This window comes from Streptomyces sp. NPDC045021 (assembly GCF_056432645.1).
The window spans coordinates 170,494-226,454 of record NZ_JBWKIQ010000002.1 but is presented as its reverse complement, the minus strand read 5'-3'; the positions used below and the strand labels follow the sequence as shown (position 1 = coordinate 226,454).

General features: G+C 70.7%; 54 protein-coding genes and 1 pseudogene (2 of these 55 only partly in view). 33 read left to right on the top strand and 22 right to left on the bottom strand.

Features of this window, described 5'->3' with window-relative positions; genetic code table 11:
- From AC07DC_RS08080 to AC07DC_RS08060, 5 genes are all read right to left on the bottom strand, one after another.
- Positions 1-384 carry the beginning of an acyl-CoA dehydrogenase family protein gene (locus AC07DC_RS08080; RefSeq protein WP_478913038.1) on the bottom strand. The gene continues 1,251 nt to the left of window position 1, outside the view, so only the first 384 of its 1,635 coding nucleotides appear in the window; it begins with the start codon at positions 382-384; its stop codon lies beyond the left edge, outside the window.
- A complete protein-coding gene (locus AC07DC_RS08075) occupies positions 368-979 on the bottom strand; it encodes a TetR/AcrR family transcriptional regulator (protein ID WP_478913036.1) in 612 nt (203 codons plus the stop codon). The genes AC07DC_RS08080 and AC07DC_RS08075 overlap by 17 nt, the downstream gene beginning before the upstream one ends.
- 81 nt (positions 980-1,060) lie before the next feature.
- A complete protein-coding gene (locus AC07DC_RS08070; protein ID WP_478913034.1) occupies positions 1,061-1,768 on the bottom strand; it encodes an aquaporin in 708 nt (235 codons plus the stop codon).
- Positions 1,769-1,861: 93 nt separating this feature from the next.
- On the bottom strand, positions 1,862-3,211 hold the full coding sequence (locus AC07DC_RS08065) for a carotenoid oxygenase family protein (RefSeq protein WP_478913032.1): 1,350 nt from the start codon (positions 3,209-3,211) through the stop codon (positions 1,862-1,864).
- 6 nt (positions 3,212-3,217) lie between these two features.
- Entirely contained in the window at positions 3,218-3,784 is a 567-nt protein-coding gene (locus AC07DC_RS08060; RefSeq protein WP_478913030.1) for a hypothetical protein, read from the bottom strand.
- Between the two features lie 120 nt (positions 3,785-3,904).
- Here AC07DC_RS08060 and AC07DC_RS08055 point away from each other — a divergent pair, with 120 nt between their 5' ends.
- Entirely contained in the window at positions 3,905-4,429 is a 525-nt protein-coding gene (locus AC07DC_RS08055) for a PadR family transcriptional regulator (protein ID WP_478913028.1), read from the top strand.
- A 184-nt stretch (positions 4,430-4,613) separates the two neighbouring features.
- Entirely contained in the window at positions 4,614-5,189 is a 576-nt protein-coding gene (locus tag AC07DC_RS08050) for a TerD family protein (RefSeq protein WP_138351212.1), read from the top strand.
- A gap of 94 nt (positions 5,190-5,283) precedes the next feature.
- Here the strand turns inward: AC07DC_RS08050 and AC07DC_RS08045 are convergent, their stop codons facing one another.
- The gene (locus tag AC07DC_RS08045) at positions 5,284-6,744 is read right to left on the bottom strand and encodes an MFS transporter (RefSeq protein WP_478913026.1); all 1,461 of its coding nucleotides are present in this window, start codon (positions 6,742-6,744) and stop codon (positions 5,284-5,286) included.
- A gap of 167 nt (positions 6,745-6,911) precedes the next feature.
- On the opposite strand from AC07DC_RS08045, the gene AC07DC_RS08040 reads away from it, so the two are divergent.
- Complete coding sequence (locus AC07DC_RS08040) at positions 6,912-7,325, top strand: MarR family winged helix-turn-helix transcriptional regulator (protein WP_478914065.1); 414 nt, start codon at positions 6,912-6,914, stop codon at positions 7,323-7,325.
- A 137-nt stretch (positions 7,326-7,462) separates the two neighbouring features.
- Here AC07DC_RS08040 and AC07DC_RS08035 read toward each other — a convergent pair whose 3' ends face one another.
- Positions 7,463-8,110 carry an FMN-dependent NADH-azoreductase gene (locus AC07DC_RS08035; RefSeq protein ID WP_478913024.1) on the bottom strand — a complete coding sequence of 216 codons (648 nt, stop codon included), beginning with the start codon at positions 8,108-8,110 and terminating at the stop codon, positions 7,463-7,465.
- 135 nt (positions 8,111-8,245) lie between these two features.
- Here AC07DC_RS08035 and AC07DC_RS08030 point away from each other — a divergent pair, with 135 nt between their 5' ends.
- The gene (locus tag AC07DC_RS08030; protein WP_478913022.1) at positions 8,246-8,683 is read left to right on the top strand and encodes a winged helix-turn-helix transcriptional regulator; all 438 of its coding nucleotides are present in this window, start codon (positions 8,246-8,248) and stop codon (positions 8,681-8,683) included.
- Positions 8,684-8,750: 67 nt separating this feature from the next.
- Here the strand turns inward: AC07DC_RS08030 and AC07DC_RS08025 are convergent, their stop codons facing one another.
- Positions 8,751-11,444 carry a SpoIIE family protein phosphatase gene (locus AC07DC_RS08025; protein WP_478913020.1) on the bottom strand — a complete coding sequence of 898 codons (2,694 nt, stop codon included), beginning with the start codon at positions 11,442-11,444 and terminating at the stop codon, positions 8,751-8,753.
- A gap of 155 nt (positions 11,445-11,599) precedes the next feature.
- On the opposite strand from AC07DC_RS08025, the gene AC07DC_RS08020 reads away from it, so the two are divergent.
- From AC07DC_RS08020 to AC07DC_RS08010, 3 genes are all read left to right on the top strand, one after another.
- Positions 11,600-13,057, top strand: coding sequence for a DUF2252 domain-containing protein (locus AC07DC_RS08020; RefSeq protein WP_478913018.1), 1,458 nt, complete (start codon positions 11,600-11,602; stop codon positions 13,055-13,057).
- Between the two features lie 125 nt (positions 13,058-13,182).
- Positions 13,183-13,983, top strand: a complete 801-nt coding sequence (locus AC07DC_RS08015; RefSeq protein ID WP_478913016.1) for a hypothetical protein — start codon at positions 13,183-13,185, stop codon at positions 13,981-13,983.
- Between the two features lie 92 nt (positions 13,984-14,075).
- Complete coding sequence (locus AC07DC_RS08010) at positions 14,076-14,408, top strand: rhodanese-like domain-containing protein (RefSeq protein WP_478913014.1); 333 nt, start codon at positions 14,076-14,078, stop codon at positions 14,406-14,408.
- Positions 14,409-14,414: 6 nt separating this feature from the next.
- On the opposite strand, the gene AC07DC_RS08005 is transcribed toward AC07DC_RS08010, so the two are convergent.
- The 6 genes from AC07DC_RS08005 to paaA all read right to left on the bottom strand — a co-directional run bounded on the left by AC07DC_RS08005 (position 14,415) and on the right by paaA (position 19,272).
- On the bottom strand, positions 14,415-15,569 hold the full coding sequence (locus AC07DC_RS08005) for an acyl-CoA dehydrogenase family protein (protein WP_478913012.1): 1,155 nt from the start codon (positions 15,567-15,569) through the stop codon (positions 14,415-14,417).
- A gap of 118 nt (positions 15,570-15,687) precedes the next feature.
- Positions 15,688-16,743: a 2Fe-2S iron-sulfur cluster-binding protein gene (locus AC07DC_RS08000; RefSeq protein ID WP_478913010.1), complete on the bottom strand. Its 1,056-nt coding sequence runs from the start codon at positions 16,741-16,743 to the stop codon at positions 15,688-15,690.
- Positions 16,744-17,304 (bottom strand): 1,2-phenylacetyl-CoA epoxidase subunit PaaD, encoded by a 561-nt coding sequence (gene paaD, locus AC07DC_RS07995; protein ID WP_478913008.1) that lies wholly within the window; start codon positions 17,302-17,304, stop codon positions 16,744-16,746.
- The gene (gene paaC / locus AC07DC_RS07990) at positions 17,298-18,014 is read right to left on the bottom strand and encodes a 1,2-phenylacetyl-CoA epoxidase subunit PaaC (RefSeq protein ID WP_478913006.1); all 717 of its coding nucleotides are present in this window, start codon (positions 18,012-18,014) and stop codon (positions 17,298-17,300) included. The genes paaD and paaC overlap by 7 nt, the downstream gene beginning before the upstream one ends.
- On the bottom strand, positions 18,011-18,298 hold the full coding sequence (paaB, locus tag AC07DC_RS07985) for a 1,2-phenylacetyl-CoA epoxidase subunit PaaB (RefSeq protein ID WP_277439169.1): 288 nt from the start codon (positions 18,296-18,298) through the stop codon (positions 18,011-18,013). The genes paaC and paaB overlap by 4 nt, the downstream gene beginning before the upstream one ends.
- Positions 18,298-19,272: a 1,2-phenylacetyl-CoA epoxidase subunit PaaA gene (paaA, locus tag AC07DC_RS07980; protein WP_478913004.1), complete on the bottom strand. Its 975-nt coding sequence runs from the start codon at positions 19,270-19,272 to the stop codon at positions 18,298-18,300. Before paaA ends, paaB begins: the two co-directional genes overlap by 1 nt.
- A 182-nt stretch (positions 19,273-19,454) precedes the next feature.
- Between paaA and AC07DC_RS07975 the strand changes: the two genes are divergently transcribed.
- Together AC07DC_RS07975 and AC07DC_RS07970 are read left to right on the top strand one after the other, a co-directional pair.
- Complete coding sequence (locus tag AC07DC_RS07975; RefSeq protein ID WP_478913002.1) at positions 19,455-20,264, top strand: DUF5819 family protein; 810 nt, start codon at positions 19,455-19,457, stop codon at positions 20,262-20,264.
- Complete coding sequence (locus AC07DC_RS07970) at positions 20,261-21,622, top strand: HTTM domain-containing protein (RefSeq protein ID WP_478913001.1); 1,362 nt, start codon at positions 20,261-20,263, stop codon at positions 21,620-21,622. The genes AC07DC_RS07975 and AC07DC_RS07970 overlap by 4 nt, the downstream gene beginning before the upstream one ends.
- Before the next feature lie 28 nt (positions 21,623-21,650).
- Here the strand turns inward: AC07DC_RS07970 and AC07DC_RS07965 are convergent, their stop codons facing one another.
- Together AC07DC_RS07965 and paaN are read right to left on the bottom strand one after the other, a co-directional pair.
- Positions 21,651-22,424, bottom strand: coding sequence for a TrmH family RNA methyltransferase (locus AC07DC_RS07965; RefSeq protein WP_478913000.1), 774 nt, complete (start codon positions 22,422-22,424; stop codon positions 21,651-21,653).
- A gap of 134 nt (positions 22,425-22,558) precedes the next feature.
- Positions 22,559-24,235: a phenylacetic acid degradation protein PaaN gene (gene paaN, locus AC07DC_RS07960; protein WP_478914063.1), complete on the bottom strand. Its 1,677-nt coding sequence runs from the start codon at positions 24,233-24,235 to the stop codon at positions 22,559-22,561.
- A gap of 121 nt (positions 24,236-24,356) precedes the next feature.
- On the opposite strand from paaN, the gene AC07DC_RS07955 reads away from it, so the two are divergent.
- From AC07DC_RS07955 to AC07DC_RS07945, 3 genes are read left to right on the top strand one after another with little or no spacing between them, the layout of a single operon-like run.
- Positions 24,357-25,859, top strand: coding sequence for a 3-hydroxyacyl-CoA dehydrogenase (locus AC07DC_RS07955; protein WP_478912998.1), 1,503 nt, complete (start codon positions 24,357-24,359; stop codon positions 25,857-25,859).
- An 8-nt stretch (positions 25,860-25,867) separates the two neighbouring features.
- Complete coding sequence (locus AC07DC_RS07950; RefSeq protein WP_478912996.1) at positions 25,868-26,470, top strand: TetR/AcrR family transcriptional regulator; 603 nt, start codon at positions 25,868-25,870, stop codon at positions 26,468-26,470.
- Positions 26,471-26,528: 58 nt separating this feature from the next.
- Positions 26,529-26,798, top strand: coding sequence for a hypothetical protein (locus AC07DC_RS07945; protein ID WP_478912994.1), 270 nt, complete (start codon positions 26,529-26,531; stop codon positions 26,796-26,798).
- A 64-nt stretch (positions 26,799-26,862) separates the two neighbouring features.
- On the opposite strand, the gene AC07DC_RS07940 is transcribed toward AC07DC_RS07945, so the two are convergent.
- Complete coding sequence (locus AC07DC_RS07940; RefSeq protein ID WP_478912992.1) at positions 26,863-27,345, bottom strand: Lrp/AsnC family transcriptional regulator; 483 nt, start codon at positions 27,343-27,345, stop codon at positions 26,863-26,865.
- Between the two features lie 161 nt (positions 27,346-27,506).
- Between AC07DC_RS07940 and pdhA (AC07DC_RS07935) the strand changes: the two genes are divergently transcribed.
- From pdhA (AC07DC_RS07935) to AC07DC_RS07875, 13 genes and pseudogenes are all read left to right on the top strand, one after another.
- A complete protein-coding gene (gene pdhA / locus AC07DC_RS07935) occupies positions 27,507-28,673 on the top strand; it encodes a pyruvate dehydrogenase (acetyl-transferring) E1 component subunit alpha (RefSeq protein ID WP_478912990.1) in 1,167 nt (388 codons plus the stop codon).
- The gene (locus tag AC07DC_RS07930) at positions 28,670-29,689 is read left to right on the top strand and encodes an alpha-ketoacid dehydrogenase subunit beta (protein WP_478912988.1); all 1,020 of its coding nucleotides are present in this window, start codon (positions 28,670-28,672) and stop codon (positions 29,687-29,689) included. The genes pdhA (AC07DC_RS07935) and AC07DC_RS07930 overlap by 4 nt, the downstream gene beginning before the upstream one ends.
- Positions 29,689-31,125 (top strand): dihydrolipoamide acetyltransferase family protein, encoded by a 1,437-nt coding sequence (locus AC07DC_RS07925; protein WP_478912986.1) that lies wholly within the window; start codon positions 29,689-29,691, stop codon positions 31,123-31,125. The genes AC07DC_RS07930 and AC07DC_RS07925 overlap by 1 nt, the downstream gene beginning before the upstream one ends.
- A gap of 81 nt (positions 31,126-31,206) precedes the next feature.
- Positions 31,207-32,165: pseudogene (locus AC07DC_RS07920) on the top strand (NTP transferase domain-containing protein).
- On the top strand, positions 32,162-33,733 hold the full coding sequence (locus AC07DC_RS07915) for a molybdopterin molybdotransferase MoeA (RefSeq protein ID WP_478912984.1): 1,572 nt from the start codon (positions 32,162-32,164) through the stop codon (positions 33,731-33,733). The pseudogene AC07DC_RS07920 and the gene AC07DC_RS07915 overlap by 4 nt, the downstream one beginning before the upstream one ends.
- 344 nt (positions 33,734-34,077) lie before the next feature.
- Positions 34,078-35,082 carry a potassium channel family protein gene (locus AC07DC_RS07910; RefSeq protein ID WP_478914061.1) on the top strand — a complete coding sequence of 335 codons (1,005 nt, stop codon included), beginning with the start codon at positions 34,078-34,080 and terminating at the stop codon, positions 35,080-35,082.
- 10 nt (positions 35,083-35,092) lie between these two features.
- Complete coding sequence (locus tag AC07DC_RS07905; protein WP_478912982.1) at positions 35,093-36,049, top strand: NAD(P)H-quinone oxidoreductase; 957 nt, start codon at positions 35,093-35,095, stop codon at positions 36,047-36,049.
- Positions 36,050-36,499: 450 nt separating this feature from the next.
- Complete coding sequence (locus AC07DC_RS07900; RefSeq protein WP_478912980.1) at positions 36,500-37,000, top strand: hypothetical protein; 501 nt, start codon at positions 36,500-36,502, stop codon at positions 36,998-37,000.
- A gap of 69 nt (positions 37,001-37,069) precedes the next feature.
- The gene (locus tag AC07DC_RS07895; protein ID WP_478912979.1) at positions 37,070-37,729 is read left to right on the top strand and encodes a PadR family transcriptional regulator; all 660 of its coding nucleotides are present in this window, start codon (positions 37,070-37,072) and stop codon (positions 37,727-37,729) included.
- A 162-nt stretch (positions 37,730-37,891) separates the two neighbouring features.
- Complete coding sequence (locus tag AC07DC_RS07890) at positions 37,892-38,629, top strand: ABC transporter ATP-binding protein (protein ID WP_478912977.1); 738 nt, start codon at positions 37,892-37,894, stop codon at positions 38,627-38,629.
- Positions 38,626-41,478: an FtsX-like permease family protein gene (locus tag AC07DC_RS07885; RefSeq protein WP_478912975.1), complete on the top strand. Its 2,853-nt coding sequence runs from the start codon at positions 38,626-38,628 to the stop codon at positions 41,476-41,478. The genes AC07DC_RS07890 and AC07DC_RS07885 overlap by 4 nt, the downstream gene beginning before the upstream one ends.
- Positions 41,479-41,626: 148 nt before the next feature.
- Positions 41,627-42,175 (top strand): bacterial proteasome activator family protein, encoded by a 549-nt coding sequence (locus AC07DC_RS07880; protein WP_478912973.1) that lies wholly within the window; start codon positions 41,627-41,629, stop codon positions 42,173-42,175.
- A gap of 60 nt (positions 42,176-42,235) precedes the next feature.
- On the top strand, positions 42,236-42,676 hold the full coding sequence (locus AC07DC_RS07875; RefSeq protein WP_478912971.1) for a hypothetical protein: 441 nt from the start codon (positions 42,236-42,238) through the stop codon (positions 42,674-42,676).
- A 121-nt stretch (positions 42,677-42,797) separates the two neighbouring features.
- Here AC07DC_RS07875 and AC07DC_RS07870 read toward each other — a convergent pair whose 3' ends face one another.
- Positions 42,798-44,525: a protein kinase domain-containing protein gene (locus AC07DC_RS07870; RefSeq protein ID WP_478912969.1), complete on the bottom strand. Its 1,728-nt coding sequence runs from the start codon at positions 44,523-44,525 to the stop codon at positions 42,798-42,800.
- A 208-nt stretch (positions 44,526-44,733) separates the two neighbouring features.
- Here AC07DC_RS07870 and AC07DC_RS07865 point away from each other — a divergent pair, with 208 nt between their 5' ends.
- The gene (locus AC07DC_RS07865; RefSeq protein WP_478912967.1) at positions 44,734-46,272 is read left to right on the top strand and encodes a protein kinase domain-containing protein; all 1,539 of its coding nucleotides are present in this window, start codon (positions 44,734-44,736) and stop codon (positions 46,270-46,272) included.
- 48 nt (positions 46,273-46,320) lie between these two features.
- Here the strand turns inward: AC07DC_RS07865 and AC07DC_RS07860 are convergent, their stop codons facing one another.
- The 3 genes from AC07DC_RS07860 to AC07DC_RS07850 form a co-directional block, all read right to left on the bottom strand.
- Positions 46,321-47,355: a phosphotransferase enzyme family protein gene (locus AC07DC_RS07860; protein ID WP_478912965.1), complete on the bottom strand. Its 1,035-nt coding sequence runs from the start codon at positions 47,353-47,355 to the stop codon at positions 46,321-46,323.
- Between the two features lie 15 nt (positions 47,356-47,370).
- Positions 47,371-47,787 carry a pyridoxamine 5'-phosphate oxidase family protein gene (locus tag AC07DC_RS07855; protein ID WP_478912963.1) on the bottom strand — a complete coding sequence of 139 codons (417 nt, stop codon included), beginning with the start codon at positions 47,785-47,787 and terminating at the stop codon, positions 47,371-47,373.
- Positions 47,788-47,919: 132 nt separating this feature from the next.
- Complete coding sequence (locus AC07DC_RS07850) at positions 47,920-48,585, bottom strand: response regulator (RefSeq protein WP_478912961.1); 666 nt, start codon at positions 48,583-48,585, stop codon at positions 47,920-47,922.
- A gap of 308 nt (positions 48,586-48,893) precedes the next feature.
- On the opposite strand from AC07DC_RS07850, the gene pdhA (AC07DC_RS07845) reads away from it, so the two are divergent.
- The 6 genes from pdhA (AC07DC_RS07845) (at position 48,894) to AC07DC_RS07820 (ending at position 54,825) form a co-directional block, all read left to right on the top strand.
- Positions 48,894-50,030 (top strand): pyruvate dehydrogenase (acetyl-transferring) E1 component subunit alpha, encoded by a 1,137-nt coding sequence (gene pdhA, locus AC07DC_RS07845; RefSeq protein WP_478912959.1) that lies wholly within the window; start codon positions 48,894-48,896, stop codon positions 50,028-50,030.
- An 8-nt stretch (positions 50,031-50,038) separates the two neighbouring features.
- Positions 50,039-51,013 (top strand): alpha-ketoacid dehydrogenase subunit beta, encoded by a 975-nt coding sequence (locus tag AC07DC_RS07840; protein ID WP_478914060.1) that lies wholly within the window; start codon positions 50,039-50,041, stop codon positions 51,011-51,013.
- A 56-nt stretch (positions 51,014-51,069) separates the two neighbouring features.
- Entirely contained in the window at positions 51,070-52,461 is a 1,392-nt protein-coding gene (locus AC07DC_RS07835; protein WP_478914059.1) for a dihydrolipoamide acetyltransferase family protein, read from the top strand.
- Positions 52,462-52,603: 142 nt separating this feature from the next.
- Positions 52,604-52,798: a hypothetical protein gene (locus tag AC07DC_RS07830; RefSeq protein ID WP_478912957.1), complete on the top strand. Its 195-nt coding sequence runs from the start codon at positions 52,604-52,606 to the stop codon at positions 52,796-52,798.
- An 81-nt stretch (positions 52,799-52,879) separates the two neighbouring features.
- A complete protein-coding gene (locus AC07DC_RS07825) occupies positions 52,880-53,548 on the top strand; it encodes a GntR family transcriptional regulator (protein WP_478912955.1) in 669 nt (222 codons plus the stop codon).
- Positions 53,545-54,825 (top strand): MFS transporter, encoded by a 1,281-nt coding sequence (locus AC07DC_RS07820; RefSeq protein ID WP_478912953.1) that lies wholly within the window; start codon positions 53,545-53,547, stop codon positions 54,823-54,825. Before AC07DC_RS07825 ends, AC07DC_RS07820 begins: the two co-directional genes overlap by 4 nt.
- Positions 54,826-54,900: 75 nt before the next feature.
- On the opposite strand, the gene AC07DC_RS07815 is transcribed toward AC07DC_RS07820, so the two are convergent.
- Positions 54,901-55,725, bottom strand: a complete 825-nt coding sequence (locus AC07DC_RS07815; protein WP_478912951.1) for a maleylpyruvate isomerase family mycothiol-dependent enzyme — start codon at positions 55,723-55,725, stop codon at positions 54,901-54,903.
- 134 nt (positions 55,726-55,859) lie between these two features.
- Between AC07DC_RS07815 and AC07DC_RS07810 the strand changes: the two genes are divergently transcribed.
- Positions 55,860-55,961, top strand: the 5' end (the start) of a protein-coding gene (locus tag AC07DC_RS07810) for a carbon-nitrogen family hydrolase (protein WP_478912949.1). The gene runs 675 nt beyond the window's last position; the window shows 102 of its 777 coding nt (coding positions 1-102); it begins with the start codon at positions 55,860-55,862; the stop codon falls past the right edge of the window.

Genomic DNA, 55,961 nt, shown 5'->3' with positions numbered 1-55,961 from the left:
GTGGCCGGGCTCGACCTGGCCCCATACGTAGAGCTTGGCGGCGCGGGCGACATGGGCGCCGGGCCGGTCGTCGCGCCAGGGGGCCGCGTGCAGGCCGTTGCTGACGGCGGTGTCCATCAGTTCGTGCCAGGCCGGATGGAACTCGACCTCGTCGATGCGGTTGCCGTACCGGTCGTGGGTGCGCAGCACCGGCTCGTTCTCGTTCGCCAACCGGCCCAGTTCCTGGGCGTGTTCGGTGCCGGCGAGCGTTCCCAGGGTGTGCAGCGAGTCCTCGGACCAGCCGGCGCCCTGGCGGTGCAGGCCCTCGATGAGGGCGGGGTCGGCGGCGACGTCGTGGCCAATCAGGGGCGGTGCTTGGTTGGTGACCTCATGAGTCTGCGGCATTGCGTCCTCCCAGAGCGCGTAGGGCGAAGGAGACGAGGGCGGGGATCAGGTCGTCTGGTGCGCCGCCGTCGGCGAGGGGGCCGACGAGGGCCTCCCCGACGGCCCCCACCAGGGCGGCGGCGGTGAGATTGGGGTCCTGCGCGGGCAGCTGTCCGGAGGCGACGCCGGCGGTGATCTGTTCCGCGATCACATCGCGGAACGCGCGTCGGAAGACGAGCCGTTCGGCGTCGACGGCGGCGTCCACCGGCTCGGCGAGCAGTGCGTAGGCCAGGCGCGGTGATTTCAGCGCCCGGCCGGCGAAGGTCTCCACGATCGCGGCGACCCGGTCGTGCAGGTCGGCGGGGCGATTGGCGGCGGCCCGGACGGCCTCGACCTCCCGGCCGCAGACCACCCGGAACAGCTCCGCGACGAGCTCGGCCTTGCTGGGGAAGGAGCGGTACACGCTGCCGGCCGCGATACCGGCCCGTTCGGCGACCGCGGCCACCGAGCAGGCGGCGTATCCGCGTTCGGCGAGCAGCTCCACCGCTCCGTGGAGCACGGCGTCACGCTGGGCGTCGAGGCGTGCCTGGATGGTGGGGGTCCTGCGGTAGGGCATATATAGAAGTGAAGCAGTGATTCAGTTCTTCATCAAGACCCGCTCAGGGCTTCTTCACCCGTTCAGCGCTTCCTCACCCGCTCAGGGGTTCTTCGTGGTGAAGAGTGCGGTGGCCAGGACCAGGCCGAGGACAGCGCCGGTCAGCTGGGCGGCGATGAAGCCGGGCAGCGAGCCTGGGGCGATTCCGGTGAAGGTGTCGCTGAACGAGCGGCCGACGGTGGCGGCGGGATTGGCGAACGAGCTGGAGGAGGTGAACCAGCAGGCGGCGCCGATGTAGGTCGCGACGGCGACGGGCGCCAGCTGCGTGCGGCCGCTGCGGACCAGGCCGGTGACGAGGAGTACGAGCCCGGTGGTGGCGACAACTTCGCCCAGCAGCAGATGTGCCGCCGACAGGTCGTGGGTGGACCAGCTGATCAGCGGGCGGTCGAACATGGCGTCCGCGAGCACCGAGCCGGCGATGGCGCCGGCGGTCTGCGCGAGGACGTACAGGAGCACCGTCCGAGCGCCGTACGCGGTGGGGCCGCCGCGGGCGGTCCACCAGTCGGCGAGGGTGACCACCGGGTTGAGGTGCGCGCCGGAGACCGGGGCGAGGAGGGTGATCAGCACCCAGAGCCCCAGGGCGGTGGCCAGCACATTGGCCAGCAGCTGCACCCCGACGTCCTGGCTGAGGCGGGTGGCCTGGATTCCGGAGCCGACCACGACGGCCACCAGGGCGGCGGTGCCGACCAGTTCGGCGGCGGCTTGCCGCAGCGGGGTGGCGTCCCGCGCCTGCACGGCCTCTGTCTGCATATCCAGATTCTGGGGTCAGTTTCGGAATCTTGTTTCCGTATCTTGGAAAATGAGATCCGTTCGGTATCGCTGAAGGCTCGGATCACCGATCTCTCACTGGTCGGGGAGCCAGTTGCCGTGGAATCCGTAGGGCACGCGCTGGGGCAGATGGATCGTCGCGACCGGCGGGGCGGCGAGCCGCTCGGCGTCCAGGATGACCAGGTCACTGGTGCCGGTGCCGGCGTCGTACACATACGTGAGCAGCCAGCCGGGGCCACCGGCGATGTCGTCGGCCGGGGCGAAGGCGGCTTCGCCGGGGGTGCGGCCGAGCGCGAACTCATGGCTGCTGACGCCGCCGGTCCGCAGGTCGTAGCGGAGCAGCGCGCCGGGCACCGGCCCCCGCCCCAGGCCCTCGGCGGTGGTGACATGGCCGAACCGGGCCGGCCGGCCGGCGAGACGGTCGTCGATCCGGGGGAACTCGCACGGCCGGTCGTCGATCTGCTCCTCGGCGACGGTGCCCGTCACGAGATCCAGCGTCCAGCGCCACAACGTGGCGGGCCGGTGGGCCAGGTCCGGTGCGTAGTGGTGCGGATAACGCGTGACGTGCAGCACGATCCGGTCGCCGTCGGCTTCGTCGTACGCGTTGAGCCCGTGGAAGACGTAGCAGGGGTCGATCGGCAGCCAGCGGACGGCGCCGTACGGATCGTCCCGGCGCAGCACGCCGAGCCGGGCGCCGTACGCCGGGTCCCACTGGTACGGCATACCGCCGCCGGGGCGCATGGCCTCTTCGAGGTTGAAGACGACGGGCAGATCCATGAACACCACATGGGAGGCGGTGAGATGGAAGTCGTGCATCATCGTGTGCGCCGGGACATCGACGGGGCGGCTGACGACCAACTCGCCCGAGGCGTCGGCCCGGTGGTAGGTGAGGTAGGGCGCGGTGAGCCCGCCGTATCCGAAGAAGTGCAGCTCACCGGTGGTCGGGCAGGTCTTGGGGTGGGCGGTCATCGGGGTGTCGAGCCGGCCACCGAAGTCGTGCGGACCGACGGTCTCCAGCTCGTGCCCGGGGCGGCAGTCGATCTCGTACGGGAACGAGGCCTCGACCAGGGCGAGGGTGCGGCCGGCGTGCCGGACGATGTGGGTGTTGGCGGGGCCGGCGGTGAGGTCCAGATTGCCCTGGTCGTCGTAGATCCGGGCGCCGTGGGTGAAGGTCGAGGTGCGGACCCAGCGGTTGCGGTACGAGGTGGCCCGGCCGCCTTCCAGGCGGACGCCGTGCACCATTCCGGCGCCGAAGAACCAGTGCGGGGACGCGGCGTCCTGCGGGTTGGGGCCGTTGCGCAGGTACCAGCCGGTCAGCTCGGGCGGGATGGATCCGGTGACCGGCAGGTCGTAGGCGGTCAGCTCCTCCGCGACGGGGGCGAAGTTGCCTGACAGGTGCGGGGCGGAGGTGGGCTGCTGGGTCATGCCGGGTCAGCCTTCCTGGGTGCCGGTCTCGGCGATGCGGGCCCGGACGCGGTCCGGGTAGCGGGCGGTGAAGAGGGCGGGGACCACGAAGCCAGCGACCTGGATCGGGATCGAGACACCGCTGCCCAGGTCCGCCGCGTAGACGGGGATCAGCACGGCGGCGGTGACGGTGAAGGCGGCGGCCCAGGCTGCCGTGATCACCACGTTGATACGGCGGAAGACCGGGCTGTCCCACACCTCGCGGGGGGCCTGACGTTTGGCGATGCCGGTGGTGAAGGGGCGGCGGACGGCGAGAGTGGCCCAGGCGGTGACCGCCAGCCAGCCGAGCGAGAGCGCCCCGCTGTACTCCTCCAGGCCGGAGTCCGGACGGGAGAAGGCGACCACGCTGAGGACCGCGAAGAAGGCGATGGTGCTGAACTCCAGGATCTGGGACTCGGCGGCGATGCCCGCCTTGCGGTCCTGGATCAGCAGCCAGATGCCGAGGGCGAGCCCGGTGAGGGCTCCCCACTGCCAGCCGGCCGCGGAGACGGCGGCGAAGGCGATCCAGGGGATGAAGCCGCGCAGGTAGTTCATGACAGGCCTTCCAGTGGTCCGGTGGTCCGGTGGTCCGGGTTTCCGGTATTCCATTTCCGACGTGTCAAAAGTAGAACGTCCGGCATTGACGTGTCAAGAGTGGAAGGTAGGATGGAACACATGAGCCTCCGCCACGCACTGCTGGGCCTCTTGGTCGAACGTCCGGCCAGCGGCTACGACCTGATGAAGCTGTTCGAGACCTCCCTCGCCAATGTCTGGCCCGCGACCCAGAGCCAGGTCTACGGCGAGCTGGGGCGCCTCGCCGACACCGGCCTGCTCGAAGTGGCCGCGGAAGGACCGCGCGGCCGCAAGGAGTACGCCCTCACCGATGAGGGCCTCGCCGAGCTGCGCCGCTGGCTCACCGAGACGGAGCCCGACCGGGTGCGCCGCAGTGAAACGTTGCTGCGGGTCTTCTTCCTGGGCGTTCTCACTCCGGTGGAGGCCTGCGCGTATCTCGCGAACGAGGCCGGCCGCGCGGCCGATCACCGGGCCTCCCTGAAGGAACTGGAGGCGGCGGTGGACTGGGGCGACGACCAGCCCTCCGTCTACGGCCGGCTGGCCCTGGAGTACGGGCTGCGCTTCACCGCGATGCAGGAGGAGTGGGCCCGCTGGGCCGCGGACCAGGTCGCGGGCCGCGCCCGCTGATTCGCCGGGGCCCGCGCGGCCGGGGCCGGCACCGATCGGCCGAGTGGCGGAGCGGCCGGTCGTTCCCGGACGCGCAAGGGTGGCAGGCCTGCGGGAACCGGGGCAGGGTGGTGTCCGTTGGAGCTATTGGGCAAAGGAATCGTCAAGCGGCGCTGCCCGCGCCGGATTGAGCAGGGAGTCCATCATGGGTGTCAGCCTCTCCAAAGGCGGCAATGTCTCGCTGACGAAGGAGGCCCCCGGACTGACGGCGGTCACCGTCGGCCTGGGCTGGGACGTGCGCACGACGACCGGCACCGACTTCGACCTGGACGCGAGTGCGCTGCTGGTCGACACGACCGGCAAGGTTGTCTCGGACAAGCACTTCATCTTCTTCAACAACCTCAAGAGCCCGGACGGTTCTGTCGAGCACACCGGCGACAACCTCACGGGTGAGGGCGAGGGCGACGACGAGGCCGTCAAGGTGAGCCTCGCGACCGTCCCTCCCGAGGTCGACAAGATCGTGTTCCCGGTCTCGATCTACGAGGGCGAGAGCCGTCAGCAGAGCTTCGGCCAGGTCCGCAACGCGTTCATCCGCGTGGTGAACCAGGCGGACAACAACGAACTGGCGCGTTACGACCTCACCGAGGACGCCTCCACCGAGACCGCGATGGTCTTCGGCGAGCTGTACCGCAACGGCGCGGAGTGGAAGTTCCGGGCCGTCGGCCAGGGCTACGCCTCCGGACTGCGCGGCATCGCGCAGGACTTCGGCGTCAACCTCTGACCTCGGCGTCAAACCTGCGGAAGGGCCGCGCGACGACTGTCGCGCGGCCCTTCCGTGTCTGCCTGCCGTGTCTGTCGTGTCCGCCGGCGGATTCCTACGCGGGCTGATCGGCGGGCGCGCTGACCGGCGCCGGACCGGAAGCCGCGAGCTGCGGCCGGGTGTGGCGGGCCGGGATGAAGGCCGCGATCAGCAGGGAGGTGAGGCCGGCCCCGCAGGCGATCGCGAAGGCGACCCGGAAACCGTTCAGCGAGGGCAGCGGCATGCTCCCGAACGGCTGCGTCATGTGGGCGAGCACGACTCCGATGACCGCGCTGGAGACCGAGGTGCCGATCGACCGCATCAGCGTGTTGAGTCCGTTGGCGGCCGCGGTCTCCGACAGCGGTACGGCGCCCATGATCAGCGCGGGCATGGCCGCGTAGGCGAGCGCGATGCCGCTGCCGATGACCGCCGAGACCAGGACGACCTCCCAGACCGTGTCCATCAGGAACAGGCCCATGGCGTAACCGGCGGCGACGACGGCCACACCCAGCATCAGCGAGGTCTTCGGGCCGCGGGCGGCCGAGATCCGGGCCGACAGCGGTGAGATCACGATCATCACCAGCCCGGCGGGGGCCAGGCACAGCCCGGCGGCGACCATCGACTGGCCGAGTCCGTAACCGGTCGCCTTGGGCAACTGCAGGAGCTGCGGAAGCACGATCGACATCGCGAAGAGGGCGAAGCCGACGAGGACCGACGCGAGGTTTGTGAGCAGCACCTGGGGGCGGGCGGTGGTCCGCAGATCCACCAGGGGCGCGGTGGTCCGCAGCTCGAAGGTGCCCCAGCCGAGCAGGATCAGTACGGCGGCGCCGAGCAGTCCGAGGGTGGTGCCGCTGCCCCAGCCCCAGTCGCCGCCCTTGGAAACGGCCAGCAGCAGGCAGACCAGCCCGGCGGAGAGCCCGATCGCACCGGTGAAGTCGAAGCGCGCGGGGGTGCGCACCTGCGACTCGGGGACCAGGAAGAAGATGAGCGCGGCGGCGGTGGCTCCGAGCCCGGCCGAGCAGAGGAACAGGGAGTGCCAGTCGAAGTGCTGGGCGATCGCCGCTGCACCGGGCATGCCGAGCGCTCCGCCGATGCCGAGCGAGGAGCTCATCAGCGCCATCGCGGAGCCCATCCGCTCCTTGGGCAGCTCGTCGCGCATGATGCTGATGCCGAGCGGGATGACGCCCATCGCGCCGCCCTGCAGGGCCCGGCCGATCACCATCGGGAGCAGCGAGGTGGCGAAGGCGCAGATCAGCGAGCCGACGATGAGCAGGCCGAGGCTGAACAGCAGGATCCGGCGCTTGCCGTACATGTCGCCGAGCCGGCCCATGACGGGGGTGGCGACCGCGCCGGCCAGCAGGGTCGCGGTGATCACCCACGAGGCGTCGGAGGCGGAGGAGTGCAGCAGTTCGGGGAGTTCCGGGATCAGCGGGACTACGAGGGTCTGCATCACCGCTACGACGATGCCCGCGAACGCGAGCACCACGACGATGGAGCCGCCCCGGTCGCGGGCCACTGGATCGGATATCTGGGGCACGTGTACCGCCTCCGGGTGAAGTTGTTGATGTGCACGATACACAGGATGTGTATCGTGCACATTGCGTACCTCATGGGTACGCTCGGCGCGCAGGACGCGGTGACATAGGAGGCAGTGTGCTGGAGCGACTCGAACGGGAGTTGACGCTTGTCGCCCGGCACCAGGTGATGGCTCGCCGGGACCAGGTGGGCGGGCGGCTGGAGAAGTCCGCCTATCTGCTGCTGACCAGGATCGACGTGGACGGCGCGATGTCCATCGGGCAGCTCGCGGAGGCGTTCGGCCTCGACACCTCGACGGTCAATCGGCAGACGGCCGCGCTGCTGCGGGCCGGGCTGGCGGAGCGCGTCGCGGATCCGGACGGCGGTCTGGCGCGGAAGTTGCGGATCACCGGTACGGGCAAGGACCGGCTGGCGGCCGACCGGGCATTCCATCTCGAAGGCCTGGGCCGGGTACTCGCGAAGTGGACGCCGCAGGAGATCGAGCAGTTCGAGGACGTACTCACCCGGTTCAACCGCAGCATCGAGGCGCTGGAGGGACGGGAATGGCCCCGCCCGGAATCGGGCGGGGCCGACGGCGCGTAACACCGGGATGGTGCTGTCGGCGCCCATCGCGTGAGGCGGGACCGGCGGCGCGTAAGGCTCCGCTGGGGCTGTCGCGTGAGGCGGGGCCGGCGCGCGTAACCCGTGAGGCCGGCCGGTCGGCGCGTTGCGCGGCTGTCTCAGGCGGCGAGCCGGACGGCGAGCGCCTTGGCCTTCGCGACCGCTTCCTCGTGGGCACGGGCGCGGGACGCGTCGGCCAGATCCCGGAGATCGGCCATCTCCGGCTTCACATGAGCGAGCGTCAGCTCGGGCACGATGAAGTCGACTTCGAGGCCGAGCATTCCGGTGAGGACCTTCTCCAGGTAGTTCGAGGCGAATTCGAAGCTCTCCCGCGGCGTGCCGGCGGCATACGAACCGCCACGGGCGGTCACGACGGTGACCGGGGTGCCGGCCACGGAGGATGCCTCGCCGGCGGTGCGGCCGATGATGATGACCTGGTCCAGCCACGCCTTGAGGCTGGAGGGGATCGTGAAGTTGTACATCGGGGTGCCGATCAGCACCGCGTCGGCCCGCTCCAGCTCCTCGGCGAGGGTCTCCCGCAGTGCGTGGGCGGCCCGCTGCTCAGGGGTGTGATCGGCCGCCGGAACGAAGGACGCGGTGATGGCGTCGGCGGTCAGATGGGGGAGCGGGTCGGCCGCGAGGTCGCGGTAGATCACGGTGCCGTCCGGGTGCTGGGCCTCCCATTCCTTGCGGAAGGTCGCGGCGACCTCGCGGGAGACGGAGCCCTCGTGGAAGGCGGAGGAGTCGATGTGCAGCAAGGTGGGCATGGGGATGCCTCCACTCTCGGAAAGACGGTGCGAACGCCGCGTTGCATGGCGCGTTCGCCCTTTCGTATGTAGCTATTGATAACACCGTAGCTTACTTTTCTGCAGTAGCAAGTGAGGCGGCAGTACGCTGTACCCATGCAACGGGGACAGCAGGCGCAGGCGGAGCACGGGACAGAGGCGTGTGCGGGCGTCGACATCGCGCTCACACGCGTCTTCGAGCTGCTGGGAAAACGGTGGACCGGGCTGATCGTGGCCGTTCTCACCCAGCGCGCGGCGTACTACGCCGACCTGCGGCGCTCCCTCCCCAAGATCAGCGAGCGCATGCTGTCGGACCGGCTGAGCGAGCTGGTCGACGCCGGGCTGGTCGTCCGTGAGGTCGCCGAAGGTCCGCCGCTGCGCGTGACCTACCGGCTCACCGAGGCCGGCCTCGGCCTCGGCCCGGCCCTCCACGAGCTGGGACAGTGGGCCGAGATGTATCTGCTGGGCGGCATCGACGCCGCGGACAGGACCGACGGGCCCTGCGCGGTCGTGCACTCCAGCCCCTCGCGGCCCCAGCAGCCCGAAATCTGCTGAACCGCTGAACCGCCGGTCCGAGCGTCAGACCCGACGTTCCAGCCGAGCGCCGATCAAACCCGACGTTCTAGCCGGGTAGCGGGAGTTCGAACCAGACGACCTTGCCGACCGCCTTGCGGCTCGTACCCCAGCGCCGCGACAGATGCGAGACGAGCGCGAGGCCGCGCCCCTCCTCGTCGTCCGCCTCGGCACGCCCCAACTGCGGCAGGTTGTGGTCGTCGTCGCTGACCTCGACCAGCAGCTTGCCGACGTGCATCAGCCGCAGCTGGACGTCGTGCGACGCCGCCCGCAGCGCATTGGTGACCAGCTCGCTGACCAGCAACTCGGTGACGTCCGTCAGCCGGTCGAGACCCCAGACGCCGAGCTGCCGCCGGGTGAGCTCACGGGCGGTGCGGACCTCCGATTTGTCGATGCGCAGCGTCCACTGGGCGACGTCCTTCGAGGCGATGCCCTCGAACCGGGCGACGAGCAGGGCGACATCGTCCCGCCGGTCATCGGAGTGCAGCCGGCTGAGGATCTGCGCGCACACGTCCTCCGGGGTCTGCTGCGGCTCGATGACATTGGCACACAGGGCGGCCAGCCCCGCGTCTATCCCCTGGCCGCGGACCTCGACCAGGCCGTCCGTGCACAGCACCAGCCAACTGCCGTCCGGCACCGGGATCTCGACGGTCTCGAACGGGACGCCGCCGACGCCGATCGGCGCGCCCTTGGGGATCTGTAGCAGCTCGCTGACCCCGTCGTGGCGGGCCAGCACGGGCGGGATGTGACCGGCGTTGGCGAGGGTCAGATTGCGGTGGATCGGGTCGTAGACCGCGTAGACGCAGGTGGCGAGGTGCTCGGGGCCCAGCCGGTGCGCGAGGTTGTCGAGATGCCGCAGCAGCTGCGCCGGCGGCAGATCGAGGGCGGCCATGGTGATGACGGAGGTGCGGAACTGGCCCATGACGGCGGCGCTGATCAGGCCGTGGCCCATCACATCGCCGACGATGAGCGCGACGCGGCCGCCCGGCAGCTGGATCGCGTCGAACCAGTCGCCGCCGACCTGCGCCTGGCGGTCGCCCGGCATGTAGTGGTGCGCGATGCGGACGCCGGGGATCTTGGGCGGGCGGGTCGGCATCATGCTGCGCTGGAGTGTCGCGGCGGCCCGGGACTCGAAGCGGTGCAGCCGGGCGTTGTCGAGGTGGACGGCGCCGCGGGTGACGATCTCGCCGGCGGTCGCGGCGTCCTTGGCGTCGAACGGGCGCCGGTTCGGCTGCCGCAGGAAGCACATCCGGCCGAGGACCGTACCGCGCGCGGTGAGCGGGACCACGACCATGGAACGGCCGGGCAGCAGCGGGCCGAGGGCCGGAACGCCCAGGTCGAGCGCGAGGTCCTGGGCGAGCGCCGGCTCGATGACGGGGACGAGCATCGGCTCGTTCAGGCGCGGGGTGATGTCGTCGGCGGAGAGGGTGATCAACTCGCCCTCCGGGACGGCGCTGTCCCAGACGCCGGGCGGCCCGTTCAGTGCGACGGCGACCCGGCGGAGCAGCACCGTGTCGGACGGCCGGTCGTCCTTCGGCGGCTCGGTGTCGGAGAACAGCTGGTCGACGATGAGGATCGCCGCGAAGTCCGCGAAGCGCGGGACGGTCACAGCGCACAACTCGCGTGCGGTGGTGTCGAGATCGAGGGTGCTGCCGACCTTGGTGCCGGTCTCGCGGAGTAACGCGAGCTGCTCGTCCAGCACATGGCCGGGAGCGGGCGCCGCGAAGACCGGTACGGGCGGGACGGCGATGAGGCCCTCGGCGCCGGTGCGTACTCCGGCGCTCCTGCCCGAAGCGGAGTTGCCGGCGGCCGTCGTGAGCGTCGCGTCGACGGACGCTCCGGTGCCCGAACGGGGCGCGGGGAGCAGTTCCCGGCGCTGGGTGCGGACCGTGCGCCGTGTCCCGCTGTCGGCCTCGTACTCCCTGGGCAGCACCGGGAGTTCTGTGCTGCCGTCCACCCGCAGGACGGGGTACCCCAGCGGTACGACCTGCCGCATGATCCGATCGAGGCGGCCGGCGCTCACCCGTGGCAGGACGATGCCGAGGCGGGCGGTCAGCTGCCGGGCGTGCGCCAGATCGGGGACGGGCGCGAGCTGGGCGGAGACCGAGATGCCCTCGCGGGCCTCGCGCGCCGGCTCCTCCGCGGAGTACGGCAGCAGGCGGTCGCCGAGGGCGATCCGCAGCGAACCGGTGCGCAGCGGTTTGGCGTTGGCGGCGATGGCCAGCAGGCTGCGGCCGCCGGGCTCCATGATCCGGTACGTCCACCACAGCACGTCCCGTACGGTGCCGTCCCGGTCGGTGGTGGCGAGCGAACCGGCCCAGGCGGGGTGGGTGAGGTCGTCCAGCAGATCGAGGGTGTCCTGGTGCGGAGCGCGGGAGGCGGTCAGCAGCCCGGAGGCACGATGGCCGAAAACGCCTTCCCAGCGGTGGCCGAAGAGCTCTTCGGAGCCGCGGTTCCAGTACGAGACGCGGCCGTCGGGGTCCACGCAGATGACGGCGAGCCGCAGGAGCGCGGCCACGCCGGTGGCGGCCAGCGGTGCTGCCGCGGAGCCGTTGTCGGCCGCGGTACCGGCCGTGGCATCGGTCGCACCAACCGTCGTACCACCGGTCGCGGTGCCGTTGCCATTGCCGTTTCCGGAGGCAGAGTCGACGGACACGTCCTTCTCCGTCTTCGCTTCCGCGCCGGTGACCGGACCCTTGGACGGGCCTTTGGCCAGATCGGCGGACTGGGAAAGCCGGGTCATCTCGTTCAACGTCGTGCACCTGCGGTTCGGCGCTGAGTAGGGTCCTGGCTCAAGGCAAGCATGAAACTTCGGGCGGGGTCGACCAAATGGCCAGATTGCCCCCAGTGGTGGGGTAAGTGGCATCGGTGCGTCCGTTCGCTGACGGGGAGAGCGCGATGAGCGAGTTGAGGGTGCCGCGGACCACGGGGTTCGCGCGATGGCCGCACGAGGCCACGGCGAGGACCGCGGGCAAGGCGCTGCGGGGCCGGGTGCCCAGGTCGGCACACGATCAGCTGCCGGCCGACGGTGACCGGCCGGGCCCGCTGGGGGCGCTGGAAGCGTCGAATTCAGGCCGGATCGAAGGGCTGATACCGCTGCGCGTCGGACGGATGGCGGCGAGCCCGTTCTCCTTCCTGCGCGGTTCCGCGGGGCTGATGGCGGCCGATCTCGTCGACACCCCGGTGACCGGCGTCGGCGCCCAGATCTGTGGTGACGCGCACGCCGCGAACTTCGGGCTCTACGGCGACGCCCGTGGCCGGCTGGTCATGGACATCAACGACTTCGACGAGACGCTGATCGGCCCGTGGGAGTGGGACGTCAAGCGGCTCGCGGCCTCGCTGGTGCTCGCCGGGCGGGAGGCCGGCGCGGCCGAGGACGTCTGCCGGTCGGCGGCGTACGACGCGGTCGGCGCGTACCGGCGCACCATGCGGCTGCTCGCCAAGCTGCCGGTGCTGGACGCGTGGAACGCCATCGCGCACGAGGAGCTCGTGGCGCACGCGGACGCGCGCGATCTGCTGGGCACGCTGGAACAGGTGTCGGCCAAGGCTCGGAAGAACACCAGCGCGAAGTTCGTCGCGCGGTCGACGGAGTTGCTGGCGGACGGCGGGCGGCGCTTCGTCGACGCGCTGCCCGTGCTGCGGCGGGTGCCGGACGCGGAGGCGGCGGCGGTCGCCGGGGCGCTGGACGGCTATCTGCGGACGGTGTCGGAGGACCGGCTGCCGCTGCTGGCGCGCTACGCGGTGCACGATGTGGCGTTCCGGGTGGTGGGGACCGGGAGCGTGGGGACCAGGTCGTACGTGGTGCTGCTCCTCGACCACCTGGGGGAGCCGCTGGTGCTCCAGGTGAAGGAGGCGCGGGCGTCGGCGCTGCGGCCGTACGTGGCGAAGGCCGGGTTCGACGTCACCGAGGCGGAGCTGGGGGCCGGGACGGGTGCTTCGTCAGGTCCTTTGTCCGGTGCTTCGTCCGGTGCTTCGTCCTCGCACGAGGGCCGGCGGGTGGTGCTCGGGCAGAAGCGGATGCAGGTGGTCAGCGACATCCTGCTGGGGTGGACGTCCGTGGAAGGGCTGCCCTACCAGGTGCGCCAGTTCCGGAACCGGAAGGGGAGCGTGGATCCGGCGTCGCTGGAGGCGGGGCTGATCGACGACTACGCGCGCATGACCGGGGCGCTGCTCGCGCGGGCGCACTCGCACAGCGCGGATCCGCGGCTGATCGCCGGGTACTGCGGGAAGAACGAGGAGCTGGACGCGGCGATCACGTCCTTCGCGGTGGCGTACGCGGACCGCACGGAGGCCGATCACGCGGAGCTGCTCGGCGCGATCAGGACGGGGAAGATCGCGGCGGAGCTCGGAATATAGGTCGATTCCGACCCAAACCAAGATTCTTTGCGGGCCCGAAACGGGTGTGGGGCCCGGCGGTACGGCTCCGGGGCCCGGCCGCGGTGCCGGGCCCCGGGACGCGGGGCCATCGGAATCCGTACGCTGTGCGGGTGACGAACCCGGAAGCGGAACAGGTGGATCAGCGGGCCTCCCAGCGGTTGGCGAAGGCGGTGCGCGCCGCTGAGCAGGCACTCATCGAGTTCGAGATCGCGGTGGAGACCTTCCGGGTCGAGGTGGACAACTTCTCCCGGCTGCATCACCAGCGGCTCGGCCCGATGTATGCCCGGCTGGACGAGCTGGACGCCCTGATCGCCGAAGCGGTGGCGGCGAACAGCGGCGACCGCAAGGACATCGAGCGGGCATGGGAGGCCCGCGCCCTCGTCATGCCCATGCCTGGCATAGAGGAGCTCTTCGAGGGGATGCTCGGCCAGGACGGTGTCCGGCCGGTCGAGGACCCCAATCCTCCGCGTCGGGTGCGGCCGGGCAAGGAGGCGCAGCGGCTCTACCGCGAGCTGGCCCGCAAGGCGCACCCAGACCTGGCGCAGGACGAGGCGGAGAAGGAGCGGCGCAGCGTCTTCATCGCGCGGGTCAACGAGGCCTACGCGGACGCCGACGAGGACCGGCTGCGCGAGCTGGCGGCCGAGTGGGAGGCCGGGCCGGTGCTCGAGGAGGAGCTCCCGACCGAGGCGGAGGTGCTCTACGCCCGGCTGGAGTGGCTGGCCGAACGCAAGGAGGCGCTGTCCGTGATCGCCACGGATCTGGACAACAGCGCGATCGGGCAGATGATGAAACTCTCCCCCGACGATCCCGACGGTCTGCTGAACGAGATCGCCGAGCAGCTGTTGGAGCAGGTCGGGGCGCGGGAGGAACGGCTCGCGGAGCTGGTCCGCCCCGCCGAGGGCTGAGGTACTTTTCTCAGGTCCGCTGATGTGTGTTGTGCGCGCTGAGCCCGTGCTGAGCCCGTGTTGAGCCCGTTGTGCCGAGGAGGCCATCCCCCATGTTCAACTCCCAGCTGCCCGCGATCGACGCCGCCGGCGTTCCGGCCGACGGACTCCTGCTGGACGTCCGGGAGAACGACGAGTGGGCGGCCGGGCACGCGCAGCACGCCGTCCACATCCCCATGGGTGAGATCGTGAGCCGGATCGCCGAGGTGCCGGACGGTGGCACGGTGCATGTGGTCTGCCGGGTCGGCGGACGTTCGGCGCAGGTCGCCCAGTACCTGATCGCCCAGGGCGTCGACGCGGTGAACGTGGACGGCGGGATGCTCGGCTGGGAAGCGGCCGGGCGGCCGCTGGTGTCGGACGGCGACGGCCCGGCCTTCGTGCTGTAGCTCGGCTCAGCCGAGGGGGTGGGCGGCGATCAGGTCGCCCAGGACCTCCTCGTGGGCGGCGGCGGGGCCGAGCGACAGCTCCAGCTGCTTGGCCCATGCGTGGTAGCGGTGCAGTGCGTAGTCGGTGTCCGCGCCGAAGCCGCCGTGCAGATGCTGCGCGGTCTGGACGACCCGCCGTACGCCCTCCGACGCCCAGATCTTCGCGACCGCGACATCCCCGGTGAAGGGCAGCGCGCCGGGTGTGTCGATGCTCAGCCGCCAGGCGGCCTGCCAGAGGGTGGCCTCCATCGCCCGCAGGTCGATGTAGCGGTCGGCGGACTGCACCGCGACCGCCTGGAAGGTCGCGATGGGGTGTCCGAACTGCTCACGCTTGCTCGCGTAGGCGCTGGTCATGCCGAGGACCGCCTCGCCGAGACCGAGTGCCAGCGCGCAGGTGCCGGTGGCGAGCAGGTTGCGCAGCCACTCCCAGGCGCCGTCCGCGGTGATGACGTCATCGGCCGGGATCCGTACGCCGTCGAACGTGATCTCGGCGAACCGTTCCCCGCTGGTGGACACCTGCTCGGCGAGCGCGACCCCCTCATGGAGCCGGGGGACCACCGCGATGACCGGCCGGCCCTCGGCGGTGTGGGCCGGCACCAGGATGTGATCGGCCTGCTGGGCCCACGGGACGGCCGTCTGCACGCCGTCGAGCAGCCACTGGCTCCCGTCCTGCCCCGCCTCCTGGCTCCGGTGATGTGCCTGGACGGCGAGTTCGGCCCCGTCGTGGCCGGTGCGCCCGTTGGCGGCGACGGTGAGGACGAGCCCGCCGCTGCCCGCAGCCGGGAGCAGCCGGGCGCGCAGCGCCTCTGAGCCGTAGGTCTGCACGGCGAGCCCGGCGGCGTAGGTCTCCAGCAGCGGAACGCGGGCGAGCACCTTGCCGGCCTCGCGCAGCACGAGGCAGAGCGCGATCGGGTCGAGGCCGGCGCCACCGTACGTCTCGGCCAGCGCGAGGCTCAGCAGATCGCTCTCCGCGAGCTTGCCCCACAGGGCGCGGTCGAAGTCCTCGGCGACGGGTCCATGGGTCAGCGCGGGGCTGGGGACCGAATCCGGCGCGACTCCCGAGAACACGGCCCGCGCCGCCTCGACCGCCGCCAGTTGCTCCTCGGTGAAGCTGAAGTCCACTGCTAGCCCCTCCCACCGTTACGGTCACCTGACAGTGCGTCAGGTTAGAACACGTTCTAGAGAGAGGGAATAGCGAGGGGATGCCGCTTCGGGTGAATACCGCTTCGAGTGAATACCGCTACGCGTCGAAGTCCAGCTCCACCCGGTCGGTGAGCGGATGCGACTGGCAGGCCAGCACATACCCCGCCTCCGTCTCGTCCGGCTCCAGCGCGAAGTTGCGGTCCATCCGCACCTCGCCCGAGACCAGCCGGGCCCGGCAGGTCCCGCACACCCCGCCCTTGCAGGCGTACGGGGCGTCCGAGCGGTTGCGCAGCACCGTGTCCAGGACGGATTCACCGCCCTCGGACGGCCAGCTCCCGCCGCGCCCGTCGAGCGTCGCGGCGACCACGCTGCCGACCGGGGCCGGGGTCCGGGCGGGGTCGGTCACCGGGGTGTCGTCCACATGGAAGATCTCCTGGTGGATCCGGGACCGGTCCACTCCGAGGCCGCGCAGCGCCCTCTCGGCCCCGGTCACCAGCCCGAAGGGACCGCACAGGTACCAGCCGTCCACCGTCTCCACCGACAGCAGCGCGGGCAGCAGGGCGGTCAGCCGCTCCTGATCCAGCCGGCCGGACGGCAGACCGGCCTGCTGGTCCTCGCGGGACAGCACGTTCACCAGTTGGAGCCGGTCCGGGTAGCGGTCCTTGAGGTCGGCGATCTCCTCCAGGAACATCGAGGAAGCGGCGGTCCGGTCGCTGCGCACCAGGCAGAAGCGGGCCGCCGGCTCCCGTCCGAGGACGGTGGCGATGTGCGACAGCACCGGTGTGATGCCGCTGCCGCCGACCACGGCCGCGAAGTAGCCGGGGCGCGGATCGAGGATGAACCGGCCCATCGGCGGCATGACATCCACCAGGTCGCCGACCGCCAGCTCCTTGTGGGCGTACACCGAGAACTCGCCGTCCTCGACCAGTCGCACGCCGACCCGCAGGCTCTCCGGCCCCGCGGGGCCGGGGGCCGGGTCGCAGACCGAGTACGTCCGCCGGATCTCGGAGCCGTCCACGAACCGGCGCACCGCGATGTGCTGTCCAGCCGAGAAGCGGTACGTCTCGCGGAGGGGGGCCGGCACGTCGAAGGTCACGGTCACCGAATCGTCCGTGAGCCGCTCGATCCCGGTGACCCGGAGCGGATGGAACATTCACAACTCCTTGAAGTGGTCGAACGGTTCGCGGCAGCTCTCGCAACGGCGCAGGGACTTGCACGCGGTGGAGGAGAACCGGCTCAGGACGGTGGTGTCCACCGAGCCGCAGTGCGGGCAGCGCACCGACAGTTCGAGCGGAACCGGGCCGCCGCTGCCTACCGGGCGCGGCGGCGCTATGCCGTGCTCCGCGAGCTTGCGGCGCCCCTCGGCGCTGATCGCGTCGGTCGACCAGGCCGGCGACAGCACCGTACGGACGGACACCTCGGCCATTCCGTGCTCGCGCAGGACCTGGGTGATGTCGGTGACCATCGTGTCGATGGCCGGGCAGCCGGTGTACGTCGGCGTCAGTTGCACCTCGACCCGGCGGGGGCCGATGAGCTGGAGGCCGCGCAGCACGCCCAGCTCGGCGAGGGTGAGCACCGGCAGCTCCGGGTCCGGGACGGACCCCGCGAGCCGCAGCAGCTCCGCCTCCAGCACGCCGGAAGGCGTCCCCGCGGCTGTCGCGGTGGCCGGACCGCCGGCCACCCCGCCGCCGGTCACCATGTCGCCGGTCACCATGTCGCACCCGGGTGGGCTCGGTGCAGGTGCTGCATCTCCGCGAGCATCCGGCCGAACGACTCGGTGTGGATGCCCTGCCGGCCGGCGCCCGCCGACCAGGCGGTCACGTCAGGGCCTTCCGGCATGGTCAGCGTGGCCTGCCGGACAACGGCGGAGACACGCTCCAGCCAGGGCTCGCGCAGCGCGCCGAGGTCGGTCTCCAGCCCCTCCACGGGCTGGAACAGCTCGCCGGTGTACCGCCACAGGGCGTCCAGGCCGCGCTGCATGCGCTCATGGCTCTCGGCCGTGCCGTCGCCGAGCCGCAGCGTCCACTGCCGGGCGTGGTCATGGTGGTAGGCGACCTCCTTCACCGCCTTCGCGGCCAGCGGCGCCAGCTCGCTGTCGCCCTGAGCCAGCTCCGCATAGAGCAGCTCCTGGTACGTCGAGAAGTACAGCTGGCGGGCGATGGTGTGGGCGAAGTCGCCGTTGGGCTGCTCGACGAGCTGGACGTTGCGGAAGGCGCGTTCCTCCCGGCCGAAGGCCAGCTCGTCCTCGTCGCCGACGAGGGAGAGCAGCACCCGGGCCTGGCCCAGCAGGTCCAGCGCGATGTTGGCGAGCGCGACATCCTCTTCGAGGACCGGCGCGTGTCCGGCCCACTCCCCCAGCCGCTGGGCGAGCACCAGGGCGTCGTCACCGAGGGGCAGCGCGGTGCTGACGAGTACCGGGTTCACAGGTGCCGCACCCCTTCCGGGATCTTGTAGAAGGTCGGGTGCCGGTACGGCTTGTCCCCCGCCGGCTCGAAGAACGAGTCCTTCTCGTCCGGCGACGAGGCGGTGATCTGCGTGGACGGCACCACCCATATGGACACGCCTTCCGCGCGCCGGGTGTAGAGGTCGCGCGCGTTGCGCAGCGCCATCTCCGCGTCGGGCGCATGGAGGCTGCCCGCGTGGCTGTGGCTCAGCCCCCGCCGGCTGCGGACGAAGACCTCCCACAGCGGCCAGTCAGTGGCAGTCATCAGCGCACCTCTCCGTGCTCGGTTCCCTGCTTGGCCGCGTATGCCGTGGCCGCTTCCCTGACCCAGGCGCCCTGCTCATGGGCGGTGCGGCGCTGGGTTATGCGTTGTTCGTTGCACGGCCCGTTGCCGCGCAGCACCTCGTGGAACTCGGTCCAGTCGATCGCCCCGAAGTCATGGGCGCCCCGCTCCTCGTTCCACCGCAGTGCGGGGTCGGGGAGGGTGAGCCCGAGGACCTCGGCCTGCGGGACACAGATGTCGACGAAGCGCTGCCGCAGCTCGTCGTTGGAGTGCCGCTTGATCTTCCAGGCCATGGACTGCTCGGAGTGCCCCGACTCGGTGTCCGGCGGGCCGAACATCATCAGCGACGGCCACCACCAGCGGTCCACCGCGTCCTGCGCCATGGCGTGCTGCGCTTCGGTGCCCTGGCTGAGAGCGAGCAGCAGCTCGTACCCCTGCCGCTGGTGGAAGGACTCCTCCTTGCAGATCCGCACCATCGCCCGTGCGTACGGCCCGTACGAGCAGCGGCACAGCGGCACCTGGTTGGTGATCGCGGCGCCGTCCACGAGCCAGCCGACCGCTCCGACATCGGCCCAGGTCAACGTGGGGTAGTTGAAGATCGAGGAGTATCGCTGGCGGCCGGCGTGCAGCTTGTCGAGCAGCTCGTCACGGCCGACTCCGAGGGTTTCGGCGGCGCTGTAGAGGTACAGCCCGTGCCCGGCCTCGTCCTGCACCTTGGCCATCAGGATCGCCTTGCGGCGCAGTGAGGGCGCGCGGCTTATCCAGTTGGCCTCGGGCTGCATTCCGATGATCTCGGAATGCGCGTGTTGCGCCATTTGGCGGATAAGCGTCGCGCGGTACGCGTCAGGCATCCAGTCACGCGGCTCGATCCGAGAGTCTTCGGCAAGTGCTGACTCGAAGGCGGCGAGAAGACCGGCCTGCGGTGCCGCCTCCTCGACCGTGGCTGCCGTGGTCATGTGTGCCCCCTACGTTGTCCGGCTCAACCGACCGACCGATCGTTCGGTTCAATGGTCGGCTGAGCGCCTTAGGGTGTCAAGGCCATCCGGCGGCTGTGGATAACCCAGTACGGTCACCGGTGGCGCGAGGGCATGAGTAGCGTTCCGTGCGGAAGCGGAACGCGGTGAGGAACGGGGAGACCATGGAGCCACCTGAGAGGCCGGAACCGGGGACGGGACCGGGCGCGGACCCTGGAGCGGGCGCGGGTCCGGTGGCGCGGGCCGATGCCGGAGCCGAGTCGGGAATCCGAGCGGACGGCGAGGCCCGGGCCGACGTCGGAGCGGACACCGAAACGGACGGCGGAGCGGACCCCGGAACGCCGGCGCTGCCGGTCCTGTCCACCGGGTCCTGGATCGTCGTCTCGCTCGCCGTGGCGGCTGTCGCGGTCGGCGTCGTCTTCCACCTCGCCATGGTGTTCCTGCACGTCGCGCCGTCGAACACGGCCAGCAAGGAGTACCAGTCGACGGTCGACTCGTACATCTACCCCGAGTTCGAACAGAACTGGAAGCTCTTCGCGCCCGACCCGCTCCAGCAGAACATCCACGTGCAGGCACGTGCCCAGGTGCGCGGTCCCGACGGCGGACTGCAGACGACCGGCTGGGTCGACCTCACCGACATCGATCTGACCGGTATCCGGCACACCGTCGCCCCCAGCCACACGCGGCAGAACGAGCTGCGCCGGGCCTGGAACTTCTACACCTCCTCGCACGGCGCCAACAACACGCCCACCGGTGTGCGCGGCCGGCTCAGCCAGGAGTACGTGCAGCGGATCGTGGAGAACCGGTTCGGCCCCAAACTGAACGGCGGCGACGTCGTCCGCGTGCAGGCCCGCTCCGCATCCGTGCAGGTCGCCGCGCCCTCGTGGAGTGACTCGAAGGCCAACAACGAGACGCAGTACCAGGAGACGCTCTGGTGGTCGGTGGCCACCCCCGGACAGGAGAACGCCTCGTGAGCGCTCGCAAGGATCTGCCGCCCTCCCCCTTCGCGGGCCTCGGCGGCACGTTCGACACTGGGCTGACCCGCGGTCTGGCCCGGATCACCACCACCGCCGTGGGGCCGTACCAGAGCGCGGTCGTGCGGATCGGCTTCTCGCTGACCTGGCTGCTCTTCCTGCTGCGCGAGCTGCCGCACCGCGCCGAGCTGTACGGTCCTGACGGCGTGTGGACCTGGGACATGGCCCAGCGGCTGATGGCCGACAACGGCACCGGCGCGTTCAGCGTGCTGATGTGGACCGACAGCCAGGTCTGGTTCGAGGTGGTCTACGCGGGCGCGATCATCGCGAGCCTGCTGCTGCTGCTCGGCTGGCGGACCCGTACGTCCGCCCTGCTGTTCATGATCAGTGTGCTGTCGCTGCAGAACCGCAGCATCTTCATGGGCGACGGCGGCGACAACGTCATCCACCTGATGGCGATCTACCTGGTGCTGACCCGCTGCGGCCAGGTCTGGTCCCTCGACAAGCGACGCGCCGACCGCATGCAAAAGCGGGCGCAGGACCGGACGCGGGACCGCACGCAGGACGGAACCCCGAAGGCGGAGCTGGATGCGACCGGCGTGGTCCTGTGGTCCTTGCTGGGTGCCGCGCTCGTCCTCATCACCCTGCTGGGGAAGCTCGGCCAGTTCTGGGGGGTGACTTTCTGGGGCTTCTGGCTGGCGCAGGCGGCCTGGTGGGCGGTGCGGCGCTACGCGCCCGGCGAGCCCCGCAAGGTGCTGGACATCCTCGCCAACCTCATCCACAACGGCGGCATGCTCGTGATCGTCGTCGAGGTCTGCCTGATCTACGCGACGGCGGGCTGGTACAAGATCCAGGGCTCCCGCTGGCAGGACGGCACCGCGCTGTACTACCCGCTGCACCTGGACGACTTCACCCCCTGGCCCGCGCTCTCGCACGCTCTCGCCGGCGCCGGCCTCATCGTCATGGCGATCACCTACGGCACGGTGATCGTCCAGGTCGCCTTCCCCTTCACGCTCTTCAACCGCCGGGTGAAGAACGTGCTGCTCATCGCGATGATCATCGAGCACGCATCGATCGCGGTGGTGCTCGGCCTGCCGTTCTTCTCCCTGGCGATGATCGCGGCCGACGCCGTCTTCCTCCCCACGAACTTCCTGCGCTGGGCGGGCAGCCGGATCGCCGGTCTGGTGCCGAGCGGTCTGCGCGGCCAGACCGAATCTCGCAGCGGCGACCCGCGGGACCGGGATCAGGATCAGGACCGGGATCAGGTCCGGGAGCTGGGACCGACGATCGGGCGGCCCGCCACCGAGCCGCAGCTGGCACACGGGGAGCCCGGCGGCGGAGACGGCTACCGCGTCTAGGGTCTGTCCGGACAGGGCCCGGACGGTCCTAGAGCAGCCCGGCGCCCGGTGCGGGGAGCCAGTGGTAGAGCGCCATCGCCACCGTGGTGGCCAGGTTGAAGCTGGAGACGTGCGGGCGCATGGGTACCGCGATCAGTTCGCTCGCCCGCCCGCGCATCTCCGGCGAGATCCCGTGCCGCTCGGAGCCGAACGCGAGGAGCGCGTCGTCCGGGATCACGGTCGACCTGATGTCCGTCCCCTCCGGATCCAGGACGTAGAGCGGCCCGGACGGCAGGTCCGGGAGGTCCAGCCGTTCGACCGCGGTGGCGAAGTGCAGGCCGGCGCTCGCCCGCACGACGTTCGGGTGCCAGGGGTCGATGTCTCCGGTGGTGATCACCCCGGTCGCGCCGAACCCGGCGGCCAGCCGGATCACGGCCCCGATGTTGCCGAGGTTCCGCGGGTTGTCCAGGACGACGACGGGTGACCGCCGGGGAGAGGCGTTCAGCGCTTCGAGGTTGGAGCCGGCGCCGGGCCTGGCGGCGAACGCGGCCACACCTGTCGGATGGATCCTCGGCAGCAGCTCACGCAGCACCGGCCCGGGAACCTCGACGAGAATCGCGTCGAGCCGGTCGGCGACATCGCCCGCGAGCTCTTCGGCGAGTGCGAGGGCGGCCGCCCGGTCACTGGTCAGTGCCATCCGCACCTCCGCGCCGAAGCGCAGTGCGTGCTTGAGGGCATGGAAGCCGTCGAGCAGAACGGCGCCGGGGGCCGCCTCGCGCCACTGTCGTGCCGCGCGCCCGGCCTCGTCTTCCGCTTCCGTCATGGCCTCAGCGTACGGCGCCGGGAGGGCTGCCCCGCCAGGGCGCTGAGCTGGGCCGAGCCGGTGCTGAGCGGGCGGGGGAGCCCCGTCCGGAGTGACAGGGCAACTCGGGACGGGGCCGGATGGGGACAGGCGCGCTATACGGGCCTGCGCACCTCGATGACGCGGAAGCGGCCGGCTACGAATGCCCCGTCGCAGAGCGCAGCGTTGGCCGCCGGGTTACCGCCCGAACCGTGGAAGTCGGAGAAGGCCGAGGTCTGGTTGACGTAGACCCCGCCGGTCAGGTTCAGGGAGAGCTGGGCGCATTCCTCCCAGCACGCCTCCTCCAGCAGCCGCTCCACATCAGTTGAGGTGGTGTAGCCGCCGACCGTCATGGCGCCCTTCTCCCGGACGGTGCGGCGCAGCAGCTCCACCGCGTCGGCCGTGGAGTCGACCGCGACGGCGAACGACACCGGTCCGAAGCACTCCGTCAGATACGCGGCCTGGTCGTCGGGCTTGGCACCGTCCAGCTTCACCAGCACCGGTGTGCGGACCGTGGCGTCCGGGAAGTCCGGGTGGGTGACGGCCCGGGAGGCGAGTGCCACCTCACCGATCGAGGGGGCCGCCTCCAGTCGCGTCTTCACATCCGGGTTGACCAGCGCGCCCAGCAGGGCGTTGGCCCGTGCGTCGTCACCGAGCAGTCCTTCGACGGACGCGGCCAGATCGGCCACCACCTCGTCGTACGTCCGGTGGCCCGCGTCGGTGGTGATGCCGTCACGGGGGATGAGCAGGTTCTGCGGGGTGGTGCACATCTGGCCGCTGTACAGGGACAGCGAGAAGGCCAGGTTGCTGAGCATCCCCTTGTAGTTGTCCGTCGAGTCGATGACGACGGTGTTGACGCCGGCCTTCTCGGTGTAGACCTGCGCCTGGCGGGCGTTGGTCTCCAGCCAGTCGCCGAAGGCGGTGGAGCCGGTGTAGTCGATGATGCGGATCTCGGGCCGCACGGCGAGCGTCTTGGCCAGCCCCTCGCCGGGCCGCTCGGTGGCCAGCGCGACCAGGTTGGCGTCGAAGCCCGCCTCGGCCAGTACCTCACGGGCGACCGCGACGGTCAGTGCGAGCGGCAGGACGGCCCGCGGGTGCGGCTTGACCAGCACCGGGTTGCCGGTCGCCAGGGAGGCGAAGATGCCCGGGTAGCCGTTCCAGGTCGGGAAGGTGTTGCAGCCGACCACGAGGGCGACGCCGCGCGGCACGGCCGTGAAGTTCTTCTGCAGCCGCAACGGGTCCCGCTTGCCCTGCGGTTTGACCCATTCGGCCGAATCCGGGGTACGGACCTGCTCGGCGTACGCGTACGTCACGGCCTCCAGGCCGCGGTCCTGCGCATGGGGCCCACCGGCCTGGAACGCCATGGTGAAGGCCTGGCCCGAGGTGTGCATCACCGCGTGAGCGAACTCGTTGGTCCTGGCATTGATCCGCGTCAGGATCTCCAGGCACACCATCGCCCGCAGCTCGGGTCCCGCGTCCCGCCACGCGGGGATGCCTGCCCGCATCGCCGGCAGCAGCACCTCGATGTCCGGGTGCGGGTACTCGATTCCGAGCTCGATCCCGTAGGGCGAGGTCTCGCGGCCGGTCCAGTCGTCGGTGCCCGGCTGGTCGAGCACGAAGCGCTGACCCAGCAGCGCGTCGAACGCGCCCTTGCCGTCGGCTCCGTCTCCGTAAGCCTTCGGGTGTTCGGGATACGGCGACCAGAACTCACGGGTCCTGATCGCTTCGAGTGCCTTGTCGAGAGTGCCGCGATGCCGTTCGATCAACGGGACAGCGGTGAGATCGGCGGCCAATGGGACCAACTCCTCGTCGAGCTGGGCTGGATATGGGAACACCGCTAGATTAACCGAATGTTCGGTCGGTTCAAGAGGGCGGCCGGACCTGTGGACAACTTGGCGAGGAGCAGTCGGCATCATGATCGCGCTTGATCGAAACCGCACCGTCGCTGTCGTCGGCGCCGGCACGATGGGCCAGGGAATCGCCCAGGTCGCCCTGGTCGCGGGCCATCGCGTGCGGCTCTACGACGCCGTTCCCGGCAGTGCCGAGCGCGGTGCTTCGGCCGTCGCAGCACGGCTCTCCCGGCTGGCTGAAAAGGGCCGGATGGACTCGGCCGAACGTGATGCAGCCGTCGCCCGGCTCACTGCCGCCGCCTCCCTCGGCGAGCTGGCCGACGCCGCGCTCGTCATCGAGGCGATCATCGAGGACCTCCCCGCCAAGCAGCGGCTCTTCACCGAGCTGGAGGACGTCGTCGACGACGCGTGCCTGCTGGCCACCAACACCTCCTCGCTCTCCGTGACCGCCGTCGCCGGCGCCCTGCGCCGCCCCGGCCGCTTCGTGGGCCTGCACTTCTTCAATCCGGCGCCGCTCCTGCCCCTCGTGGAGGTCGTCTCGGCCGCCACCACCGACGAGGACGCCGCGGCCACCGTGTACGCGACCGCCGCCGCCTGGGGCAAGTCCCCGGTGCGCTGCACCGACACCCCCGGATTCATCGTCAACCGGATCGCCCGCCCCTTCTACGCCGAGGCCTTCCGCCTCTACGAGGAGGGGGCCGCCGATCCCGCCACCATCGACGCGGTCCTGCGGGAGTGCGGCGGATTCGCGATGGGCCCGTTCGAGCTGACCGACCTGATCGGCCAGGACGTGAACGAGGCCGTCACCCGCTCCGTCTGGGAGTCGTTCTTCCACGACCCCAAGTTCACGCCGTCGCTCGCACAGCGCCGCCTCGTCGAATCCGGACGGCTCGGCCGCAAGTCGGGGCGCGGCTGGTTCCGCCACGGGGACGAGGACCGGCCGCTCCCGGCGACGGCGGCTCCCGCGCCGGCTCCGGAGCGGGTGACGGTCCTGGGCGACCTGGGGCCGGCGGCGGAACTCGTCGCCCTCATGGAGGAGGCGGGCATCCACGTCGACCACGAGGAGGAGGGCTCCGGGGCCATCGTCCTGGGTGACGACGACTGGCTCTTCCTCGCGGACGGCTCCTACGCCACCGAGCGTGGCGACAGCGTGATCCACTTCGACCTCGCCCTGGACTACCGGGCCGCCACCCGGATCGCGCTGGCGCCGGGGGACACCGCGCGGCCCGAGGCCGTTCAGGCGGCCGTCGGGCTGTTCCAGGCGCTGGGCAAGCAGGTCAGCGTGATCGAGGACGTCCCCGGCATGATCGTCGCCCGCACGGTGGCGATGCTCGTGGACCTCGCCGCCGACGCGGTCGCCAAGGCGGTCGCCTCGCCCGCCGACATCGACACCGCGATGCGGCTGGGCGTGAACTATCCCCTCGGTCCGCTGGAGTGGGGCGACCGCCTCGGTGCGCACTGGGTGTGCGTCGTCCTGTCCGAGCTGCACGATGCGTGCCCCGGTGGCCGCTACGCCCCGTCGCAGCTGCTGCGCCGCCGTACGGCCGCCGAGGGGAAGCTGTTCTAATCGTGACCATGGCCGAGCCCCCCAGTCCCCGCGTCAAACGGGACACGTACACCCCCGACACGCTGCTCGCCGTCGCCGTCGAGGTGTTCAACGAGCGCGGCTACGACGGCACCTCAATGGAGGATCTCTCCCGCGCCGCCGGAATCTCCAAGTCCTCGATCTACCACCATGTGCGCGGCAAGGAGGAGCTGCTCCACCGCGCCGTGGGGCGGGCCCTGGACGGCCTGTTCGGCATTCTGGAGGAGCCGCAGGCGCGGCAGGGGCGGGCGATCGAGCGGTTGGAGTACGTCACCCGGCGTACCGCCGAGGTGCTCATGGAGGAGCTGCCCTACGTCACCCTGCTGCTGCGGGTGCGCGGGAACACCAGTACCGAACGCTGGGCGATGGAGCGGCGGCGCGAGTTCGACCAGCGGGTGTCCGACCTGCTGAAGGCCGCCGCGAGCGAGGGTGATCTCCGCTCCGACATGGACATCCGGCTGGCGACGCGGCTGCTCTTCGGCATGATCAACTCCATCGTGGAGTGGTACCGGCCCGACGCCAAGGGCGCGATCGACGGGGAACACGTCGCGGACGCCGCAGTACGGCTGGCCTTCGAGGGACTGCGCACGTAGCCGAACCGTGAGGTCCAGACCATTGACCCGTGAGTGGGGCCGCCGACACCATCCAGCCATGTACTCAGCTGGACGCACCCGGACCTTCCGCGTGATCGCCGCCACGGCTCTGGCCACCGCGCTCCCCCTGTTGCTGACGGCCTGCGGTGACGACGGGGGCAGGGACACCGAGTTCGCGGAGTCCACCAAGGCGCTCAGCAAGGCCTCGGCGAAGGCCAAGGAGAACTCGCTGTACATCGTGACCGGGAGTCACCACGGAGTGTCGATGCTAGACGACGCCGAGAACTGGGCGAAGGTCACCGCTTTCCTGAAGAAGTACGGCGGCTGAGAGAAGCGCTGCGGGCGGGCGAGGCAAGGCGTTCGACGGGCCGGCCGGGGGGAACCCGGCCGGCTCAGTCGCCGACCACGAGATCCGTCTCCTCGAAGACCAGCAGCGTCCGGCTGCTGAGGACCTCCGGGATGGCCTGGATGCGGGTCAGCACGAGCTCGCGGAGGCTGCGGTTGTCCGCGGTGTGCACCAGCATCAATACATCGAAATCTCCGCTTACCAGGGCAATATGGGCTACGCCCGGAAGAGTGAGAAGTGTTTCCCGGACCGTCCGCCAGGAGTTCTGAACGATCTTGAGGGTGATGTAGGCCGACGCGCCCTGCCCGGCGCGTTCGTGGTCCACCCGGGCGGTGAATCCGCGGATGACGCCGTCCTCGATGAGGCGGTTGATCCGGGCGTAGGCGTTCGCCCGCGAAACGTGCACGCGCTCGGCCACAGAACGGATCGAGGCGCGTCCGTCCTCCTGCAGCAGCCGCAGAATCGTCCGGTCGATGGGATCGAGGGGACGACTCTGCGGATCGGGCTCGGCCATCTGTTCTCGCGGCATGCCCCCGGACCTCCCTACCATGGACGTACTGGCTCCATTCCAGGCTGTGCAGAACCGTTTGTCCACAGGCTGAACGTACCTGTGGCCAAAATGCCTCCGACAACCGAACAATCGGTTGGGAGGACGCGATCCGTCCTCCAACCTACGAGGAGGTGCTCGCGATGACCGTCATGGACCAGAAACCCGCCCCTGGCCACAGGCATGGGGGACCCCAGCGCCCCCCCATCGACGCCACGCCGCTGCTGCCCGAGACGGAACCGTTCCGGCTGCTGGGCACCCCCGCCGCTGCCAAGATCGACCCGGCGCTGCTCACCGAGCTCTACGGCCATCTCGTGCGCGGCCGCCGGTACAACCGGCAGGCCACCGCGCTGACCCGGCAGGGCCGGCTGGCGGTCTACCCCTCCAGCACCGGTCAGGAAGCCTGCGAGGTCGCCGCCGCCCTGGCGCTGCGCCCCCAGGACTGGCTCTTCCCGAGCTACCGCGACACGCTCGCGGTCATCGCCCGCGGTGTGGACCCGGTCGAGGCGCTCACCCTGCTGCGCGGTGACTGGCACACCGGCTACGACCCGCGCGAACACCATGTGGCACCGCTCAGCACCCCGCTGGCCACCCAGCTCCCGCACGCGGTCGGCCTCGCGCACGCCGCCCGCCTCCAGGGCGATGACGTGGTCGCGCTCGCCATGGTCGGCGACGGCGGCACCAGCGAGGGCGATTTCCACGAGGCGCTGAACTTCGCGGCTGTCTGGAACGCGCCGGTGGTCTTCCTCGTGCAGAACAACGGCTTCGCCATCTCCGTACCGCTCGACAAGCAGAGCGCCGCCCCGTCGCTCGCCCACAAGGCGGTCGGTTACGGCATGCCCGGCCGGCTCGTGGACGGGAACGACGCGCCCGCCATGCACCAGGTGCTCACCGAGGCCGTCGACCGCGCCCGCGCGGGCGGTGGACCGACCCTCGTCGAGGCGGTCACCTACCGCATGGAAGCGCACACCAACGCCGACGACGCCACCCGCTACCGGGAGGACTCCGAGGTCGAGGCCTGGCGCGAGCACGACCCGATCACCTTGTTGGAGCGGGAGTTGACCGCGCGCGGACTGCTCGACGACACGATGAGGCACGTCGCCGAGGAAGCCGCCGAGAAGATGGCCGCGGACCTGCGCGACCGGATGAACGCGGAACCGCTGCTGGACCCGATGGACCTCTTCACCCACGTCTACGCCGAGCCGACCCCCCAGCTGCGGGAGCAGGCGGCCATGCTGCGCGCCGAGCTCGACGCAGAGCTCGACGGCGGACACACCGATCACACCGAACATGCCGGAGCCGGTTCATGAGCACCGCGACCGCCCCCGCCGCCACCGCGCGCAAGCCCGCCACCATGGCGCAGGCGCTCAACCGGGCGCTGCGGGACGCCATGGCCGAGGATCCGGCCGTCCACGTACTCGGTGAGGACGTCGGCGCTCTCGGCGGCGTCTTCCGGATCACGGACGGCCTCACGAAGGAGTTCGGCGAGACCCGCTGTACGGACACCCCGCTCGCCGAGGCGGGAATCCTCGGCACCGCGGTCGGCATGGCGATGTACGGGCTGCGGCCGGTCGTCGAGATGCAGTTCGACGCCTTCGCCTATCCCTCCTTCGAGCAGCTGATCAGCCACGTGGCCAAGATGCGCAACCGCACCCGCGGGGCATTGCCGCTGCCGATCACGATCCGGGTGCCCTACGGCGGCGGCATCGGCGGTGTGGAGCACCACAGCGACTCCTCCGAGGCGTACTACCTGCACACCCCCGGCCTGCACGTGGTCACCCCGGCGACGGTCGGGGACGCGTACGGGCTGCTGCGGGCCGCCATCGCCTCGGACGATCCGGTGGTCTTCCTGGAGCCGAAGCGGCTCTACTGGTCGAAGGACGACTGGAACGCCGACGAACCGGCGGCGGTGGAGCCGATAGGGCGCGCTGTCGTGCGGCGCCCGGGGCGCAGCGCCACCCTCATCACCTACGGCCCCTCCCTGCCGGTATGCCTCGAAGCCGCTGAAGCGGCCCGCGAAGAAGGCTGGGACCTCGAAGTCCTCGACCTGCGCAGCCTGGTGCCCTTCGACGACGAGACGGTCGCGGCAGCGGTGCGCAGGACGGGTCGGGCCGTCGTCGTGCACGAGTCCGCCGGATTCGGCGGCGCCGGAGCGGAGATCGCGGCGCGGGTCACCGAGCGTTGCTTCCACCACCTCGAAGCACCGGTGCTGCGCGTCGCGGGCTTCGACATCCCGTACCCGCCGCCGATGCTGGAACGGCACCATCTGCCCAGCGTGGACCGGATCCTGGATGCGGTCGGCCGGCTCCAGTGGGAGGCGCACTGATGGCCGTCGTGAAGGAGTTCACCCTCCCCGACCTGGGCGAAGGGCTGACCGAGGCGGAGATCGTCCGCTGGCTGGTGCAGGTCGGCGAGGTCGTCGCCATCGACCAGCCGGTCGTCGAGGTCGAGACGGCCAAGGCCGTGGTCGAAGTCCCGTGCCCCTACGGGGGCGTCGTCACCGCCCTGTATGGCGCGGAAGGCGAATCGCTGGCCGTGGGCCGTCCCCTGATCACGGTGGCGGTCGGATCCGCGGTGAACTCCGAAGCCTCCGGCGGAAACTCCGGTACTTCCGGCGGTGCCGCCAGTGGTGGCGCTGCCGCTGCCGGTGGTGCCGGTGAGGGGTCCGGGAACGTCCTCGTCGGCTACGGCACGGCCGCGCCGGGCGCGCGGCGTCGCAGGGTCCGGCCGATGGCGGCTCAGGACCTGACGCCGGTATCCGTCGTGGCGGCCGCTCCGGTGGCTGCACCGGCTCCCCCGGCGGCATCCCAAGCAGCACCCGCCCCCGCATCCGTGGCCGCACCCTCGTCCGTCGAGGGTCCCGTGGCGGTCATTTCGCCGCTGGTGCGGCGGATCGCGCGTGAGCACCGGCTCGACCTGCGGTCGCTGACCGGTTCGGGACCGGACGGGCTGATCCTGCGCGCGGACGTGGAACGGGCGGTGGCCGCGGCGAGCGCCGGCACGGCATCGGCGCCGGTCGCGACAGCACCGGCCACAGCGACCGTTCCCACGGCCGGTCCGGCCGCCGCCGTGGCGGGGGAGCGTGTGCCGTTGCGCGGAATCCGGGGAGCGGTGGCCGAGAAGCTCAGCCGCAGCCGCCGGGAAATACCCGACGCCACGTGCTGGGTGGACGCCGACGCCACGGAATTGCTCGCGGCCAGGGCAGCCATGAACGCGGGCGGCGGCCCGAAGGTGTCCGTGCTCGCGCTGCTCGCACGCATCTGTACGGCGGCGCTGGCGCGGTATCCGGAGCTCAACGCCACCGTCGACACCGAGCGGAACGAGATCGTGCGGCTGCCCGCCGTGCACCTCGGCTTTGCCGCGCAGACGGAACGCGGGCTGATGGTCCCGGTCGTCAGGGACGCGCAGGCGCGGACGACCACAGGTCTGGCGGCGGAGATCGTCCGCCTCACCGAGGCCGCCCGAACCGGCCGCCTCACGCCCGCGGATCTCACCGGCGGCACCTTCACCCTCAACAACTACGGAGTGTTCGGTGTCGACGGCTCGACGCCGATCATCAACCACCCCGAGGCCGCGATGCTCGGAGTCGGCCGAATAGCCGCCAAAGCCTGGGTCCACCAGGGGGAACTGGCCGTTCGGCAGGTCGTCCAGCTGTCGTTCACCTTCGATCACCGGGTGTGTGACGGCGGTACGGCGGGCGGCTTCCTGCGCTTCGTCGCCGACTGCGTGGAACAGCCGGCGGTGCTGCTCGCCGCGGTCTGAGCGAGGTGAGGCCCGGCGACGGCAGGAGCGTGCAGGACCACGCACGACCGCCGGGGCTGGCCTCACGGCATACTGCGCGGTATGAGTGCACATGACGCCGTGGTGCTGGCGGGCGGCGCCGCCAGGCGCCTGGGCGGAGCGGACAAGCCGGGGCTGGAAGTCGCGGGGCGGCCGCTGCTCGACCGGGTGCTGGAGGCCTGCGAGGGCGCCGTCGCCACGGTGGTCGTCGGTCCGCGCAGGCCCACCGGGCGGCCGGTCCTGTGGGCCCGGGAGGATCCACCGGGCGGCGGACCGCTGCCCGCCCTCGCCGCGGGTCTGGTGCGGGCCGGCACGGACACGGTTCTGGTGTTCGCCGCCGACATGCCCTTCCTGACGCGGACGACGGCGGACGCGCTGCGGGAGGCGCTGCGGCGGGAGGAGGACGTGGACGGGGTCGTGCTGACCGACCCGTCCGGCCGGGACCAGCCGCTGGCCGCGGCCTACCGTACGGAGGCGCTGCGCCGGGGGCTGGCGCTGATCGCCACCGAGCACGGCACGCTCGTCGGGCTGCCGTTGCGACTGCTCACCGAGGAGCTCCGGCTGTACCGGCTGCCGGACCCTTCGGGCTCGGATTCCTTCGACTGCGACACCTGGGACGATGTCGCCGCCGCACGGGCGCGACTGGAACAGGGGTGAGCCTGCGCGGCGATGGGCCCGGCATCGGGGACCATGGGCGTGTGTTGGATGAATGGATCGCCGCAGCCAAGGCCGAACTGGGGATCGAGCTCGAGGTCGACACCGCAGTCCTCCTCGACCTCGCCCGTGATGCCGCGCATGGTGTCGCCCGCCCCGCCGCACCGCTGACCACCTTCCTGGTCGGCTATGCCGCCGCCCAGTCCGGTGGCGGCCCCGAGGAAGTGCGCAACGCCGCCCGCAAGGCGGCCGAACTCGCCGAACGCTGGTCCGCCGAGGCCGACGCGGCCGACGCGGCCGCCAAACCCGGCGTGACCGCCGGGGGCAGCGATCCCGGGCCGTCCGAGGCAGGGAGCCCGGCCGGATGACGGGCCGGACGTCGGGGCCCGCGGACCAGGAGGCGGCCGCGCTCAACGCGACGGGCGAAGCCCTGATGCTCGCCAACGAGGGGAGGACCGCCAACGCGTACGCGGCCGGGTACGGCAGCGAACGACCGGGCGGAACAGGCGGGCCCGCTGGACCTGGCGGGCCCGGTGGCCCGGGTAGCAGCGCGGACGGCGGGCCGAACCAGGGCGCCGGCCCCAACCCCGGCGACGGCCCCAACCTCCACCCGGGTCGTCACTCCGACCACAACTCCGACCGCAACCCCAGCCTCGATCCCCTTGCCACCGCAGGGCTCGACACCGGCAGCGCGGAATCCGCCGCCCCCGAACCCGCCCCCAAGTCCGCGCCCCGGCACCGGCATCACGACCTCACCTGGCCCGAGGCCCGCAGGACCGCGCGCGCCGCGGGCCGGCGGCTGCCCGCCGTCAGCCGGCCGCTCGCCGGAGCGCTCGGCCACGCGCTCGCCGCCCCGCTCACCGCGCTGACCGATCTGCCGTCCTTCGACACCTCGGCGATGGACGGCTGGGCCGTGGCCGGCCCGGGCCCCTGGGTGCTGGAGACCCGGCAGCTCCTCGCGGGCCAGCGGCCCGGTGTGGCGCTGCTCGACGGCCATGCCATCGCCATCGCGACCGGCGCGGCCCTCCCGCCCGGCGCCACCGCGATCATCCGTCGCGAGCACGGCCGTACCGAACGCCGTACCGACGGCGAGCTGCTGCATGCCACCCATGGCGCGCCCACCCCCGGCCAGGACGTACGCCCGCGCGCCCAGGAGTGCCGAGGGGGAGAAGAACTGCTCTCCCCCGGCGTCGTCGTCACCCCGGCGGTGCTCGGTCTCGCGGCGGCGGCCGGTTACGACGAGCTGCGCGTCACCACGCGCCCCCGGGTGGAAGTGCTGGTTCTCGGTGACGAGCTGCTCGACCACGGACTCCCCCACGCCGGATTCGTCCGGGACGCCCTCGGCCCGATGCTGGCGCCGTGGCTGGAGGCGCTCGGCGCCGACGTGATCGGTACGCGGCGCGTGGTCGACGAGGTCGACGCCCTCGCGATCGCGGTCGGTGAAACCACCGCCGACCTGCTGATCACCACAGGTGGGACGGCAAGCGGTCCGGTCGATCACGTCCACCCCGTCCTGCATTCGATGGGCGCGAAGCTGCTCGTCGACGGAGTCGCCGTGCGCCCCGGCCATCCCATGCTGCTGGCCGAACTCCCCGGGGGCGGGCACCTCGTCGGGCTGCCGGGCAATCCGCTGGCGGCGGTCTCCGGTGTCGTCACCCTCGTCGCCCCGCTGCTGCGCTCGCTCGCGGGCCGTCCGGTCCCGGCCCCGTACACCGCGGCGCTCACCGCGGATGTGCCCGGCCATCCCACCGACACCCGGCTGGTGCCGGTGGTCTTCGACGACGAATCGGCCGTCGTCCCGCTGCACTTCCACGGCCCGGCCATGTTGCGGGGCCTGGCCGGCGCGGACGGACTGGCGGTCATTCCGCCCGGCGGCGCGGCCGCCGGACAGGAGACGGCCGTGCTGGATCTGGCCTGGGGGACCGCCGGTTGCTGATTCCCGCCCCGGACACGATCACCGGCTCCACCAGTTCCAATGGAGTCGGCCGGCGTCCGCGCGGCGGCAGGCGGCGGCGGGGCATCACCGAGGGCAGAGGCATCACCAGAGCCACCGACAGTGCGAGCCGCACGAGAACCACGAGGTGAAGTCCGTTGAAGCTGCCCCGCCACGACGCTGCCGCGGGCCGGGCGGACAGCGGCGCCGAACCCCACAACGACTCCCACAACGACCCCCACACGGACCCCGACAACGATCGGGACACCGGACACCACGCATGGGGCGGCCAGCGCGGCAGCCATCCCGCCGACCATGAAAGCCCCGGCAGCCTCGCCTACAAGGTGATGTTCCCCCGGCAGGCCACGGGCCCGCTGGTCCAGGTCTCGCGCCGGCTCGCGATGGCGCTGCTCGTGCTGCTGGCCACGGTCCTCATTGTCTATCTGGACCGCGGCGGATACCACGACAACGCCGACGGCTCCGTCTCGTTCCTCGACGCGCTCTACTACGCGACGGTCACGCTCTCGACGACCGGCTACGGCGACATCGTCCCCTACAGCGTCAGCGCGCGGCTGTGCAACGTCTTCCTGGTGACGCCGCTGCGCGTCATCTTCCTGATCATCCTGGTCGGCACCACCCTCGAAGTGCTCACGGAGCGCACCCGCGAGCAATGGCGGCTCAAACGCTGGAGGTCCACCTTGCGCGACCACATCGTCATCGTCGGATACGGCACCAAGGGCCGGTCCGCCGCACAGACGCTGCTCGGCCGGGGGACTCCGGTCGAGAAGATCGTGATCGTCGACCCCAGCCCCAAGGTGATCCAGGCGGCCACCGCCGAGGGCTTCGTCGGGGTGGTGGGCGACGCGACGCGCAATGACGTGCTGCTGCGTGCCGAGGCCGAGCGCGCCAAGGAGATCGTGATCGCGGCGCAGCGCGACGACACCGCCGTCCTGGTCACCCTGACCGCCCGGCAGCTCAACAAGCGGGCGTACATCGTCGCTTCGGTGCGCGAGGAGGAGAACGCCCCGCTGCTGCGCCAGTCCGGCGCAAACGCGGTGATCACGAGCTCCAGCGCCGCCGGCCAGCTGCTCGGCCTGTCGATGCTGAGCCCGAGCGTGGGCCGGGTGATGGACGACCTGATCACGTACGGCAGCGGCCTCGACCTCATCGAGCGCCCGGTCACCAAGGCCGAGGTAGGGAAGGCGCCGCGGGACGTGTCCGATCTCGTCGTCTCCATCAAGCGCGGCCACCGGCTGCTGGGCTTCGACGATCCGGAGGCGGCCACGCTGCAGTTCGCCGACCGCCTCATCGCCATCCATCGTGCGGGCCACGACCTGCCGTCCGGAGAGTAGCCTCGCGCTCATGTATGCGATCACCATCCCCGAAGCCGGCGGACCCGAGGCGCTCGTCTGGGCCGAGGTCGCGGACCCCGAACCCGCCGCGGGCGAGGTCCTGGTCGAGGTCGTGGCCGGCGCCGTCAACCGCGCCGATCTGCTGCAACGCCAGGGCTTCTACGATCCGCCGCCCGGCTCGTCCCCCTATCCGGGCCTGGAGTGTTCCGGCCGGATCTCCGAACTCGGCCCCGGCGTCTCCGGCTGGGCGGTCGGCGACGAGGTGTGCGCGCTGCTCGCGGGCGGCGGCTACGCGCAGAAGGTCGTCGTACCGGTCGGGCAGTTGCTGCCGGTGCCCAAGGGCGTCGATCTGGTGGCCGCCGCCGCGCTGCCCGAGGTGGCGTGCACCGTATGGTCCAACGTCTTCATGGTCGCGCACCTGCGCCCCGGCGAGACGCTGCTGGTCCACGGCGGTTCGAGCGGTATCGGCACTATGGCGATCCAGCTCGCGAAGGCGGTCGGCGCCAAGGTCGCGGTGACGGCCGGCAGCCCGGAGAAGCTGGAGGCGTGCCGGGAGCTGGGCGCGGACATCCTGATCAACTACCGCGAGGAGGACTTCGCGGAGCTGGTCACGGCGGACGTGATCCTCGACATCATGGGCGCGAAGTACCTCGAACGGAACGTGGACGCGCTGGCGGTCAACGGTCGGCTCGTCATCATCGGACTGCAGGGCGGCGTCAAGGGCGAACTGAACCTCGCCAAGATGCTGGCCAAGCGGGCGGCGGTGGCGGCGACCTCGCTGCGCGGGCGCCCGCTGGGCGAGAAGGCCGCGATCGTGGCGGCGGTACGCGAACATGTCTGGCCGCTGCTGGAGGCCGGTACGGTGCGGCCGGTCGTCGACCGTACGATCCCGATGGCCGACGCCGCCGAGGCCCACCGGGTGGTCGAAGCCAGCACCCACATCGGGAAGGTCGTCCTGACGGTCTGACGGGTCTGACAGTTCAAGGAGTCTGACCGCGTAAACCGCGTGGCCGCGTGAGCACGTGAAGGGTCTCGACGCCCGCCCAAGATGCCGCAATTCGCCCTCCATGTGAGGCTTGTTCCACAATGGAGTCGGTGGCGGAGAGGGGCGGGCGTCTTGCGTTCGGCACCCGGTGGGCGAGTGGCGGCGGCAGCCGTACTGACCGGAGCGCTTCTGCTCCTGCCGGTGGCGCCCGGGTGGGCGGCGTCGGGCTTCGCGAGGGTGTCGGCCGGTGCCGTTTTCGTAGCACCGCCGTCCGCACCGCCGCGACTGTCGGCGTTGCTGCGGCTGCCGGAACAACCCGAGCAACCGAAGCAGCCGGAGCAACCGAAGCAGCCCGCGCTACCCAAGCCGCCGCCTCCCGGAGTGCCCGCGCCTCCGGTGACGCCGGGGCAACCGCCCCGTCCCGGCGGGCCCGTGGACACGCCGAAGCCCACCACGCCTAAACCGGCCACCCCCAAGCCCACCTCGCCGAAGCCCACCCCTGCGAAACCACCCACCGTGAAGCCGCCCTCGCTGAAGCCCTCCACGTCGAAGCCCGTCGTGAAGAAGAAGCCCCCGAGGTGGACGGCCTGGCGGCACCGGATGTCCGGCCCGGACGGCTCGGACGTCTCCGGGTCCGACGAGGAGCTGGTCGCAGCGGAGTTCGGGGTACCGGGCGGGCCCCAGCCGGAGGTCGCGGGTGGCGCCGAGGGGTACGGCCCCCAACAGCCCGAGCCCTCCGGCGCGGTTGTCGCCCCGGTTCCGGTGTTGCCGAAAGCGCCCGTTCCGGCAGGCCCGACCGCCGCTCCCGCCGTCGCCGACCAGGATGCCGGGGAGTCCGTCGGCCGCGCGGTGAGCGTGCTTCCGCTCGGTGCCGGGCTGGCTCTGGTCGGACTGGGCCTCGGCTTCCTGGGTCTGCGCCTCCGCAGAAACTGACCCTTCTCAGGCCCGCACCCGACCCACCGGCCTTGCTCTGCGTGACCATACTCGGTATACATACTCAGTATGTCGATCCGTCACGGCCTCCTGGCCCTTCTTGAACGCGGTCCCCGCTACGGGTTCCAGCTGCGCACCGAGTTCGAGTCCCGCACCGGTTCCACCTGGCCGCTGAACGTCGGCCAGGTCTATACGACCCTTGGCCGCCTGGAGCGCGACGGTCTGGTCGTACCTGCCGGGGAGGACGACGGCGGACACGCGCTGTACGCCATCACCGATGAAGGACGCAGCGAACTGCGCACCTGGTTCTCCACACCCGTGGACCGGGCGAATCCACCCCGCAACGAGCTGGCGATCAAGCTCGCGATGGCGGTGGGCTCGTCCGACATCGACATCCGTGCCGTCATCCAGGCGCAGCGTCACCACACCCTCCAGGCCCTGCAGGACTACACCCGGCTGAAGGCCCAGGCGCTCGTCGCGCTGGAGCAGGACCAGAACCGTGACGATGTCGCCTGGCTGCTCGTCATCGAGCAGCTGATCTTCCAGGCGGAGGCCGAGGCCCGCTGGCTCGACCACGCGGAGACCAGGCTCGTGCGGCTGGCCGACGCCGTCGCCGCCGACAAAGGCGACGCTGACGTGAAGAGCGCGGAGCCGGACCCGAAGCAGGCCGCCGCGCACGACAGGGGACTGCGTGCCGCCCTGGCGCGTTCGAGGCCCGGCCGGCGCTGACCCGTACGAACGCCGACCCGGCCGGCGCTGACCCGTACGTCGCCACAACCGTTCCGACCTGACCACAGACCTCAGCACAGACCTCGCACAGACCTCGCACGGACCTCAGCACAGACATCACCACAGACCTGCACACAGACCCGATCACAGGGGGATCAACCCATGTCTGCCCAAGAGCATCAGCCCGTCCTGCAGTTGCAGGAGCTGACCCGAGTTCATGGCAGCGGCACCACGGAAGTGCACGCGCTCCGCGGAATCGACCTGTCCGTCTTCCCCGGTGAACTCGTCGCCGTCATGGGCCCGTCCGGCTCCGGCAAGTCCACGCTGCTGACCATCGCCGGCGGACTCGACCTCCCCACCTCGGGCCGGGTGCTCGTCGAGGGCACCGACCTCACCACCGCCAACCGCAAGCAGATGGCCGCGCTGCGCCGTCGCAGCATCGGGTACGTCTTCCAGGACTACAACCTCATACCGGCGCTGACCGCCGTCGAGAACGTCGCCCTGCCCCGTGAGCTCGACGGCACCTCGGCGCGCAAGGCCCGCCGCGAGGCGATGGAATCGCTGCGGGAGATGGACCTCGACCACCTCGCCGACCGCTTCCCGGACGAGATGTCCGGTGGCCAGCAGCAGCGGGTCGCCATCGCACGGGCGCTGGTCGGCGACCGCCGACTGGTCCTGGCGGACGAGCCGACGGGTGCGCTGGACTCCGAGACCGGCGAGTCGGTGCTCGCGCTGCTGCGGGCCCGCTGCGACGCGGGTGCGGCCGGCGTCCTGGTCACCCACGAGCCGCGCTTCGCGGCCTGGGCGGACCGTGTGGTGTTCCTGCGGGACGGCTCCGTCGTCGACACGACGCTGCGTTCGCAGGCCGAGTCGCTGCTCACCGGCGGTGTGGCTCAGTGAACGGTTGGCTCCATTCCTGGCGTGCGGCGGTGCGGATCGCACGGCGTGACGCCTGGCGCTTCAAGGGACGCAGCATTCTTGTCCTGGCCATGATCGCGTTGCCGATCCTGGGCGTGAGCGCCGCCGACATCACCATCCGCAGCTCGCAGTTGACCGCCGAGCAGTCGCTGACCCGCGACCTCGGTGCCGCCGACGCCGAGCTCTCCGACGCCGGGTACGACGGTCTGCCGATCTACCAGTCCCCGGACGGCAGGAACAAATCCCTGGTCAACGAGAATGCTTCGGGACAGGTGGTGTCGGGCGGCAGCGGCGCCGGTGCCGATGTTCCGGCCGCCATCCCGGCCGGGGCGAAGACGTTGAAGGACTCCGTCGGCACGGGCAAGGTCCACACGAAGTACGGCCTGCTGGACGTCGACATCCGTGAGCTGAAGGCCTCGGACCCGATCGCCGCCGGGATCATGGCGCTGGACCGCGGCCACTTCCCGAGCGCGCCGAACGAGGTCATCGCGACCAACGCGTTCCTCAAGACGAGCGGGCTCTACGTCGGCTCGTCGATCTCCGCCCGTGACCTGGCCACCAAGTACAAGATCGTCGGCGCCTACGACCTGCCCGGCGAACTGAAGGCAGCGCAGATCAACGCCCTGCCCGACTCCTTCCTGGCGCCGTTGGCCAAGGCCCTGAAGGCGGCGGGACGCGACGGGCCCGGCACCACGTCCAAGTACCTCGTGGCCGTGGACGGTGGTTTCACGTGGAACATGGTGAAGGAGGCCAACGCCAAGAGCGTGGCCGTCCACTCCCGTGCGGTGTCGCTCGACCCGCCGGCCAACTCCGAGGTGCCGCTGTTCGTCAAGTACCCGGACTGGAACCAGAACTACGGCGGCAGCACCGCTGAGAAGGCCGCGCTGCTCGCCGTGGGCGCGACGATCGTCGGTCTGGCGATGCTGGAGATCTGCCTGCTCGCGGGACCGGCCTTCGCCGTCGGCGCCCGCCGCTCGCGCCGCCAGCTCGGACTGGTCGGGGCCAACGGCGGCGACCGCCGTCACATCCGCGCGATCGTGCTGGCCGGCGGCCTGGTGATCGGTGTGGTCGCCGCCGTGGTCGGCACGGTGCTCGGCCTCGCGCTGACCTTCGCCCTGCGGGAGCCGCTGGAGCAGTACGTCGGTGCGCGCTTCGGCGGTATCTCGTTGCGTCCGCTCGAACTCCTCGGCATCGGCCTGCTCGCGATCCTCACTGGACTCCTGGCCGCCATCGTCCCGGCGATCGTCGCCTCGCGGCAGAGCGTGCTGGCCGCGCTGACCGGACGCCGCGGCGTCCGGCACGCCAACCGGGTGCTGCCGGTGCTCGGCCTCGCCGCTGTCTGCCTCGGCGTCGGCATCGCGGTCTTCGGCTCCATGAAGACCGACAACGTTCTCGCGGTCGGCGGCGGCTCGGCCATCGCCGAACTCGGCATCGTCGCGCTGACCCCGACCCTCGTCGGGCTCTTCGGACGGCTCGGCGGCTGGCTGCCGCTCTCCCCACGTCTCGCGCTGCGTGACGCGGTACGCAACCGGGGTCGTACGGCCCCGGCCGTCGCCGCCGTCCTCGCGGCCGTCGCGGGCACGGTCGCGGTGGCGACGTACACCGCCAGCAGTGACCTGGAGACGCGCAACCAGTACGTGGCCCAGGCGCCCTACGGCGTCGTGGCCATCAGTATCGAACGTGAGCAGGGGCGCGACCTGGACGCGGTCCGGGCGGCCGTCGAGAAGCGCTTCCCGGTCTCGTCCCGCGCGGATGTCTCGCGCGTGGTCGTCGGCAAGAAGAGCTGCTCGATGTACAGCAGCAGCCCCGGCTGCGGCCGGGCGGAGATGGTGCTGCCCAAGGCGAACGCGTGCCCCACGGACGGGCCGGACGCCGACCGGACGTTCAGCGTGGCCGAGCGCCGCAAGCTGGCCAAGGACTGGCGGTGCGAGCGCACCTACCACTCCAGCGCCATCAGCACGGATTCCGATGTGCTGATCGGTGACGTCGCACTGCTCCACGCTCTCGGGATCAAGGACGCCGGGGCCGAGCAGGCGCTGGCGGTCGGCCACACCGTGCTGTTCGACAAGCACTACGTGGAGAAGAACCGGCTCTCCTTCCGGCTGGTCGAGGACCAGACGAAGCCGGTGGCCGAGGGCCAGGATGCCGAAGGACCGGTGAAGTCGTTCCCCACGTACGTGGCCAAGGACGGCACGGAGTCCTACGGCGTCCGCGCCATCATGACGCCGGCCACGGCGAAGGCCGCCGGGCTCCAGACCGTTCCCTTCGGTTCGTACTTCGTGAACGAGAAGGTGCCCAGCAGCAAGCAGCAGCAGGAACTTGACGACGACTTCGCCAAGCTGGGCGCCGACCCGAGCCTGTATGTCGAGCAGGGGTACGTCAGCGACAACAGCATCATCCTGCTGGCGCTGACCGTCTTCGCCGGCCTGGTCACCATCGGTGCCGCGGGCATCGCCACCGGTCTGGCCCAGGCGGACGCCGAGCCCGACCTGAAGACCCTGGCGGCGATCGGCGCGGACCCGCGGGTGCGGCGGACGCTGTCCGGTTTCCAGTGCGGGGTGGTGGCCGTGATGGGCGTTGTCCTCGGCTCGGCCGCGGGCATCCTGCCCGCGATCGGGCTGCGCAAGGCCGAGGAGCGGCAGCAGCTGAAGTTCTACCACGAGGCCCTGGACCGGGGCTGGGGTGGCATGGGCGGTGCTCCGCACCTCCCCATCGTCATTCCCTGGTCGACCCTGGCGGCCCTGCTCGTCGCCGTCCCGCTGGGCGCGGCGCTGCTGGCGGCCCTGGTCACCCGCTCCCGCACCTCGATGTCCCGCCGCGAGGCGTCGTAGCACCGGGCACTGCCGTTGCGGCGATCTCGCGGACAGCGGTCTCGCGGACAGCGGTCTGACCAGCCGAATGTGTGCCCCTTGATGTGGTGGATCAGCCGCATCAGGGGGCACACCTTCATGAGAACGACGGGTGCGAGAGAATGGCGGCATGGAGATGCCGATGAACGAACGGTCGCAGGAGAGCCCGCAGGTCCTGATCGTGGGGCCGGACGGAATGGCGCTCGGCGGCACCCCTGGCGGCGGCGAGGAATCGCGCGAGGTCCCGGTGACAGACATGGTGGAACAGCCGGCGAAGGTCATGCGTATCGGCAGCATGATCAAGCAGCTTCTGGAAGAAGTGCGGCAGGCGCCTCTCGACGAGGCGAGCCGCGTTCGCCTCAAGGAGATCCACGCCAGTTCCGTCAAGGAACTGGAGGACGGCCTCGCGCCCGAGCTGGTGGAGGAGCTGGAACGGCTCTCCCTGCCCTTCAACGACGACTCGATCCCGACCGAGGCCGAGCTGCGCATCGCCCAGGCGCAGCTGGTCGGCTGGCTGGAGGGCCTCTTCCACGGCATCCAGACGGCGCTGTTCGCCCAGCAGATGGCGGCCAGGGCCCAGCTGGAGCAGATGCGGCGCGCCCTCCCGCCGGGCATGGGCGGCCACGAGGACAACGACGAGGGCGGCCACGCGGGCGCCCGCTCGGGCCCGTACCTCTAGATCTACCTGGGAAACGTGCGAGATCCCCCAAGTAAAGTACGATGCGGTGATTTACATCTGATGCGGCTTGACTTCTTGGGGGAGATCACTTTGGCTTTGAAGACAAAGATTTCAGCTGTACTTGCTGCCGCACTCGCGGCAGGCATCTTCGCGGCTGCACCCGCATCGGCGGCAGGGACCGCCGTGAATACGAAATACGAAATTCTCTACACCAACCCGCGGCCCAGTATGCCGGTCTCCTGCGTGTCCCGGCACATCTATCTGGCTGCAGGTACGTATACCTGGAACTGGCTTCCCAGCCACCGGCTCGTGAAGGTCCAGGGATTGGGGGCCGGTTGGTACACGTGGCAGGACTGCCTCACCCCCGGCGACGGGCTGTATCTCAACCGCACCTCGCTCGATCCGGATAATCCGAATTGGGCTACTGTCTCCGTCTCTCGGAATACGGAAGTTCCCTACGACAACTACGCATATACATGGGGATCAGAACTGGTGCCCTAGTGAACCTTGGCGCTCAACTCGATGTGAGTGAGTGAGTGACTGAGTGAGTGCAATACAAAGGCCGTCGCGCACGAACCGCGACGGCCTTTGCATGAATGGGACACAATCCTGTTGGATTCAATCAGCTGGCGCCCTTGCCGGTCGAGACCCAGATGGTGATCTTGCTGGCATCGTTCTTGCTTTTGATGTCGTAGTCCTCAAGGGCCTTGGGCGTCTGGTCGACGACGGCGCCCTTGCCCCACTGCTGCTCGTTCGTGTATTTCACCGTGTACTTCCAGCCGGCGGCCTTCAGGCACGCCTCGACGGAGTCCCGGTACTTGGTGTTGAACTGCGGGAACAGGACGAGGTTCGGATTCGAATCGCTGTTGGTGAAGCCCGGAGTGGCACCGGTGCACGCCGAGGACTCCAGCGTCCGGGTCTTGTCGGCCTGGACGATGCCGCCGTCGTTCGACGCGGTCGACGGCGAGGTCCCGCCGCTGGACGCGCCCGGCACGGACTGGCTGGTGGCCGGGCTCGTGGGGTCGTTGCCCTTGTCGGCGTTGTTGTCCGCGCCGCCCTTCATCGCGATGATCAGCCCGACGATCAGGGAGATGGCGGCCACCGCCACGGTGGCGCCGATCAGGAGACTCCGGTTCGATTTGCCGCCGCCGTTGCCCCCGCCGTGACCGCCGCCGACCGTGCCGGGCTGCATCGGGTACCCGGTGGTCGGAGCCGGCGTCCGGTACTGCGGCGCCGCCTGCTGCTGGGCCTGCTGCGGGTAGCCGTACGCGGACGGGACAGCGGGTGCCGGGGTGCCGGGACCGTAGGCGCTGTGCTGCGGCGCCGGGGTCTGGTACGGGCCGTGGACGTTCGGCGGCGGGGTGTGCAGACCGCCCTGGGCGGGCGGGAAGACCGTCGCGGAGACGCCCTCGCCGCGGCTGCGGGCGTGCGGGCCCTCACCGATGATCAGCGGGGTGATGCCGGGCTGCGTCGAGGCGCTGACGCGCTCCAGCTCGTCGTGCATGGCGTCGGCGGTCGGGAAGCGCTCCGCCGGGTTCTTCTTCAGGGCCCGCGCGATCAGCGCGTCGACCCCGGGGGTGATCGCCCGGTTGAACTGGGACGGTGCGGGCGGGATCTCCTGCACGTGCTGGTACGCCATACCCAGCGGCGAGTCGGACTCGAAGGGGATCCGGCCGGTCGTCAGCTCGAAGAGCATGCAGCCGACGGAGTACAGGTCGGACCGCTCGTCGACGCCGCGTCCCAGCGCCTGCTCGGGCGACAGGTACTGCGGGGTGCCGACGACCATGCCGGTCTGGGTCATCGAGGTGACGCCGGACTGCATGGCCCGTGCGATGCCGAAGTCCATGACCTTGACCACGCCGCGCTTGGTCACCATCACGTTGCCGGGCTTGATGTCGCGGTGCACCAGGCCCATCTCGTGGCTGACCGCGAGTGCCGCCAGCACATCGCCGGTGATCTTCAGCGCCTTCTCGGCCGGCATCGCGCCGAACTGCGCGACGTCCTCGGCCAGCACCACGTTGAGCGGCTTGCCCTCGACGTACTCCATGACGATGTAGGGGACCATCGCGCCGTCGAGGGTGTCCTCGCCCGAGTCGAAGACCGAGACGATGTTGGTGTGGTTCAGCTTGGCCACGGCCTGCGCCTCGCGGCGGAACCGCTCACGGAAGGACTGCTCGTTCCCGAGGCTCGTGTGCAGTGTCTTGACGGCGACCGGGCGGTCCAGCACCGTGTCGTGTCCCAGGTGCACTGAGGCCATGCCGCCCTCGCCGAGGAGATCGCGCAGCACATAGCGACCGCCTCCGACCGAGCGACCCGCGTAATTGGGCTGCGCGCCGTCCCCGCTGCTCATCTGTACCGCTTCCCCCTAGAGAAGGCCCTCGTCCCGCCAGCTTGCCCGCCAAGTCTGGCTTATCGCGCGGGCACGTCAAGTTTGGTGACCATCTCGTCACCTGATGCGCATGGGGCCTATACACGAGCGGCCCGGCACTGTCCCCGGAGACGGTAGCGTGGCCGACCAGAAAACCTGTAAGGCGAGGAACAAGCGACGGCGAGGACTGATGGTCGACCCCCATGAGACGACCGCAGGAACCGGAGCGTCCGATTCGCCCGAGTTGTGGGGCGCGCAAGGGATGGTCGGTGACGGTCGCTACCGGCTGACCTACCGGCTGGGACGCGGCGGAATGGCCGAGGTCTTCGCGGCCGAGGACGTACGGCTCGGACGGATCGTGGCGATCAAGCTGCTGCGCTCCGATCTGGCCGAGGATCCGGTCTCCAAGGCGCGCTTCACCCGCGAGGCACAGTCGGTCGCCGGGCTGAACCACCACGCCGTGGTCGCGGTGTACGACTCGGGCGAGGACCGCACGCCCACCGGCACGGTCCCCTACATCGTCATGGAGCTGGTCGACGGGCACACCATCCGTGACCTGCTGACCGGCGCCGAGGCGCCGCCCATCGACCAGGCGCTGATCATCATCTCCGGTGTACTGGAGGCGCTCGCCTACAGCCACCAGCACGGCATCGTGCACCGCGACATCAAGCCGGCCAACGTCATCATCACCAACACCGGCGCCGTCAAGGTCATGGACTTCGGCATCGCCCGTGCGCTGCACGGCGCGGCCAGCACCATGACGCAGACCGGCATGGTCATGGGCACCCCGCAGTACCTCTCCCCCGAGCAGGCGCTCGGCAAGGCGGTCGACTACCGCTCCGACCTGTACGCGACCGGCTGCATGCTCTACGAGCTGCTGGCGCTGCGGCCGCCGTTCACCGGTGAGACACCGTTGTCGGTGGTCTACCAGCACGTGCAGGACGAGCCGCAGGTGCCGTCCACGGTCAGCGACCGGGTGCCGCCGGAGCTCGACGGGCTGGTGCTGCGCGCGCTCGCCAAGCACCCGGACGACCGGTTCCAGAGCGCCGAGGAGATGCACGGCGTGGTGCAGTACGCGCTGCACATGCTCCAGGAGCAGGGCGGCTGGAACAATCTCTGGGACACCGGAGTCGTGGCGCACTCGGCTCCGGTCCCCCCGGCCGCGGGCACGGGGACCGGCCCCGGCGCGACGATCGGGCGGCAGGGCAACCACACCACCGCGGAGTTCAGCCGGCCGCTGCTGCTGGGCGCGTCCGGCGGCGGTGCCGACGAGACGCACGGCTACCACGAACCGCAGCACGGACGTGGCGGGGGCAACAAGTGGCTCAAGCCGGTGCTCTTCGTGCTGGCCGCGGTGCTGGCCATCTCGATGGGCGTCTACTTCGCCGTCGGGCAGGCGGGAAACAAGAAGGATCCGGGCCAGGACGTGGTGTCGCCGAGCTCACAGAGCTCGCAGGACCAGAGCACCGAGCCGAGCCAGGACACCTCGACGGATCCGAACCAGGGCGACGGCGGCATCACGCAGGCGCCGACGCAGACGCCGTCCCACCGGCCGACGCACACCGCCACGCAGACCCCCACGGAGACGCCGAGCGAGTCCGCTTCGGAGTCCCCGTCCTCGTCGGCCTCCGAGTCCCCCTCGGAGACGCCGTCCGACACGCCCACCGACGAACCCACGACGACGAAGCCCGCGACGCCGCCCACCGGCGGTGGCGGCAACCACGGCTGACCCGGCACCCGACCGGAACGCGTTCACCGGCCCCGCCCCTGCGGGCGGCTAGCCGGTGAACGCGTCGCTGACGGCCTCGTACTCGCGGGTCCACCACACCGCGAGCGCGGAGGACGCCGGGAAGAGCGGGTCGGAGCGCCGGTCGCGCTCCTGGTAGCGCCAGCGGAGCATCCAGAAGTCGTTCAGGCGCTCCCACCAGACCCGGTGCACGGCCGCGGCCAGTTCCGGGGCGGCCACCCCGGCCGCGAGCCGGTAGGCGCGCGCGTAGGGCCGTACCTTCGCCAGGTCGAGCTGCCCGTCGCCCGGCCGCACGAAGAAGATCGCGGCGGCCCGGACCGCCTCCTCGGCGCGCGGCTGCACGCCGAGGCGGTCCCAGTCGACGATGGCGACGGGTTCGTCGCCGCGGTAGAGCAGGTTCAGTGGGTGGAAGTCGCCGTGCACCCAGCCGGTGGCGGGCCCGTCCGGGGCGGGCGGCCTGCGGTGGGCGTGCCGTTCCAGCAGGGTGCGGCGCTCCAGCAGCCGGTGCTCGGCCAGCTCGTCGAAGGTCTCGCGCGGCTCGTGCGCGTGGGCGAGGTCCAGCAGCTCGTCGATGAGCGCGTACGTCCGCCCCGGGTCGGCGCTGGGGTGCGGCCTCCGGTCCGCCTCCGGCGGGGGCTGTACGCGGGCCAGGCCGGCGTGCACATGGCCGAGGAGCGTGCCGAGGCGCCGGGACTGGGCGGCGGTCAGCTCGGTGCCCTCCCGGTGCCGGCCCTCGACCCACGGGTAGAGCGCGTAGCAGCGCCCGCCGACGACGGCGACGGTCCGGCCGTCCGCGTCGGCGACCGGAGCGGCGACGGGCAGCCCGAGACCGTCCAGGAGCAGGGTGGCCCGGTGCTGGCGGGCGATGACGGCGGCGCTCGCGGTGTCCGGCGCGAGGTAGTGCTTGAGGAAGAACCGGCCGCGAGTGGTGTCCAGCCGATAGCCGCGGTTCAGCAGCCCCTGGGGGACCGGATCGCAGGCCAGCGGGGTGCCGGCGCCGTCGTAACGGCGCAGCAGTGTGCCGAGCGTGCGCTCAGCGAGCAGCTCCGTCGCCGTGCCCGTCACCCGGGAAAGCGTAGATCACGCGGCGTGCAGCTCCGGCCACCCTGCGACACCCTTGACGAACTGCACGTCCACGAACTGCGGGTCGATCCGCAGGTAGACGGGTTCGAAGGCCCGCTCGTCCACGAACGAGGGAAGCGGTCCGAAAATCTCGTCCGCGCTCTCGGGCGCCGGGATGACCCGGGCGGTGCCGGTGAGGTGCACGGCCCAGATGGAGTCCGTGGCGGTGTTCAGGTTGTCGGCCTGGTAGCCGACGACGGAGCCGTCGCAGGCGCCGTGTATGTCCCAACCGCGGTGCACGCGGATCAGCACGTGGTCGTCCACCACGACGTGCCGGGCGACGGCGATGTACGGCATGGCGTGGCGCGACAGGGCCAGGCGCCCGTAGCGGACGGCCGCCACGAGGTCGATCGCGCGTCGTTCTTGGGGGGACATGTCTCCACTGTGGCGTTGGGAAGGCAGGGCGGGACAGGGGCGGCGGCCCCCGATCGGCAGGGTCCTTGGTCCCTGGCGCCGCGGGGGGCGGCCGTGCGCGGCTCCGAGCGCCCGTCGGGCGCCGCGACGCCTTCAGCGGTGCTGGTTCTCCTCCGCGTGCATCCTGGCGACGTAGGCGGCCGCCTGGGTCCTGCGCTCCATGCCGAGCTTGGAGAGCAGTGAGGAGACGTAGTTCTTGACGGTCTTCTCCGCGAGGTGCAGGTTCTCGCCGATCTGGCGGTTGGTGTGCCCTTCGCCGATCAGGTCGAGGATCTTCTTCTCCTGCTCGGTGAGGTCGGCGAGCCGGTCGTCGCCCTTGTCCGCGCCGTGCCGCAGCCGCTCCAGCACCCGGGCGGTGGCGACGGGGTCCAGCAGCGACTTCCCGGCGGCGACGTCCCGGACGGCGCTGAGCAGGTCCGTACCCCGGATGGCCTTGAGCACGTAGCCCGAGGCGCCCGCCATGATCGCGTCGAAGAGCGCCTCGTCGTCGGCGAACGAGGTCAGCATCAGACACTTGACGTTCGGATCGTTGGACCGGATCTCCCGGCAGACCTCGACGCCGCTGCCGTCGGGCAGCCGGACGTCCAGGACCGCGACGTCGGGGCGGGTGGCGGGGATCCGGGTGAGGGCCTCGGCGGCGGTGCCGGCCTCACCGACGATCTGGATATCGGTCTCTACGGAGAGCAGTTCATGGACGCCCCGACGGACCACTTCGTGGTCATCGAGGAGGAATACATGGATTTTTCCGTCTTCGGGCACGAATCGAGCATCCCACACGATTCGATCTCCAGACCCCTTACGCCATTTCGATCCGCGAGATACCGTTCCTCTGTCCCGGTGGCCTGCGACAACGCCTGTTTACTAGGTAATCCAAGCAAAACCGCAGGTAGGACGCCTTCGCGCGATTGCGGATGTAGTAGGTAACGTCTTTCTTGCAGGCCACTTGCCGGGGCACTGTCACGCCTGGCTCGGCCATGCCGCACATACCCCGTGCGCTGCGCCGATCCAGGTGAGCCGCAACTGGCCTCCCGGCGGATCCCGGGGGCCGGACAGACGGAGGAGCGAACGTGAGCGTGAAGAGCACTGCCGCGCGGAGGACCACCCGCGGCGGCGCGAAGCGCCGTGGGGGCGAGCCCGAGCTCGTACAGCTGTTGACCCCCGAGGGCAAGCGCGTCGAGCACAGCGAGTACTCCATTGACCTGACCCCGGACGAGCTGCGTGGCCTGTACCGCGACATGGTGCTGACCCGCCGCTTCGATGCCGAGGCGATCACCTTGCAGCGGCAGGGCGAGCTGGGCCTGTGGGCCTCGCTCCTCGGCCAGGAGGCGGCACAGATCGGATCGGGCCGGGCCACCCGTCCGGACGACTACGTCTTCCCGACCTACCGCGAACACGGTGTGGCCTGGACCCGCGATGTGGACCCGTTGAACCTGCTGGGCATGTTCCGCGGGGTCAATCACGGTGGATGGGACCCCAACGAGAACAATTTCCACCTGTACACGATCGTGATCGGCTCGCAGACGCTGCACGCGACCGGTTACGCGATGGGTGTCGCCAAGGACGGCGCGGACTCCGCCGTCATCGCCTACTTCGGCGACGGTGCCTCCAGCCAGGGCGATGTCGCGGAGGCCTTCACCTTCGCGGCCGTCTACAACGCCCCCGTGGTGTTCTTCTGCCAGAACAACCAGTGGGCGATCTCCGAGCCGACCGAGAAGCAGAGCCGGGTGCCGATCTACCAGCGCTCGGCCGGTTTCGGCTTCCCGGGAGTCCGGGTCGACGGCAATGACGTGCTGGCCGTCCTGGCCGTCACCAAGGCCGCCCTGGAGCGGGCCCGCACCGGCCAGGGGCCGATGCTCGTGGAGGCGTTCACCTACCGGATGGGCGCGCACACCACGACCGACGACCCCACCCGCTACCGCGCCGACGAGGAGCGCGAGCAGTGGGAGCTGAAGGACCCGATCCTGCGGCTGAAGACGTACCTGGAGGCCGAGGGCTTCGCCGACGAGGCGTACTACGCCTCGATCGACGAGGAGAGCGACGCGCTCGCCAAGCGGGTGCGGGACGGTGTGCGCACCATGCCGAACCCCGACACCATGGCGATCTTCGAGAACGTCTACGCGGACGGGCACGCGCTCGTCGACGAGGAGCGCGCGCAGTTCGCCGAGTACCTCGCGTCGTTCGCCGACGAGACTGAGGGGCACTGACCATGACCATGACCACGTTGACCATGGCCAAGGCCCTCAACGAGGCGCTGCGCCAGTCGCTGGACACCGATCCCAAGGTCCTGCTCATGGGCGAGGACATCGGGAAGCTCGGCGGCGTCTTCCGCATCACCGACGGCCTGCAGAAGGACTTCGGCGAGGAGCGGGTCATCGACACCCCGCTGGCCGAGTCCGGCATCGTCGGTACCGCGATCGGCCTGGCGCTGCGCGGCTACCGGCCGGTCGTCGAGATCCAGTTCGACGGCTTCGTCTTCCCCGCGTACGACCAGATCGTCACGCAGCTCGCCAAGATGCACGCGCGGGCGCTGGGCAAGGTCAAGATGCCCGTCGTCATCCGCATCCCGTACGCGGGCGGCATCGGCGCGGTCGAGCACCACAGCGAGTCCCCGGAGACGCTCTTCGCGCACATCCCGGGCCTCAAGGTGGTCTCGCCGTCCAACCCGCAGGACGCCTACTGGATGCTGCGGCAGGCCATCGACTGCGACGACCCGGTGATCTTCTTCGAGCCGAAGCGCCGTTACTGGGACAAGGGCGAGGTCGACACCGAGGCCATTCCCGGCCCGCTGCACAAGGCCCGGGTGACCCGCACCGGCACGGATCTCACCCTGGCGGCGTACGGTCCCATGGTGAAGGTCTGCATGGAGGCCGCAGCGGCCGCCTCCATGGAGGGTCGTAGCCTGGAAGTGGTGGACCTGCGGTCCCTGTCGCCGATGGACTTCGACACGATCCAGGCGTCGGTCGAGAAGACCCGCCGGCTGGTGATCGTGCACGAGGCCCCCGTCTTCCTGGGGACCGGCGCGGAGATCGCCGCCCGGATCACCGAGCGGTGCTTCTATCACCTCGAGGCTCCCGTGCTGAGGGTCGGCGGCTTCCACGCCCCGTACCCGCCGGCCCGGCTCGAGGAGGAGTACCTGCCCGGCCTGGACCGCGTACTCGACGCCGTCGACCGCGCGCTGGCGTACTGAGAGGCGAGGAGAGCGTGACTGTGACCGACATTGCGCAGCGCTTCCGCGAGTTCAAGATGCCCGATGTGGGCGAAGGACTCACCGAGGCCGAGATCCTCAAGTGGTACGTCAAGCCGGGTGACACCGTCACCGACGGGCAGGTCGTGTGCGAGGTCGAGACGGCGAAGGCGGCTGTCGAGCTGCCGATCCCGTTCGACGGCGTCGTCCACGAGATCCGTTTCCCCGAGGGGGAGACGGTCGACGTGGGTACCGCCATCATCTCGGTGGACACCACTCCGGGCGCCCCGGACGAGGCTCCGGCCGCCGCGGCGGCCCCGGCTGCGGCCGTGCCGGCCGAGGCGCCCGCGGCGCCCGCCGAGCCGGCGAAGCGGCAGGCGGTGCTGGTGGGCTACGGCGTCTCCGAGGCGTCGACCGTCCGCCGGGCCCGCAGGACGCCGGGCCCGGTCCCGGCCCAGCCCGCCGGCCGGACCAAGGACAAGCCGGCATCGGAGCTGAACGGGCACGGCGCGAAGGCTGCCACCGGCCTCGCCGCTCCCACCGGGGACCGGCCGTTGGCCAAGCCCCCGGTGCGCAAGCTCGCGAAGGACCTCGGCATCGATCTGAGCTCCGTCGTCCCGAGCGGCCGTGACGGGACCATCACCCGCGAGGACGTGCACGCGGCGCTCGCGCCCGCGCCGTCCGAGCCCGCCGTGGCCGCGGCCCCCGCCGCTGCCGCCGCGAGCCCCGCGGTCGTCGCCGAGCCGGGTGCCCGCGAGACCCGTACGCCGATCAAGGGCGTCCGCAAGGCCACCGCGCAGGCGATGGTCGCGAGCGCCTTCACCGCGCCGCACGTCACGGAGTTCGTGACGTTCGACATCACGCGGACGATGAAGCTGGTCCAGGAGCTCAAGCTGGACCCGGCGTTCGCCGGCCGCAAGGTCAGCCCGCTGCTGCTGGTGGCGAAGGCGCTGCTGGTGGCGATCCGGCGGAACCCCGAGGTGAACGCGGCCTGGGACGAGGCCGGCCAGGAGATCGTCCGCAAGGACTATGTGAACCTGGGCATCGCCGCGGCGACCCCGCGCGGGCTGATCGTGCCGAACATCAAGGACGCCGGCGCGAAGACGCTGCCCGAACTGGCCACCGCGCTCGGTGAGCTGGTGGCGACCGCACGGGAGGGCAAGACCTCTCCCGCGCAGATGCAGGGCGGCACGGTGACCATCACCAACGTCGGTGTCTTCGGCGTCGACACCGGTACGCCGATCCTGAACCCGGGGGAGTCCGCGATCCTCGCCTTCGGCGCGGTCAAGGACATGCCCTGGGTCCACAAGGGCAAGGTGAAGGTCCGCAAGGTCACCACCCTGGCCCTGTCGTTCGACCACCGGGTGGTCGACGGCGAGCTGGGCTCGAAGGTGCTCGCGGATGTCGCGGCGCTCCTGGAGCAGCCGAAGCGCCTTCTGACCTGGGCGTAGTTCACCGAGGCAGTCGAGAATCACGCGAAAGAGGCCCGGACGTACAAACGTCCGGGCCTCTTTGCTGTGTCCCTCGGCCATGAAAAGCCTGATCTGTGGCGAAATAGAGGGAGAAACTCAGCTTTCAGCCCGGAGGGACACCGTGGCCGTATCCGTTTCCGCGATCCTGCTTCTCCTGATCATGACGGTCGTCTTCCTGCGCAGCGGGTCGCTGAAGGTCTCGCACGCGCTGGTCTGCGTCATCCTCGGCTTCTATCTCGCCGGCTCCAGCATCGCCCCGAGCATCCAGAACGGCCTCGCCGCGACCGCCAACGTGGTGAGCAGCCTGCACCCCTGACGGGTCCGCACCGGAGTGACCGGTCCGTATCGCGGACGCGGGTTTCTCGCGGATACGTGATGTATCTATGATGCGTGCATCATGCTTCCCGCCCCCGTGGTGGCTCCCGCCGCCAAGCCGCCGCCCGCCGCCGAGCGGGTCTATGTCCACGTCAAGCAGGGCGTCCTCGACCGCAGTTACGAGGGCGGCACGCTCCTCACCGAAGGTGATCTCGCCGAGGCCGTCGGGGTCTCCCGTACGCCGGTGCGCGAGGCGCTGCTCCGCCTGGAGGCGGAGGGGCTGATCAAGCTCTACCCGAAGAAGGGCGCACTGGTCCTGCCGGTCTCGATGCAGGAGATCGCCGATGTCGTCGAGACCCGGCTGCTCGTCGAGCAGCACGCGGTCGCCCGTCTCGTGCCCGCCGCGCCGCCCGCGCTGCTGGCCCGGCTGGAGGAGCTGCTCGCCGAGCAGCAGGGCCACGCCGACGCCGGTGACCTCGCGGCCTTCGCGGTCGCCGACCGCTGCTTCCACGCCGAGATCGTCCGCGCGGCGGGCAACCGCATCCTCGCCCACCTCTACGACCAACTGCGCGACCGGCAGTTGCGGATGGGCGTGGCCACGATGCACGCCGAGCCCAGCCGCGTCGCGAAGAACCTGGTGGAGCACGGCGAGATCCTCGCCGCGCTCAGGGACGGCGACGGCGTCCGCGCCGCCGCCCTGGTGCACCGCCATGTCTCGTGGGTGAAGGTCATGGCCAGGGGGGACGTGTGAACGGCGAACCGCCCGGCGGCAGGCGCGCCGCCACCGTGTGGGGCATCGGCACCCTCGTCTACATGGTCGCCGTGGTGCACCGCACCAGCCTCGGCGTGGCCGGGATCGACGCCGCGGAGCGCTTCCACATCGGGGCGTCCGCGCTCTCCACGTTCTCGATCCTCCAGGTGCTGGTCTACGCGGGGCTGCAGATACCCGTCGGACTGATGGTCGACCGGCTCGGCACCAAGAAGGTGCTGACCATCGGCATCGTGCTGTTCACCGCCGGCCAGCTCGCGTTCGCGCTGTCGCACTCGTACGGGATGGCCCTCGCCGCCCGCGCGGTGCTCGGCTGCGGTGACGCGATGACGTTCGTCAGCGTGCTGCGGCTCGGCTCCCGCTGGTTCCCGGCCCGCCGCGGCCCGATGATCGCCCAGGCCGCCGCGCTGTTCGGCGTCGCGGGCAACCTGATCAGTACGGTCGCGCTCTCCCGGATCCTGCACTCGGCCGGCTGGACCGCCACGTTCACCGGTACGGCGATCGGCGGCGCGTTCGTCCTCGTCCTGGTGCTGCTGTTCCTCAAGGACCACCCCGACGGCTACGAGCCGGCCCCCGCCGAGCACGCCGGATTCGGCTATGTGCGCCACCAGATCGCCTCCGCCTGGCGGGAGCCCGGCACCCGGCTCGGCATGTGGGTGCACTTCACGACCCAGTTCTCCGGAATGGTCTTCCTGCTGCTGTGGGGGCTGCCGTACCTGGTGGAGGACCAGGGCCTGTCGCGCGGGGCGGCGGGGTCGATGCTCACCCTCGTGGTCCTCGCCAACATGGTCTTCGGCACGCTCTTCGGCCAGCTGATCGCCCGTCATCACGGCGCGCGGATGCCGATCACGCTCACCGCGATCGGGGCGAGCACCGTGGCCTGGGCGGCCGTGCTGTCCTGGCCCGGCGGCCACGACCCGCTGTGGCTGCTGATCGGCCTGTGCGTCGCGCTGGGCGCCTGCGGGCCGGCGTCGATGATCGGCTTCGACTTCGCGCGGCCGGCCAACCCGCCGGAACGCTTCGGCACCGCCTCCGGCATCGTCAACGTGGGCGGCTTCACCGCCTCGATGATCACGCTGCTGGCGATCGGCGTGCTGCTCGACGCGACGGGCGACAACTACCGGATCGCCTGGTGCAGCGTCTTCGTGCTCCAGGCGATCGGCACCTTCCAGATCCTGCGGCTGCGCGGCCGCGCGACCCGGCTGGAGAAGGACCGGATCGCGGTCAGCCGCGTCGAGAGCGTGCACGTGCCGGTGTAGCCGGGGTAGCCGGTGTAGCTCCTCGTGCGGCCGGTGCGGAGGTACCGCCTCGTGTCGCCGTACCTCCTCCCGCGCCTACGGGGTGAGGGCGATGTGCGCCAGGATCGCGTTCGCGAGCCCCTGGTCGCCCTCCACCTTCACCCGGTCCGCGACGGCCGCCGGGCGAACCCGCCCGCAGACCAGCCGCAGGAACGTCTCCCAGTCGGTGCTGAACGTCACGGCCGGACCCAGGGAGACCGCGGAGTCGATCGTGCCGCGCCCCTCCTGGTCGATCCGGACCGTCCGCATGAACTCCAGCGGGCCGTGGATGTCGAAGACCACCGCGGAACCCGGCTGTGCGCCGGCGTCCTTGGCGACCATCTTCGGCAGCCCGCGGAGCAGGAAGTCCCGCGCGTACACGGCCGCAGGCGATGCCAGGTTCCCCGGCTTGGCCAGCGCCCGCCGCAGATCCTGCTCATGGACCCAGACGTCGAAGGTCCGCATCCACAGCAGGTGTTCGAGGGTCATCTCCTGGCCCATCGGACCGCGCATGCTCTGCTCGGGCCCGCGCGACTCGTTCCGCAGCTGGCGGGAGCGCCGGATGATCGTGTACTCGAGCTCGGAGGTCATCTCCGGGGCCGTGTGGTGGCGCCGGGTGTCCACCGGCACCTCGATGTAGCGGGCGAACTCGCTGGTGATGTGCCGCAGATCACTCGGCAGGGTGTGGATCGGGCGCGGATCCCCGAGCATCTCGCACTCGTAGCCGATGACGTGGGACACGACGTCGCGCACCGACCAGTACGGGCACTCGGTCGGCCGGTTCCATTCACCCTCGACGAGGGGGGCGACCAATTCGTTTATGGATTCTATGGAGTGGGTCCAGGCGTCGATGTACGGCTGGATCTTACTGTGGACGGTCACGGGACCCCTCGACGGATCGATGCGCGGTCGTGGTGGTGTGCGCCTAAGTTACGCTCCGCGCGGGTACCCACGCAGTGCTTTCGAGTGACGATGGTAGGCCCGACTTGACGACCAAACGTATGGGCGGTGGGTGTATGCGCGCTTCTTTGCTGCAGATCGACGTCGACTTGAACGAAACGGTCGCCGACCGGCGCGACCGGGTGGCCGCGCTGGTGCGCGCCCAGGGCGGTACGGAA

Bases quoted from the DNA above. Each gene is read 5' to 3' on its own strand.
- AC07DC_RS08075 (WP_478913036.1), bottom strand. From the start codon at position 979: ATGCCCTACCGCAGGACCCCCACCATCCAGGCACGCCTCGACGCCCAG.
- AC07DC_RS08070 (WP_478913034.1), bottom strand. From the start codon at position 1,768: ATGCAGACAGAGGCCGTGCAGGCGCGGGACGCCACCCCGCTGCGGCAA.
- AC07DC_RS08065 (WP_478913032.1), bottom strand. From the start codon at position 3,211: ATGACCCAGCAGCCCACCTCCGCCCCGCACCTGTCAGGCAACTTCGCC.
- AC07DC_RS08060 (WP_478913030.1), bottom strand. From the start codon at position 3,784: ATGAACTACCTGCGCGGCTTCATCCCCTGGATCGCCTTCGCCGCCGTC.
- AC07DC_RS08055 (WP_478913028.1), top strand. From the start codon at position 3,905: ATGAGCCTCCGCCACGCACTGCTGGGCCTCTTGGTCGAACGTCCGGCC.
- AC07DC_RS08050 (WP_138351212.1), top strand. From the start codon at position 4,614: ATGGGTGTCAGCCTCTCCAAAGGCGGCAATGTCTCGCTGACGAAGGAG.
- AC07DC_RS08040 (WP_478914065.1), top strand. From the start codon at position 6,912: ATGGCTCGCCGGGACCAGGTGGGCGGGCGGCTGGAGAAGTCCGCCTAT.
- AC07DC_RS08035 (WP_478913024.1), bottom strand. From the start codon at position 8,110: ATGCCCACCTTGCTGCACATCGACTCCTCCGCCTTCCACGAGGGCTCC.
- AC07DC_RS08030 (WP_478913022.1), top strand. From the start codon at position 8,246: ATGCAACGGGGACAGCAGGCGCAGGCGGAGCACGGGACAGAGGCGTGT.
- AC07DC_RS08025 (WP_478913020.1), bottom strand. From the start codon at position 11,444: ATGACCCGGCTTTCCCAGTCCGCCGATCTGGCCAAAGGCCCGTCCAAG.
- AC07DC_RS08020 (WP_478913018.1), top strand. From the start codon at position 11,600: ATGAGCGAGTTGAGGGTGCCGCGGACCACGGGGTTCGCGCGATGGCCG.
- AC07DC_RS08010 (WP_478913014.1), top strand. From the start codon at position 14,076: ATGTTCAACTCCCAGCTGCCCGCGATCGACGCCGCCGGCGTTCCGGCC.
- AC07DC_RS08000 (WP_478913010.1), bottom strand. From the start codon at position 16,743: ATGTTCCATCCGCTCCGGGTCACCGGGATCGAGCGGCTCACGGACGAT.
- paaD (WP_478913008.1), bottom strand. From the start codon at position 17,304: ATGGTGACCGGCGACATGGTGACCGGCGGCGGGGTGGCCGGCGGTCCG.
- paaB (WP_277439169.1), bottom strand. From the start codon at position 18,298: ATGACTGCCACTGACTGGCCGCTGTGGGAGGTCTTCGTCCGCAGCCGG.
- paaA (WP_478913004.1), bottom strand. From the start codon at position 19,272: ATGACCACGGCAGCCACGGTCGAGGAGGCGGCACCGCAGGCCGGTCTT.
- AC07DC_RS07975 (WP_478913002.1), top strand. From the start codon at position 19,455: ATGGAGCCACCTGAGAGGCCGGAACCGGGGACGGGACCGGGCGCGGAC.
- AC07DC_RS07965 (WP_478913000.1), bottom strand. From the start codon at position 22,424: ATGACGGAAGCGGAAGACGAGGCCGGGCGCGCGGCACGACAGTGGCGC.
- AC07DC_RS07955 (WP_478912998.1), top strand. From the start codon at position 24,357: ATGATCGCGCTTGATCGAAACCGCACCGTCGCTGTCGTCGGCGCCGGC.
- AC07DC_RS07950 (WP_478912996.1), top strand. From the start codon at position 25,868: ATGGCCGAGCCCCCCAGTCCCCGCGTCAAACGGGACACGTACACCCCC.
- AC07DC_RS07945 (WP_478912994.1), top strand. From the start codon at position 26,529: ATGTACTCAGCTGGACGCACCCGGACCTTCCGCGTGATCGCCGCCACG.
- AC07DC_RS07940 (WP_478912992.1), bottom strand. From the start codon at position 27,345: ATGCCGCGAGAACAGATGGCCGAGCCCGATCCGCAGAGTCGTCCCCTC.
- pdhA (WP_478912990.1), top strand. From the start codon at position 27,507: ATGACCGTCATGGACCAGAAACCCGCCCCTGGCCACAGGCATGGGGGA.
- AC07DC_RS07930 (WP_478912988.1), top strand. From the start codon at position 28,670: ATGAGCACCGCGACCGCCCCCGCCGCCACCGCGCGCAAGCCCGCCACC.
- AC07DC_RS07925 (WP_478912986.1), top strand. From the start codon at position 29,689: ATGGCCGTCGTGAAGGAGTTCACCCTCCCCGACCTGGGCGAAGGGCTG.
- AC07DC_RS07915 (WP_478912984.1), top strand. From the start codon at position 32,162: ATGACGGGCCGGACGTCGGGGCCCGCGGACCAGGAGGCGGCCGCGCTC.
- AC07DC_RS07910 (WP_478914061.1), top strand. From the start codon at position 34,078: ATGTTCCCCCGGCAGGCCACGGGCCCGCTGGTCCAGGTCTCGCGCCGG.
- AC07DC_RS07905 (WP_478912982.1), top strand. From the start codon at position 35,093: ATGTATGCGATCACCATCCCCGAAGCCGGCGGACCCGAGGCGCTCGTC.
- AC07DC_RS07895 (WP_478912979.1), top strand. From the start codon at position 37,070: ATGTCGATCCGTCACGGCCTCCTGGCCCTTCTTGAACGCGGTCCCCGC.
- AC07DC_RS07890 (WP_478912977.1), top strand. From the start codon at position 37,892: ATGTCTGCCCAAGAGCATCAGCCCGTCCTGCAGTTGCAGGAGCTGACC.
- AC07DC_RS07880 (WP_478912973.1), top strand. From the start codon at position 41,627: ATGGAGATGCCGATGAACGAACGGTCGCAGGAGAGCCCGCAGGTCCTG.
- AC07DC_RS07875 (WP_478912971.1), top strand. From the start codon at position 42,236: ATGCGGCTTGACTTCTTGGGGGAGATCACTTTGGCTTTGAAGACAAAG.
- AC07DC_RS07870 (WP_478912969.1), bottom strand. From the start codon at position 44,525: ATGAGCAGCGGGGACGGCGCGCAGCCCAATTACGCGGGTCGCTCGGTC.
- AC07DC_RS07865 (WP_478912967.1), top strand. From the start codon at position 44,734: ATGGTCGACCCCCATGAGACGACCGCAGGAACCGGAGCGTCCGATTCG.
- AC07DC_RS07855 (WP_478912963.1), bottom strand. From the start codon at position 47,787: ATGTCCCCCCAAGAACGACGCGCGATCGACCTCGTGGCGGCCGTCCGC.
- AC07DC_RS07840 (WP_478914060.1), top strand. From the start codon at position 50,039: ATGACCACGTTGACCATGGCCAAGGCCCTCAACGAGGCGCTGCGCCAG.
- AC07DC_RS07835 (WP_478914059.1), top strand. From the start codon at position 51,070: ATGCCCGATGTGGGCGAAGGACTCACCGAGGCCGAGATCCTCAAGTGG.
- AC07DC_RS07825 (WP_478912955.1), top strand. From the start codon at position 52,880: ATGCTTCCCGCCCCCGTGGTGGCTCCCGCCGCCAAGCCGCCGCCCGCC.